Origin of the sequence: Pseudomonas sp. GD03842, from assembly GCF_029841165.1 — a bacterium.
Classification (GTDB): Bacteria; Pseudomonadota; Gammaproteobacteria; order Pseudomonadales; family Pseudomonadaceae; genus Aquipseudomonas.
This window is the reverse complement of the sequence record NZ_JAOCEA010000007.1, coordinates 170,787-228,457: the sequence shown is the minus strand read 5'-3', so window position 1 is coordinate 228,457 and position 57,671 is coordinate 170,787. Positions and strand designations below refer to the sequence as shown.

44 protein-coding genes, 1 tRNA gene and 2 pseudogenes (2 of these 47 cut by a window edge) are annotated in these 57,671 nt (G+C 62.3%); 20 read left to right on the top strand and 27 right to left on the bottom strand.

Annotation, left to right across the window (positions count from 1 at the left end):
* A protein-coding gene (locus tag N5D61_RS12595; RefSeq protein WP_279893012.1) for a helix-turn-helix domain-containing protein crosses the window boundary here: on the bottom strand, positions 1-474 show its 5' portion. The gene continues 264 nt to the left of window position 1, outside the view; the window shows 474 of its 738 coding nt (coding positions 1-474); it begins with the start codon at positions 472-474; its stop codon lies beyond the left edge, outside the window.
* A gap of 403 nt (positions 475-877) precedes the next feature.
* Here N5D61_RS12595 and N5D61_RS12590 point away from each other — a divergent pair, with 403 nt between their 5' ends.
* Positions 878-1,789 (top strand): universal stress protein, encoded by a 912-nt coding sequence (locus N5D61_RS12590; RefSeq protein ID WP_256600847.1) that lies wholly within the window; start codon positions 878-880, stop codon positions 1,787-1,789.
* 53 nt (positions 1,790-1,842) lie between these two features.
* Here N5D61_RS12590 and N5D61_RS12585 read toward each other — a convergent pair whose 3' ends face one another.
* The gene (locus tag N5D61_RS12585) at positions 1,843-2,412 is read right to left on the bottom strand and encodes a GNAT family N-acetyltransferase (protein ID WP_279893010.1); all 570 of its coding nucleotides are present in this window, start codon (positions 2,410-2,412) and stop codon (positions 1,843-1,845) included.
* 191 nt (positions 2,413-2,603) lie between these two features.
* Between N5D61_RS12585 and N5D61_RS12580 the strand changes: the two genes are divergently transcribed.
* From N5D61_RS12580 to N5D61_RS12570, 3 genes are all read left to right on the top strand, one after another.
* Positions 2,604-3,809, top strand: coding sequence for a propionate kinase (locus tag N5D61_RS12580; protein WP_279893007.1), 1,206 nt, complete (start codon positions 2,604-2,606; stop codon positions 3,807-3,809).
* A gap of 61 nt (positions 3,810-3,870) precedes the next feature.
* Entirely contained in the window at positions 3,871-6,372 is a 2,502-nt protein-coding gene (locus tag N5D61_RS12575; protein WP_279893005.1) for a phosphoketolase family protein, read from the top strand.
* Positions 6,373-6,380: 8 nt separating this feature from the next.
* Positions 6,381-9,188 (top strand): cation-transporting P-type ATPase, encoded by a 2,808-nt coding sequence (locus N5D61_RS12570; protein ID WP_279893003.1) that lies wholly within the window; start codon positions 6,381-6,383, stop codon positions 9,186-9,188.
* A 104-nt stretch (positions 9,189-9,292) separates the two neighbouring features.
* Here N5D61_RS12570 and arsH read toward each other — a convergent pair whose 3' ends face one another.
* The 10 genes from arsH to N5D61_RS12520 form a co-directional block, all read right to left on the bottom strand.
* Entirely contained in the window at positions 9,293-10,027 is a 735-nt protein-coding gene (arsH, locus tag N5D61_RS12565) for an arsenical resistance protein ArsH (protein WP_279893001.1), read from the bottom strand.
* Positions 10,027-10,497: an arsenate reductase ArsC gene (locus N5D61_RS12560; RefSeq protein WP_108239652.1), complete on the bottom strand. Its 471-nt coding sequence runs from the start codon at positions 10,495-10,497 to the stop codon at positions 10,027-10,029. Before N5D61_RS12560 ends, arsH begins: the two co-directional genes overlap by 1 nt.
* Before the next feature lie 144 nt (positions 10,498-10,641).
* The gene (locus tag N5D61_RS12555) at positions 10,642-10,992 is read right to left on the bottom strand and encodes a metalloregulator ArsR/SmtB family transcription factor (protein ID WP_108239653.1); all 351 of its coding nucleotides are present in this window, start codon (positions 10,990-10,992) and stop codon (positions 10,642-10,644) included.
* Positions 10,993-11,156: 164 nt separating this feature from the next.
* Positions 11,157-12,530, bottom strand: coding sequence for an ATP-binding protein (locus N5D61_RS12550; RefSeq protein ID WP_279892997.1), 1,374 nt, complete (start codon positions 12,528-12,530; stop codon positions 11,157-11,159).
* Positions 12,527-13,189: a response regulator gene (locus N5D61_RS12545; RefSeq protein ID WP_279892995.1), complete on the bottom strand. Its 663-nt coding sequence runs from the start codon at positions 13,187-13,189 to the stop codon at positions 12,527-12,529. The genes N5D61_RS12550 and N5D61_RS12545 overlap by 4 nt, the downstream gene beginning before the upstream one ends.
* Before the next feature lie 10 nt (positions 13,190-13,199).
* Entirely contained in the window at positions 13,200-13,841 is a 642-nt protein-coding gene (locus tag N5D61_RS12540) for a tetratricopeptide repeat protein (protein ID WP_108239656.1), read from the bottom strand.
* Positions 13,838-14,647, bottom strand: a complete 810-nt coding sequence (locus N5D61_RS12535) for an SDR family oxidoreductase (RefSeq protein ID WP_279892993.1) — start codon at positions 14,645-14,647, stop codon at positions 13,838-13,840. The genes N5D61_RS12540 and N5D61_RS12535 overlap by 4 nt, the downstream gene beginning before the upstream one ends.
* Positions 14,634-15,323, bottom strand: coding sequence for an iron-containing redox enzyme family protein (locus N5D61_RS12530; protein ID WP_279892991.1), 690 nt, complete (start codon positions 15,321-15,323; stop codon positions 14,634-14,636). The genes N5D61_RS12535 and N5D61_RS12530 overlap by 14 nt, the downstream gene beginning before the upstream one ends.
* A complete protein-coding gene (locus tag N5D61_RS12525; RefSeq protein WP_279892989.1) occupies positions 15,320-16,801 on the bottom strand; it encodes an AMP-binding protein in 1,482 nt (493 codons plus the stop codon). Before N5D61_RS12525 ends, N5D61_RS12530 begins: the two co-directional genes overlap by 4 nt.
* Entirely contained in the window at positions 16,791-17,468 is a 678-nt protein-coding gene (locus N5D61_RS12520) for a thermostable hemolysin (protein WP_279892987.1), read from the bottom strand. The genes N5D61_RS12525 and N5D61_RS12520 overlap by 11 nt, the downstream gene beginning before the upstream one ends.
* 177 nt (positions 17,469-17,645) lie before the next feature.
* On the opposite strand from N5D61_RS12520, the pseudogene N5D61_RS12515 reads away from it, so the two are divergent.
* A pseudogene (locus N5D61_RS12515) lies at positions 17,646-18,198 on the top strand (cytochrome b).
* A 21-nt stretch (positions 18,199-18,219) separates the two neighbouring features.
* The gene (locus N5D61_RS12510) at positions 18,220-18,396 is read left to right on the top strand and encodes a hypothetical protein (RefSeq protein ID WP_279892963.1); all 177 of its coding nucleotides are present in this window, start codon (positions 18,220-18,222) and stop codon (positions 18,394-18,396) included.
* Positions 18,397-18,684: 288 nt separating this feature from the next.
* Here N5D61_RS12510 and N5D61_RS12505 read toward each other — a convergent pair whose 3' ends face one another.
* Together N5D61_RS12505 and N5D61_RS12500 are read right to left on the bottom strand one after the other, a co-directional pair.
* Positions 18,685-19,164 carry an LEA type 2 family protein gene (locus N5D61_RS12505; RefSeq protein WP_279892962.1) on the bottom strand — a complete coding sequence of 160 codons (480 nt, stop codon included), beginning with the start codon at positions 19,162-19,164 and terminating at the stop codon, positions 18,685-18,687.
* Between the two features lie 36 nt (positions 19,165-19,200).
* On the bottom strand, positions 19,201-20,679 hold the full coding sequence (locus N5D61_RS12500; protein WP_279892960.1) for a nucleobase:cation symporter-2 family protein: 1,479 nt from the start codon (positions 20,677-20,679) through the stop codon (positions 19,201-19,203).
* A gap of 345 nt (positions 20,680-21,024) precedes the next feature.
* Here N5D61_RS12500 and N5D61_RS12495 point away from each other — a divergent pair, with 345 nt between their 5' ends.
* On the top strand, positions 21,025-21,318 hold the full coding sequence (locus tag N5D61_RS12495; protein ID WP_279892958.1) for a helix-turn-helix domain-containing protein: 294 nt from the start codon (positions 21,025-21,027) through the stop codon (positions 21,316-21,318).
* 136 nt (positions 21,319-21,454) lie between these two features.
* Positions 21,455-22,888 (top strand): NAD-dependent succinate-semialdehyde dehydrogenase, encoded by a 1,434-nt coding sequence (locus N5D61_RS12490; protein WP_279892956.1) that lies wholly within the window; start codon positions 21,455-21,457, stop codon positions 22,886-22,888.
* Positions 22,889-23,003: 115 nt separating this feature from the next.
* On the opposite strand, the gene N5D61_RS12485 is transcribed toward N5D61_RS12490, so the two are convergent.
* On the bottom strand, positions 23,004-23,684 hold the full coding sequence (locus tag N5D61_RS12485) for a DUF480 domain-containing protein (RefSeq protein WP_108239665.1): 681 nt from the start codon (positions 23,682-23,684) through the stop codon (positions 23,004-23,006).
* Positions 23,685-23,801: 117 nt separating this feature from the next.
* Between N5D61_RS12485 and N5D61_RS12480 the strand changes: the two genes are divergently transcribed.
* Both N5D61_RS12480 and N5D61_RS12475 read left to right on the top strand, forming a co-directional pair.
* Complete coding sequence (locus N5D61_RS12480; RefSeq protein WP_279892955.1) at positions 23,802-24,311, top strand: DUF1993 domain-containing protein; 510 nt, start codon at positions 23,802-23,804, stop codon at positions 24,309-24,311.
* 184 nt (positions 24,312-24,495) lie between these two features.
* Positions 24,496-25,653 carry an MFS transporter gene (locus tag N5D61_RS12475; RefSeq protein WP_279892954.1) on the top strand — a complete coding sequence of 386 codons (1,158 nt, stop codon included), beginning with the start codon at positions 24,496-24,498 and terminating at the stop codon, positions 25,651-25,653.
* Here N5D61_RS12475 and nhaR read toward each other — a convergent pair.
* On the bottom strand, positions 25,644-26,546 hold the full coding sequence (gene nhaR, locus N5D61_RS12470; protein WP_108239668.1) for a transcriptional activator NhaR: 903 nt from the start codon (positions 26,544-26,546) through the stop codon (positions 25,644-25,646). The two genes, N5D61_RS12475 and nhaR, sit on opposite strands and share 10 nt — an antisense overlap.
* Before the next feature lie 124 nt (positions 26,547-26,670).
* Here nhaR and N5D61_RS12465 point away from each other — a divergent pair, with 124 nt between their 5' ends.
* Entirely contained in the window at positions 26,671-27,435 is a 765-nt protein-coding gene (locus N5D61_RS12465) for a TerC family protein (RefSeq protein WP_279892953.1), read from the top strand.
* A 76-nt stretch (positions 27,436-27,511) separates the two neighbouring features.
* Here the strand turns inward: N5D61_RS12465 and N5D61_RS12460 are convergent, their stop codons facing one another.
* Entirely contained in the window at positions 27,512-27,688 is a 177-nt protein-coding gene (locus N5D61_RS12460) for a hypothetical protein (RefSeq protein WP_279892952.1), read from the bottom strand.
* Positions 27,689-27,956: 268 nt separating this feature from the next.
* Here N5D61_RS12460 and N5D61_RS12455 point away from each other — a divergent pair, with 268 nt between their 5' ends.
* Entirely contained in the window at positions 27,957-28,601 is a 645-nt protein-coding gene (locus N5D61_RS12455) for a peptidase C39 family protein (protein ID WP_279893090.1), read from the top strand.
* 92 nt (positions 28,602-28,693) lie between these two features.
* Here N5D61_RS12455 and N5D61_RS12450 read toward each other — a convergent pair whose 3' ends face one another.
* Positions 28,694-29,977 carry an FAD-binding oxidoreductase gene (locus N5D61_RS12450; RefSeq protein ID WP_279892951.1) on the bottom strand — a complete coding sequence of 428 codons (1,284 nt, stop codon included), beginning with the start codon at positions 29,975-29,977 and terminating at the stop codon, positions 28,694-28,696.
* Between the two features lie 206 nt (positions 29,978-30,183).
* Between N5D61_RS12450 and N5D61_RS12445 the strand changes: the two genes are divergently transcribed.
* Together N5D61_RS12445 and N5D61_RS12440 are read left to right on the top strand one after the other, a co-directional pair.
* Positions 30,184-30,260: transfer RNA gene (locus tag N5D61_RS12445), tRNA-Val, on the top strand.
* A gap of 210 nt (positions 30,261-30,470) precedes the next feature.
* Positions 30,471-31,124, top strand: coding sequence for a trypsin-like peptidase domain-containing protein (locus tag N5D61_RS12440; RefSeq protein ID WP_279892950.1), 654 nt, complete (start codon positions 30,471-30,473; stop codon positions 31,122-31,124).
* Here the strand turns inward: N5D61_RS12440 and N5D61_RS12435 are convergent, their stop codons facing one another.
* From N5D61_RS12435 to N5D61_RS12415, 5 genes are all read right to left on the bottom strand, one after another.
* Positions 31,125-32,333: an HlyD family type I secretion periplasmic adaptor subunit gene (locus N5D61_RS12435; RefSeq protein WP_108239673.1), complete on the bottom strand. Its 1,209-nt coding sequence runs from the start codon at positions 32,331-32,333 to the stop codon at positions 31,125-31,127. It abuts the gene before it with no gap.
* Positions 32,330-34,483, bottom strand: a complete 2,154-nt coding sequence (locus N5D61_RS12430) for a type I secretion system permease/ATPase (RefSeq protein ID WP_279892949.1) — start codon at positions 34,481-34,483, stop codon at positions 32,330-32,332. Before N5D61_RS12430 ends, N5D61_RS12435 begins: the two co-directional genes overlap by 4 nt.
* On the bottom strand, positions 34,480-35,967 hold the full coding sequence (locus N5D61_RS12425; RefSeq protein WP_279892948.1) for a TolC family outer membrane protein: 1,488 nt from the start codon (positions 35,965-35,967) through the stop codon (positions 34,480-34,482). The genes N5D61_RS12430 and N5D61_RS12425 overlap by 4 nt, the downstream gene beginning before the upstream one ends.
* 39 nt (positions 35,968-36,006) lie before the next feature.
* Positions 36,007-48,798, bottom strand: coding sequence for a BapA/Bap/LapF family large adhesin (locus N5D61_RS12420; RefSeq protein WP_279892947.1), 12,792 nt, complete (start codon positions 48,796-48,798; stop codon positions 36,007-36,009).
* Positions 48,799-49,381: 583 nt separating this feature from the next.
* Positions 49,382-50,311 (bottom strand): LysR substrate-binding domain-containing protein, encoded by a 930-nt coding sequence (locus tag N5D61_RS12415; RefSeq protein WP_279892945.1) that lies wholly within the window; start codon positions 50,309-50,311, stop codon positions 49,382-49,384.
* A 148-nt stretch (positions 50,312-50,459) separates the two neighbouring features.
* Between N5D61_RS12415 and N5D61_RS12410 the strand changes: the two genes are divergently transcribed.
* The 6 genes and pseudogenes from N5D61_RS12410 to N5D61_RS12385 form a co-directional block, all read left to right on the top strand.
* Positions 50,460-51,332, top strand: coding sequence for a transketolase (locus tag N5D61_RS12410; RefSeq protein WP_108238482.1), 873 nt, complete (start codon positions 50,460-50,462; stop codon positions 51,330-51,332).
* The gene (locus N5D61_RS12405) at positions 51,333-52,334 is read left to right on the top strand and encodes a transketolase C-terminal domain-containing protein (protein ID WP_279892944.1); all 1,002 of its coding nucleotides are present in this window, start codon (positions 51,333-51,335) and stop codon (positions 52,332-52,334) included.
* An 11-nt stretch (positions 52,335-52,345) separates the two neighbouring features.
* The gene (locus N5D61_RS12400; protein WP_279892943.1) at positions 52,346-53,194 is read left to right on the top strand and encodes an NAD(P)-dependent oxidoreductase; all 849 of its coding nucleotides are present in this window, start codon (positions 52,346-52,348) and stop codon (positions 53,192-53,194) included.
* Between the two features lie 84 nt (positions 53,195-53,278).
* On the top strand, positions 53,279-54,607 hold the full coding sequence (locus N5D61_RS12395; RefSeq protein WP_279892942.1) for an MFS transporter: 1,329 nt from the start codon (positions 53,279-53,281) through the stop codon (positions 54,605-54,607).
* A gap of 131 nt (positions 54,608-54,738) precedes the next feature.
* Entirely contained in the window at positions 54,739-55,071 is a 333-nt protein-coding gene (locus N5D61_RS12390) for a DUF883 C-terminal domain-containing protein (RefSeq protein ID WP_279892941.1), read from the top strand.
* A gap of 229 nt (positions 55,072-55,300) precedes the next feature.
* Positions 55,301-55,438: pseudogene (locus N5D61_RS12385) on the top strand (DUF2934 domain-containing protein); the annotation flags it as partial.
* 107 nt (positions 55,439-55,545) lie between these two features.
* Here N5D61_RS12385 and N5D61_RS12380 read toward each other — a convergent pair.
* The 4 genes from N5D61_RS12380 to N5D61_RS12365 all read right to left on the bottom strand — a co-directional run.
* Entirely contained in the window at positions 55,546-56,001 is a 456-nt protein-coding gene (locus N5D61_RS12380; RefSeq protein ID WP_279892940.1) for a MarR family winged helix-turn-helix transcriptional regulator, read from the bottom strand.
* A 139-nt stretch (positions 56,002-56,140) separates the two neighbouring features.
* Positions 56,141-56,659, bottom strand: a complete 519-nt coding sequence (locus N5D61_RS12375) for an MFS transporter (protein ID WP_279892939.1) — start codon at positions 56,657-56,659, stop codon at positions 56,141-56,143.
* A complete protein-coding gene (locus N5D61_RS12370; RefSeq protein WP_279892938.1) occupies positions 56,632-57,342 on the bottom strand; it encodes an MFS transporter in 711 nt (236 codons plus the stop codon). Before N5D61_RS12370 ends, N5D61_RS12375 begins: the two co-directional genes overlap by 28 nt.
* A gap of 107 nt (positions 57,343-57,449) precedes the next feature.
* Positions 57,450-57,671: the 3' end of a GNAT family protein gene (locus N5D61_RS12365; protein WP_279892937.1), read on the bottom strand. Its footprint extends 384 nt past the window's final position; the window shows 222 of its 606 coding nt (coding positions 385-606); the start codon falls outside the window, past its right edge; its stop codon occupies positions 57,450-57,452.

The window sequence follows — 57,671 nt, the reverse complement described above, 5'->3', positions numbered from 1 at the left end:
GGCGTTGAGATTGCCCATGAGCAACAACATTTCATGGTCGCGAACAATCTCGCGGCTCAGGATACGGTTAAGGTTATGTTGCAAAGAAGGAAGTTCGCGGGCGAGCTTCTCAAGTTGATTGAATTGAATCGGACATACTTCGCTGTCCTCCAGTGCGATTGCATCGCACACATGCACGTTGTCACTGATACCGTCGACGCCCAACAACTCTCCGCCCATATAAAAGCCGGTGAGCTGTTCACGACCGTCTTCCGACGAAAGCGTGGTTTTAAAGAAGCCGAAACGCACGGCGTACAAGGCGCGCAGGGGGTCTCCAGCATGAAACAACGCCGCCCCCTTTCGGACGCGAACTCGCTGCGGAACGATTTTGGACAAGCGTTCGCTGTCTTCGCTGGTCATGCCCACTGATAAGCAAAGCTCTCGGACGCCACAACTCGAGCAGGTGGTTTTCGATAGGGGTCGTAGAGCAGGCATCACTCGTCCTCCTGGGTATTGGATCAGAAATCCAGCATAGGACCGGTCCTTCTTACCGTAAAGATAAGGTGCAGTTTTTACGGATAGGTGGTGGCTGCAGCAAGTGAAAAGGGAGGATACGGCGCGGAACTGTATACCACGTCATCAACTTAGATCCGTTTGAAGTGCGGTGTACGCACGTTTGGATATCTAGGCTGCTCGCTTCGTTCGGTCAACTGCGCTGATTATTCTCCGCAGTCGGATGTTCCCCACCTGAAAAGACAGTTTGTTAATTCAGTGTTACACCGTCACGGTTTGATTTAAGTCAAACAGCCTGCACGGGCTCGGATAATAGTATGGCCTGCCTTGAAAAATCGCCGGGACGATAACAGTCCAGGCTTAACCCGAGTGGGGAGGTACTTCCATGTCCGCTGCTGAACGTCTCATGCTGATTGCTCCGTCATCCAGTCGTAAAACGTCTGCATTCGACCGTGCCGCTGCCTTGGCGCAGGCGATGGATGTGCCCCTGCACATCGTCGCATTTGGTCAGTCCGATGGACTGGCCACTGCCAGTCTGGTCAACGAAAGCGTGCTCGCTCTGTTGCGGCAAGCTTGGCTGGACCGACAACATCAATGGCTTGAAAACGAGGCGAGATCGATTCGTGCTTCGGGTGTCACCGTCACAACGGAGTTCGTCTGGGCCAACCAACTCCTGAACGAAATCCTCACCCATATCCGCGAGTTGAACCCTTCCATGGTAATAAAAGACCTGGAGCATCAGTCCTGGCTCACGCGCGCAATATTCACGTCGCTCGACCTCCGGTTGCTTGCCGATTGTCCGACACCGTTGCACCTCGTGGCGGAAGTGACCCATCCGAAACCGCAAAAAATTCTGGCAGCGGTCGATCCATTTCGTCCCCATGAACAATTCGATGACATCAATGGCGCGATCATCCGTGCTGCTGAACAACTGGCGGCCCAGTGCGAGGCCGAATTACACATGCTCTATGCCTACGATCTCTCGTACGCATTCGCCTCTCAAGGTTACAAAGGGTTTTCGTCGAGCCTGGCCGAGACGTTGTACGCGGAACAAGAACAGGCAATGGAACAACTGGCGCAACGATTCGGCGTGCCTTGGGAGCGCAGGCACCTCATGACGGGCCGCCCGGCGCGCTGCATAGAAGACTTCGCCCAGGCCGAAGGTATTGATGTCGTTGTGATGGGGACCGTGCATCGCGATGACGTCACCCGATTGCTCGGCAGCACGACCGAGCAAGTGGCGGCGCACATGCGCTGCAGCGTGCTGACGGTCAATCCTCGCCAGCAGGGCGCCTGACCAACACAGATATTACGCGCTGCCTACAGGAGGCGGCGCGTAGGGTCCGGGCCTCAGTGCAGTTTCAGGCGGTAAACCACCTGGGTCGCGTCAAGGGGGTCCTTGTGGCATTCGAATCCCAGACAGTCGGCCAGCCGACGCATGTGTGCATTGGCAGCTGAATCTATCGAGATCATGCACTCGAAGCCATTGGCTTTGGCCGCGTCGATCAAGTGGTCCATCAAGCGTTTCCCGAGTCCTTTGTTCTGCCAACGGTCTGCGACCACCACTGCCGATTCACAAGTGCGGTCACCGGGTGCGGCGGCATAACGGGCCACGCCGATCTCCTGTAACTGACCGCCTTCCATGAACAGCGCGACGTACGCCATACGTTGGTGATAATCGACGTCCATCAATTGATTCAACATCGAATCGCTGGGCTCTTTGATCGTGCCCAGAAACCGGAAATGCCGAGATTCGGGAGACAGGCCCTTGATGAAGGCGAACTCTCGGTCCCGATCTTTCGCCTCAAGCGGCCTGATCAACACGTGACTGCCGTCGTTCAACGGGTCGATCCAATGCCGACTGTTGATGTCGGTTGTGCCTACTTGTTCGGCGGCGGATTTGGCGGACGTTGCGCTCATGATGAAGCCCTCACGGTCGGGAGAAACACAGACTCGCTGATTGTCTGTTTACCCCTTCCCCGAGGGCGATTTCTGATCCAGATCAATACCTTCAAGGTTTCGCACTGCAGACTGACCACTGGTTGGCTCGTCTGCACAAGCGTGATCGATCCGGGCGGCTCAGGAGCCGGACATTAGAGCGGGAGCGTGGAATGTCGCAAGCGTCGAGGCGTGCACTGCTGGTCTTGAATGCCGGATCCTCGGGGTTCAAGTTTTCGCTATACCCCATCACGGTCAGTCGCTGGTCCGGTCCTCAGTGTTTGGGAAACGGCACCTTCACGCGCAAACGGGACCACGATCATCTGACCTTCGGCGCTCCAGACAGTGAGCTGCGGCAAGTAGCGGTATGGCCTGTCGATGATGCGTCATCGTCCCACGCCGACCTGTCGCGGCTCATGTCATGGATCGAGGCTCAACATGGCTGGGACATAGTGGCTGCGGTCCATCGAGTCGTGCACGGCGGCGACCGCCAGGACACTGCATTGCGTATCGATCCCGAAGTCATGGCGGATCTGCGAGCACTGACGCCGCTCGCACCCTTGCATCAAGCGCAATGCCTGGCGCCGGTTGCCTGGTTGAGCGAAAGGCATCCGGACCTAGCGCAATACGCCTGTTTCGATACGGCTTTTCATCACACCCTAGACCCTCTGGAGAGATCGTTCGGGCTGCCGCAGTCGTTCACCAACCAGGGTTTGCGTCGCTACGGATTTCACGGTCTGTCCTACGAATACATTGCCAGTGTGTTGCCGCAATACGACCCTCGGGCTGCCGCTGGGCGCACGATCGTTGCGCATCTAGGCAGCGGCGCCAGTCTGTGCGGCATGATCAACCGAGTCAGCCGGGCCACGACCATGGGCTTCTCGACCCTCGACGGCGCGCTGATGGCGACGCGTCCTGGTCGCATTGATCCCGGAATCTTGCTGTATCTGATGCGCGAAAAAGGCATGAGCGTCGCCGCACTCGAACGACTGCTCTATGACCGGTGCGGGTTGTTGGGAGTGTCGGGCGGAATCTCCGGTGACGTACGGGAGCTGCTTGCCAGCGAGGCTTGCGAGGCGAGAGCGGCCATTGATTTATTTATCCGCAGCGTGGTGCGCGAGATCGGCATGCTGGCTGCGGTCCTCGGTGGCGTCGACGCTTTGGTGTTCACAGGCGGGGTAGGTGAGCATGCCACCCAGGTCCGGCAGGGGATTCTGGAGGGATGTCGATGGCTGGGCTTGCAACCGGACCGGGGGGAGCGCAGGGGCCCCAGTCGCCCATCCTCTCAGGCCAATGGCGTCAACGCCTGGGTTATTGCCACTGACGAAAATCTGGTCATGGCTCGCCATGCGCTTAAGCTCATCAGCCACCCGGCCTGAAGTGTGCGCGAGATGGTGGACAGCGCGATCGGTACCGCGTCGCTCTATTTACGGAGGTCTCATGTATCGTTTCAACCCTCAGCTGTCCACGGTCGATGTTTCAGCGAATGTCCCTTCGCCTCAGGCCGAGCCTTGCACGGGCGGCCCGCTGTCGGCGCAGCTTCTGGCTGGCATGCACCGCTACTGGAGTGCTGCGAACTATTTATGCGTCGGGCAGATTTTCTTATGCGCCAATCCACTGTTGCGTCGGCCTCTGCGGGCGGACGACATCAAGCCACGTCTGCTCGGCCACTGGGGCACTTCAGTGGGCCAGACGTTCATCTACGTCCATCTGAACCGTTTGATCAGCGAGCGAAGGGTTTCGACACTGTTCATTTCTGGCCCGGGACATGGTGGCCCGGCGATGAACGCCTGTGCCTGGCTCGAGGGCACGTACAGCGAGATGCATCCGCACGTTACGGCAGACGAAGCTGGCCTGCTCAGGTTGTTTCGCAGTTTCTCGACGCCGGGCGGCGTACCCAGCCACTGCGGGCCACACACGCCCAACTCGTTGCATGAAGGCGGCGAATTGGGCTATTCGCTTGTACACGCTTTCGGTGCCGCGTTCGACAATCCCGAGCTGCTGGTGGCTTGCGTCATCGGCGATGGCGAGTCGGAAACAGCGCCGCTTGAGGGCAGTTGGAAGAGTATTCATTTCCTCGATCCCCGTCGCGACGGCGCAGTGCTGCCGATTCTTCACCTCAATGGCTACAAGATTTCCGGCCCGACGGTGGAGGCTCGGTGTTCGGATGAAGACCTCGTAAGTCTGTATCGTGGGCGCGGCTACCTGCCGATCATCGTGGCAGGGGACGACTTGCCGGGAATGCACCAGCGTTTTGCTTTGGCGCTGAACACCAGTTATGACCGCATTGTGCAAATACAGCGCCAGGCGAGGGAGCAGGGGGGCGAGGTGCGGCCTCGCTGGCCGATGATCATCTTGCGCAGCCCCAAGGGCTGGACGGGGCCGAAGATAGTCGATGGACTGCCGGTGGAGGGCACGTTCCGGGCACATCAGGTACCTCTGGCCAACGTTACCGGTAACCCTCGACACTTGCAGCAGTTAGACGACTGGCTGCGCAGTTACGAGCCGCAAACCTTGTTCGATGCCGACGGCCGTTTGTGTGCCGACCTGCAAGCGCTGAATCCGCCAGGCGCGTTGCGCATGGGCGCAACGCCTTATGTGAACGGCGGTCGTCGCCTGACAGCGCTCGACCTTCCCGATCTCGCGAATTACGGACTGCAGGTGCCAGCGCCTGGGCAGGTTATGGCTGAGGCACCGCGCAAACTGGGTGAATACCTGCGGGACGTGATGCGTTACAACCCGGACAATTTTAGGGTGTTCGGCCCGGATGAAACCAACTCCAATCGCCTCAACGCCGTGTTTGCTGCCAGCGATCGGACCGCTCCAGGCCCCTGCCTTGAAGTCGACGATCACCTGGCGCCCGACGGCAGGGTAATGGAAGTCCTTAGCGAGCACCTTTGCGAAGGGTGGCTGGAAGGGTATCTGCTGACCGGGCGGCATGGCATGTGGTCAACCTATGAAGCCTTCGCCCAAACGGTGGACTCGATGGTGACCCAACACGCCAAGTGGCTGCAGCAAAGCCAGGCGTTCGCCTGGCGACGTCCGCTGGCGTCTTTGAACATTCTTCTGACCAGTCACGCCTGGCGTAACGACCATAATGGCTTCAGCCATCAATCCACCGGGTTTGTCGATAACGTGCTGCAGCGGCGCGCTGACGTGGTTCGGGTGTATTACCCGCCGGATTCAAACTGCCTGGTCAACGTATTCGAGCACTGCCTGCGCAGCCGCAATTACGTCAATGTCGTGACATGCGGCAAGCAGCCGGACTTCCAATGGCTCAGCCCTGAAGCGGCCCGTGAGCATTGCTCCCGAGGCGCCTCGATCTGGTCATTCGCGAGCAACGACCACGATGACCGACCCGATATCGTACTGGCGTGCGCAGGCGACGTGCCTACGACCGAGATCGTCGCTGCAAGCTGGCTGTTGCAGAAGTACGTGCCCCAGATACGCGTACGTCTGGTGAATGTGGTTGATCTTGGCGTACTCAGCACACCTGAAGCGCGCCCCCATGGTTTCGATCAGCCGTCGTTCGAGGCGTTGTTTACCGCTGACGCCCCGGTCATGTTTGCCTTTCATGGCTCCACTTGGGTGATTCATTCCATGGTTCACGGCAGGGCCAACGAGGCGCGCTTTCACGTCCGCGGCTTCAGCGACCGAGGCACCACCACAACGCCTTTCGATATGGTGGTGCTTAACAACATGAGCCGCTATCAACTGGCCCTGGATGCCTTGTCCCATGTGCCCCGGCTGAGGGAGCAAAGCGTTGATGCAGTCGATCTTTTTCGCAGCCAATTGACTCGTCATCACGAATGGATTCGCGAGCACTTCACAGACCTGCCCGAAATACGCCGTTGGCAGTGGACGGTGGACTTCAGCGAGTGCCTGCAAGGGGCATCGATGGCGCATGAGCATGCACACAGGCAACCTTTTACCGATGACTGAGGCCGTTTATGTCCTTTTCAACGGGGTCAGTCCGACAAAGCGCGGCATCGCGCTTTCCGAAGGATGTAAGTGGGCGGCAGGCATCGCCGCCCTGGCCTTCGCTGGATGTCGAGCAAGTTGCCGAGTCTTTGAAAACCGACCAGCTCAAGGGATTGAGCGCGGAAGAGGCCGGACGGCGACTGAGCACCATAGGATTCAATAGTCTGCCGGTCGCGCGCGGGCGTCCGATCCTGCTGACGCTGCTTGACCAGTTCAAAAGTGTCATCGTCCTGCTGCTATCCGTCGCCGCAGGTTTGGCCTACGGGATGGGGGAAGGCGCCGAGGCCGTTATGATCATGGCAGTCGTCGCTCTGAATGCAGCGATCGGTTTTTTTACCGAGTGGAAAGCCGAGCAGAGTGTGATCAGTCTCCAGTCTCAGGAACCCGCCGTTTGTGACGTGATTCGCGATGGCATCCAGCAAGGCATTTCTGCCCATCTGCTGGTGCCCGGCGACCTGCTTGTGTTGAGCGCGGGCAACAAGATCGCTGCTGACGGTCGGATAGTCCAATCTCGCGATCTGCAGGTCAACGAATCTGCGCTGACTGGCGAATCGGTAGCGGTCATGAAAACGGCCGAATCGATGCCTCAACCTTGTCCTCCGATGGCTGAGGCTCAGAATATGGCGTTCATGGGCACGGTCGTTGTCAGTGGGCGCGGCCTGATGCTCGCGACCTCGACGGGCAAGCGAAGCCGGATGGGCGACATCGGAACGATGGTCGCGCAGGTCCACAAACAGCCCAGCCCGATGACGAAAAAGCTCGAACAGTTGGGTAACGTGCTCACGGTGCTCGTTGTCGTGTTATGCGTGATCATGGTCATCGCGGGGTTATTCAAAGGCCTGCCGCTGATTGACATGCTTCAAGTGGCAATCTCGTTGGCGATCGCGGCCGTTCCGGAGGGGCTGCTTGCCGTCTCAACCATGACGCTGGCCTTGGGCATGCTGCGCATGGCGAGAAGCGGGGCGATCATACGCCACCTCAGTGCAGTGGAGACGTTAGGGTCGACGACGATCATATGCACCGACAAAACCGGAACGCTGACGCGAAACGAAATGACAGTCGAGACTCTGATCGTCGGCGAGCGCTGCTGGAAAATTACCGGAGCTGGCTACGACAGTGAAGGCACATTTTACAGTGAGGGGGTTGTGCAAGACGTCCGCCGGGACTTGGCCGTCCTTGACTTGCTCCGTTCGGCTGCGTTGTGCAATGACGCCATGGTCGATCATCGCGATGGCCGGAATGTCATCCGTGGCGATCCCATGGAAGCGGCACTGCTGGTGCTGGCGGAAAAAGGCGGCTTCGAGTTGAAGGCCCTCCAGTCGGAGTACCCACGGTGGGCCGAGTCGCCGTTTTCCACGGCCTCAAAATCCATGAAAACCGTGCACCGCTCCAACGACGGTCAGGTCCTCGAATGTGCCAAAGGCGCTCCGAGCGTGATGCTTGATCTGTGTGGGCTGGAATCAGGGCCGCAAGGACCACGCTCTCTCACGGCCGCGAGACGACAATGGTGGGCGCACGCCAACGAGACACTTGCCGAACAGGGGCTTCGGGTGCTAGCGGTCGCGCATCGGATAGCTTCTGGCGGGAAGCAGGCGAGCGCTGAAGCGGGAGCCGATTCCGACCAATGGGTGTTTCTGGGACTGGCCGGACTAGTCGACCCATTACGGGATGAGGCCCGCCCGGCGATAGCCCGCTGCCGGGAAGCGGGTATCGAAGTGGTCATGATCACAGGAGATCAGGTCGTCACGGCTCAGGCGATCGCTCAACAGGTTGGGCTTGGCGACGAGGAACAGTGCCGTGTTTGCCACAGTCGCAGTCTGGACGCCCCTGGTCGAGGGCTCATTGCAGATCAAGTCAGAGCGGTCCACGTCTTCGCTCGTGCCGAGCCCAGGCACAAACTGCAGATCGTCAAGGCTCTCCAGTCAGCAGGGCAGATCGTCGCCATGACCGGCGACGGGGTGAACGACGCGCCGGCGTTAAGACAGGCCGATATCGGCATTGCCATGGGCCTGTGTGGAACTGACGTCGCTCGACAAGCTGCGGACATGATTATCACCGACGATAACTTCGCGACGATCGTCCTGGCAGTCGAGCAGGGCAGGATGCTGTACGCCAATATCCTGCGGTTCGTCCACTATCTGCTCTCTTGCAATCTGGCCGAGCTGCTGACTGTGTTCATCGCGATCATGGCGGGCTGGCCATTGCCGTTGTTGCCGTTGCAAGTGCTGTGGCTAAACATCGTCACGGACGTCTTTCCAGCGCTCGCGCTCGCGCTGGAAACATCGGCCCCTGGTGTCATGAAGCGCAAGCCGATCGCTCCAGGTCGGGCCTTGATCAGCCGTCGCCTGATGCTGACGATCGGTTGGCAGGGCGTGCTCTTGGCGGCATGCACGTTGGCAGCGTTTGCGTTTACGCTTTATGGCCTTCCAGGAACGGCGCACGACATTCCGCGGGCGGTGACGGTGGCTTTCATGACGCTTGGGCTGGTTCAGATTCTGCACGCCTTCAGTGCCCGATCGGTCCGGCGTCCTGTATTGACAGATCGGCTTTTCACAAACGTCTGGTTATGGGCAGCAGTAGCGGGGTGCCTGTCGCTTCAGCTTATGGCGGTCTACGTACCGCTACTGCAAGCGGTGCTGGGGACAGTCTGTCTGGGTGTGGCAGATTGGTTGGTGATCTTGGGTTGCGCCTTCGTGCCAGCGGTGTTTATCGAATGCATGAAGTGGCTCGACAGAGATTGCCGAGGTATGGAGCTGGAGTCTCCCCCTTTGGACTGATTGGCGTGGCGTACGATCAAGCCCGACTTTGCGGATACTCGGCTGTACTCCATGCCCTGCTTTCCACCGTAGTACCAACCCCCTCCCATGCCAATCAGCGCCGTCTAGATGGAGCGTTGGTTCACCCTGGCCGATAAAGCTTCCGCGCTTTCTTTCCGTTCAGAGTAGCGGTCGACCAGATAGTCCTCTCGGCCACGAACCAGCAGCGTGAACTTGATCAGTTCTTCCATCACATCGACTACACGGTCGTAGTACGGCGAAGGCTTCATTCGGTCTGCCTCATCGAATTCCAGATACGCTTTGGGCACCGACGACTGGTTCGGGATGGTCAACATGCGCATCCACCGACCCAGAATACGCATCTGGTTCACGGCGTTGAAGGACTGCGAGCCGCCGCACACCTGCATCACCGCGAGCGTTTTGCCTTGGGTAGGCCGCACGGCGCCCATGGTTAACGGAATCCAGTCGATCTGCGCTTTGAACACCGCGGACATCGCGCCGTGGCGCTCCGGGGAGCACCACACCTGACCCTCAGACCACAGCACCAGATCGCGCAGCTCCTTCACCTTAGGGTGATCGACCGGCGCGTCATCCGGCAACGGCAGTCCGGACGGATCGAAGATCACCGTCTCCGCACCCATGTGTTGGAGAAGGCGTGCCGCCTCCTGCGTCAGCAATCTGCTGAACGACCGATCTCGGGTCGATCCATAGAGAAGAAGGATTCGTGGCTTGACGTTCGACGCATCGGCCAGGCCCAGCTTATCGGTGCTGGGGAGATCCATCAGCGACAGATCAAGGGCTGGAAAGGTCTCGGCAGAATCCCTATCAAACTCGCTCATCACAGTGCTCCAATCCGATCCAGGGCCTGCTTCAAATCCGCACCTTGAAGCGTTTTCAGATCCAAAGTGAAGAACGCGGAGAATCGCCTCTTGATGTGTTCAACCGTCGCATCGAATGCGGCCTGACTATCTTCATCAGTGCCGTTTACCTCGGACGGGTCGGACAGCCCCCAATGACTTTTGATTGCTGGGCCGAAATACACCGGACAAGGCTCGCCGGCGGCTTTATCGCACACAGTGATGACGACATCAGGGGGTGTGTCTGCGAAGGCTTGCGAGCCTTTGCTGTACAGGCCGGACGTGTCGATTCCCAGTCCTTGCAGAGTGCTCACCGCACGCGGATTGAGTTTGCCGCTTGGGAAGCTGCCCGAACTGATGGCTGTGAATCCGTCCGGGGCTACATGATTGAATAGCCCCTCGGACAAGACGCTGCGGCAGCTATTGGCCGTACACATGAACAAGATTTTCATAAACTGATTCCTACGCGCTGATGCTTAAACCCAAGGCAAGTACTGCCACTGTCGCAAGAATGGAAAGGTGAGTCCGCGGCCGACCGGGCAAGCGTGACCAGAAATATTGAAACTGCCAGCAGCATGTCAGTTCTCCATAAACACTCAGCAGCAGGCAACCTGGCGTACCGGGCGGCCTTCCATGGAAGCGAGGCGACCTCGGTCATCGCCTAACCACGAACGGTTAGCCTCATACGTCGTTTGGAGTACATGCACTGCCCATTGAGGCAGTTCTGGATGGAGGCGGTAATAGATCCACTGCCCCTGACGGCGATCCTCCAGCAGCCCGCAGGTTCGCAACTGTGCAAGGTGTCGGGAGACTTTTGGTTGGTGATCGTCGAGCGCGCAGATCAGCTCGCAGACACATAGCTCCCCCTCGGCAGCGAGCATGAGCATGATCCGGGCACGGGTTTCATCACCGAGACATTTGAAGAAGGTGTGGGGCTGGAAGGGCATGGCTAATCAACATATTCGGTTACTCGTATATGCGAATCTACAGATTTATTCTGTCCGTAGGAAGACCTACGGGTTCTGATAGTGCCTCCTACGAGGCGATTGTCCGATTCGATGGCGGGCCCTCAATGCTCTTCCAGACATTCTGGATCGCTAGCCCACCCACACTATTGCGCCCCGACGGAAACCGCGAGGATGGCAACCAATCCTGTAGGTACTCTGTTTTCCAGTCGAACTGCACCGCTGAGGCGTACTGCGACTGTCTTCACGATGGCAAGACCGAGCCCGACCCCGTGGTCGTTACCTTTGCTGTAGAAGCGCTCGAAAAGCCGTTCACGATCAGACTCACTGATGCCGGGCCCTTGATCCGCGACGCTCAATTCAAAACCGTCGTTTTTAAACGTCAGGACGACATTGATTTGGCCGCCTTTTGGCGAGAAATTCACTGCATTCGTAATAAGGTTCTGCAGCGCGATATCGATCGCCGCGAAGTCAGTGTTCAGCGGATGCGTCTGCTCGTCGCACTCGAAGGACAGTTCCACCCCCCGGCTCAAGACCCAGGGTGTGAGCTGCGCAAGGCTTTCGCGTACGGAGGCCACAAGATCTCCCTGCTGCGCCTTGACCGGATTGGTACCCGGTTCGAGCCGGGCAATCGTCAACAGTTGATTGACTAACCGTGTCGTTCGATCAACACCCACGACAAGGTAGTTCAGTGACTCCCTTCGTTCCCAGTCGTTTTGCGCCTCCAGTACGTTTTGAGCATGTACCCGGAGCACCGCAAGCGGCGTGCGCATCTCGTGGGCCGCATCGGCGATGAAACGCCGCTCGCGGCTCAACAGTTCCTGAATCTGTCCGAGTAACCGATTCAGGGCCGCCTGCATCGGTTCGAGCTCGCTGGGTAACGGCGCAAGTTGCAGAGGCTCCAGTGATCCAGGATGACGACCACGTAACGTAGCGGCCAATCCGGCCAATGGCTTCAAGCCCCAGCCAATGGCGAACCAGATGGCGGCCATCAACAGCAGGCTGCCGACCAGGTTGGGCAAGACGGTATGGCGGACGATCCGGTTGACCAGATCGGAGCGCACGTCATCGCGCTCGCCCACCCAGATCAGCAGGTCATGCGACTCGTCCTTGAGCACAAAAGTGCGCCACTGATGTTTGCCCAGATCATTGATGTCGCTGAACCCGGTGTAGGTCGGCGCACGCGTCAGGGTTGGCGCGCTGGGGGTGTGCACCAGCAAGTTGCCTTGGAGATCCCACACCTGAAAGGCGATCTTGCTTTCGTAAGGATGGCCATTGACCTTGGGGTCTGCCTGGCTCAAGGCCTGGTTGAACGCCTGATACAGTTGGGCGTGCTCCTGACGCGCCAGTGGCATGCGCATCACCCCTTGCAGTAGCCGGGCGTTGGTGGCGAGTTGCGCGTCGTAGACCTCGGCGATCTCGTGGTTGCTGTCATGGACATTGGTCAGCGTCAGGATCGTCAGCCCGCTGAGTACCAGGCCAATGATGAGCGTCAGGGTACGGCGACGTATCGAGGTCAAAGGCGATCCTCCACCAGATAGCCGACCCCTCTGACGGTGCGAATCAGTTCACTGGAAAACTTCTTGCGCAGATGATGAATGTGCACCTCCAGGGTGTTGCTGTCCGCTTCTTCGTTCCAACCGTAAAGCAACTGGGTCAGGCGCTCGCGAGTCATTACTCGGCCGGGAGGGGACAGCAGCTCATGCAATAGCTGGTACTCCTTAGGGGTGAGAGAGACGGGCGCTGCGTGATAGCTCACTTGCTGCGTCGCAGGGTCGAGACGGATGCCGGCGTGCTCGATCGCCACCTGCGCGCGCCCGGCACTGCGTCGCAGCAGAGCGCGCAGCCGCGCCTTGAGTTCATTGAGGTCGAAGGGCTTGATCAAGTAATCGTCAGCACCTGCGTCAAGGCCGGCAATGCGATCTTCGGTGGCATCCCGCGCGGTGAGAATCAACACAGGCAGAGCAGAACCGCTCTCTCGCAGGCGCAGTAGCACCGACAGCCCATCGAGCCTGGGCAGCCCCAAGTCAAGTATCGCCAGATCGAACCCTTCGCTGAGCAGCGCATGCAGCGCGCTGCTGCCGTCTTTCACCCAATCGACGGTATAACCCTCTCGACTCAACGCCTGATGTATCCCTTCACCCAGCGCAACATCATCTTCGATCAACAGCAGACGCATGCAAGCTCCGTCATTTCAATTTCTTGTTCACGTCGACCAGCAGCAGCTGGATATCCTTGCGTCGGCCACTGTCGGCCAACTCCCGACCCGGGCGGGGGGGCGCTTGCAGGGCTTTCTCCAACGCCGCCTTCGCTTGAGCATAGTGCCCCTGGCGGAAAAGATGATCGCCCCAGAAGTACAGTGGGTCGATGCCGTCGGGATTGATTTTCAACGCCTGCTCCAACAGGCCTTGAGCCTTGTCTGCGTCGCCAAATCCGATGGGCCAGCCGGGCACTCGATCATACAAGGCCGCCAGGCTCGCATATGCGGAGCCTTGCAGCGCCGACGGATCCAGCGACAGCGCCTTTTCCAGATCAGCCTTGGCCTGCTTGACCTTGCTCAACGCGCCGAGGCCACCTTGGGCACCGGCCCAACTGCTGGTGACGATACCTGACCAGATCCAGGCCTCGGCAGCAGTGGGGCGCTCCTGCTTGAACTGTGCTGACTGGGCGGCCAGCTTTTCGAACGCGGCGACACGCTGGTCTTCAGGCAACTGGTACTGGATGTGTGCCCATTCCTGCTGAATGGACGCCAGGCGCTGTTGGTCCGGCGCTTCTAGCGCCCAAGCAGGCACGATGAACAATGAGAGCAGGGTGATGATCAGGGCTTTCATGGTTTGGGTTTCTCTTCAAAAGGCGTGCTGCTCAGCCGACGAATCAGCGGCAGGTGCTTGCGCAGGGAGCGGTCAACCAAGGCGGGAAGCAGACCATTGAGGCGCACGAAAAAACGTTCCGGCCAGCCGAGGTAGAGTTCTCGTTGATCGCCAGCGATCGCGCTGACAACGGCGGCAGCAACGGTCTTAGGGTCGTCCTCATTGCTTTTTAGGGCCGTATTCAAGGCGCGCGCCGCCGGCCCGTTCATCGAGGTGCGGGTCGCACGCGGGGCGACGTACAGCACACCGACTCGCGTATCCGCCAACTCTCGACGCAAGGCTTCGGAGAATCCACGCAGGGCAAACTTACTGGCGCAGTAAGTGGCGTAGCCGGCGTAACCGATCGAACCAAAGGTCGAGCCGACGTTGACGATCATGGCGCGCTCGACACTGCGTAACAGCGGCAGCATCAGGCCGGTAAGCAGGATCGGCGCATGCACATTGATGTTGAGCATCGCGTCGACTTCTCGGGCAGGGAGTTGCTCCAGCATCGCGAAGTGATTGACCCCCGCTGCATTGATCAGCAGGTTGATGCCCTCCATGGCCTGAGCTGTCATCAGGGCATGCTGACGACCGTCATGAGTCGTCAGGTCGGCTTTGACCCAGTGCAACAAGTGCGGGTACTGCTTCTGCAACGGCAGCAAGGGCTCCTGATGCCTGGACACCGCCAGCACCTCGGCGCCATGGCTGCACAAGGCTTCGGCAATGGCGAGGCCGATTCCGCCGCTGGCCCCGGTCAATACGACACGGGCTTCAGACAGACGCATGAATAGATTCCTTCTCAGGTTCGACGAGCACGGCAGGGAGTTGCCGGAACATGTCGGTGTACAGGGCGTACACCATCTTCGACGCCTGGATCACCGCTGCCTGATCTTGCGGATCGTTCAGACGATCCATCAATTTGCGGTAGGTTTCCATGTGCTCGACGTCAAGACTGCCGTGGGAACTCAGGTAACTGAAAGCAGTGGCAGGCAAGCCAAGCCGTTGTTGGATGCTACCCGCCGCATGAGTCGCCAAGGCGATGCTGGTGCCCTCCAGGACATTCACCATGCCGAACAGACCCACGGGATTGCCCCTGGCAATCAAGTCATAGAGGTAGGCGACCATCAACTCGATGGGCTGGCCCGGCGTGCCGTCACGTACCGCGTCAGCGTCAGCACCGCAGGCGCGCAGGTCGTTGAGAATCCATTGCTCGTGACCGTACTCATCTTCGATGTATTCGCACACAGCACCGCGTAGCCATTCCAGCCGCGGGGGCAGGCGAGCGCCACAGGCCATCATCAAGGGCACGGTATGGCGCACGTGGTAATAGGCCTGTGTCAGGAACGCGGTATAGCTCTCCAGCGTCACTTGCCCAAACAGCGCATGGTGAATCACCGGCAGATTGAACAGTGCCTCGCGTTCAGTGCGGGTGGCAGCTTGTAGCGTCTCGAAAAAACTCATGATGAATGATCCTCGGCTCGTGCGGGCTCGGTAAAAAGATGGTGGTAGTGCGCCAGAATGGCTTCCCGCTTGGGACGACCATTGGCGGTCGCCATGCCATTACCTGGGCTGAACGGCTGCTCTAGCCGTGTCCAGCCATGGACGCGCGCATAGTCGGGTAGCCCTTCATTGGCCATGGCGACGGTTTCGGCGATTTGCAGGTCAGTGGTTTCAGGACGCAGCGGCCAGATCAGCGCGTGGTTGTGGGCCATTGCTTCGCCGTATACGAACGCCTGACCGACATGGCCGCGCTGGGTCAGCTCGGCCTCTACCCATTCAGGGCTGACGTTTCGGCCGAAGCTGGTGACGAACTGAGCCTTCTTGCGGCCGTGAAGGTGGAGGAACCCATCGGCGTCCCATTCCCCCAAATCACCGCTTGGCCACCACTGAGGAACGGGCTGCGTATCGCCGAGGTATCCCAGCATGCCGGAGCATGCAATCAAGACTTCGCCGTCTTCAGCCAGACGCAACTGGACATGTGGCAATGGCTTGCCGACACTGCCCGGACGATGTGCCTCAGGGCGATTGAGTGCGACAACCGACGCGCATTCGGAGAGCCCGTAGCCCTCATAAACGGGAATGCCCGCGGAGGCGGCGCGCATCAGCAGCTCATGGCTGACCTTTGCGCCTCCTACTGCAACGAAGCGCAACTCGCCGCCGTCGAACGCGCCGATCTCACAGGCCTTGACCAACAGCAGGAGCAGTTGCGGCACGAGAATCATGCTCTCAGGATGGCGGAGCTTCAGGCTAGACAGAAGCTTCGGCAGATCCACGCCACTGGCGCCGTGGATGCCCAGCGTCCGCTGGCTGGGCAAACTGATCAAGGCACCGGCGTAGAGCGCGGCGTAGCAGCCGATGTTTTCCAGCAGAATGGCCAACGGTAGTAGTGAGAGATGGTGACGAGGTTCCTGCGACTCACTGGCCAGTTGCAGTTCCCGCGCGACGGACAGCATGCTGTCGGCGCTCAGGCACACGCCTTTTGGTGTGCCCGTGGTACCAGAGGTGAAAGTCAGCTTCGCCGTGCCCGGTGGGAGCGGCGAGGGCTCAGCCGCAGGCCTGACCCAGAAACCATCACGGCATTGAAAACCCGCTTGCGCCATTTCTGCCTCATGGTCGGCGCCGCCGATGACCACGTCGGCCTGACTCTGTGCAAGGCAATGAAGGCGCTGAGCGGCGGTGAAGAAGGGCGGTAGAGCAAGGCAGGCCAGCTCCTCAAACAGAATCGCCAGATCCCAGATCATCATGTCAGGCCCGTTCTCCAACGAGACTGCGACCACCTTGGCATTCAGGTCGCGCAGTCTCTGCTGGCGCAGCCGAATCTCGGCATCGAGTTCGGCGTAGTCGAGCTTGAGGTCATCGCCCCAAAGGGCATAGGCGTTTGGCTGATGGGTCGCCAGCTCTGCGATCCGCTGACGGAAAGCGCTGAGTTCAGGCGACATGGCAACTGCGCTCCAAGGTCAGTGGCAGGCCAAACCGCTCGAACACACCGCTGTGGCTCAAATGCAAGAAGCCGGAACGTATGTCCCCCACATGCACGCTGGGCTGAGTGTCGTAGTAATTGCCCCAGGCATGGCGATCATCTCCCAGCCGCATCGGGTCGGCAGCGCACAACATGACAGGGCGCAGACCCAAGCGATTGAAGCTGTTGACCAGCCCCGCATTACCCGTAAACGCTACCCATTCCAGGCCGCCCATCGCCAGTAACCAAGTGACGGTGATGATGCTAAGCCTGGCACTGCCCAGGTTGCTTGCGGCCAGGTTGCCGACCTCGACGATACCCTGGCGATCCACTGGCCGTGCCGCGTGCGCCTCGATGGCTCGCTCGATCGGCTCGTCCAGATATTGTTCCAGGAACAAAGAGCCTGAGGTCGCCGTGCGTACCCCTGCGACTGCACACAGGCTACCTGCGCCATCGTTCAGGCCGAACAGCTCAGGCATGAACTGACGGATCTCTGCGTCGTGGGCTTTGCGAAAGCGCTGCTGGATAAAGGCTTCGAAACTTTCGCGCTGCGGCTCTTGTGCCAAGGCACGATGGAGTGAGAGAGCGGGGGCTTCAACGGTGCCGAAGCTCAGTGGTAGACAAATGTTCCAGTCCAGACCCTGCATGGGTGAGGCTCCTCCCCAGTGGTGAATGGAGGGGAGTATCGGTGCCGATTCTTAACGAAGTCTGAAGGTGAGAAAAAAGGGAGCAGGCCGCGTTCTTCAGATTGCCTTAAGACAGCTGCCGCACAGTCCGATCGCCGCCACGGCCTGTTCATCCTCTTCTTGAAAGCGAGCCCCGACATGACGTCATCAACACCGCGTTACGCCAACCTCTCCATGTATCTGCATTGGCTGATGCTTGCGCTGTTCGTCGGCGTCTATGCCTGCATCGAACTCAAAGGCCTGTCGCCACGTGGGAGCACGATGCGCTCCGCACTCCTGGGCTTGCACGGCCTGTTTGGCCTATCAATCTTTGCGCTGGTCTGGATTCGCTTGCTCGGGCGCTTGGTATATCAGGCACCCGCGATAAGCCCCCAGCCGCCCATTTGGCAGGTTGGGCTCTCCCATTTGATGCACGCATTGCTGTATGTCCTGATGATCGCCACACCCGTATTGGCATGGCTGATGCTGGCCGCTGGAGGCAAGCCTGTGCCGTATTTCGAGTTTTCCATGCCTGCGCCTATAGCCATTGACCCCGCATTGGCCAAGCAAATCAAAGGCTGGCATGAATGGATGGGGCGTCTGGGCTATTGGCTGATCGGGCTATTGGCTGATCGGGCTGCATGCGGCGGCGGGTTTGTTTCATCATTACTACGTGCGCGATAACACCCTGAGGCGGATGCTGCCTCGATAGGCTCCAACCTAGGCACGCCCAATGGCATCACATCGCTCTATGGGCGAGGCGGTAAACGGTCGGTTGACCGTTGCGACCGATGCCCAGGCCGACAATGTAAGGGCTGATGGCATCGAAACCGACTTAGGTTTGAACGCTGTAGCCTGGCTCGATTTTGACCAGGTTGCCGTCGGCTACCAGGCCTTCAATGTCGGGTAGGACGATGTCTTCGCAGCGCCAATCTCAATCGGGTATCGAGATCCTTCGGCAACTGACATACAGAGGTATTCCTCCGGGTCGATGTGATTGGAGGACGGGGGGCTTGATCGAAATGAACGTCGGTCCCACTCGCGGGCACCCTCCTGCCGACTGCTTAGGCAGCACATACGCGGTGATAGCCGTGCGCGCTACGGTTCGATGTCGTCGGCCGTTATGCCCGACCCAGTGTTCGGTTCGTCAGAGACTGAGCGCGTCGCTGGCTGTCGAGGGAGTGGCGGGCGCCGGGGATCACCAACTGCCGCTGGCAGGTTGCGGCAGGCTCAGCGTGCCGCTGTCATAAAAGCGCAGGGTGCCGAATAGCCCGCCGGCCAACTTGCCGTGCAGCTCGTAAGGCACGTTGTCAAGGCTCTGTTTCTCGGACAAACCCACCGCCTGACGCAGCGCTGCAAACGCCGAGACCGTGACCGGTACGGTGAGCACGCCTTCCGAGAACCGGGTGATCGTGCCTTTTTGATCGCTCACCCCCGATGCCAGCAGCCTGCCGTTGACGTCCAGATTCAGGGCCACGCCGTCATACTGAATGTCCGTTTCATTGGGGTTCTGCAAGCGCAGCTTGACGGCGAAGCGAATCTCGAGATCCTGCGCCGACAATGGCTCGATGCCCACCACGTTGATGTTCAGCGGATCGCGATGAGAAAAAACCGAGCAGGCGCTCAATCCTGTCAGCAGCAGGGCAAGCAGCAGGTAACGGCTCAGGTGTCGCGGCATTGAAGCCTCCGTGGGCCGTGATGGCTGGCCCTGTCGTCAAGTCTGGCGGTTCCCTTCTGCGACCGCGCGGTTCATCAGAGGTTCTGCGTCGGCATCCTGCAAAACCCTGACGGTCGAGGCTTCCGGATCGAATTCCGTGACGTCGTCGTCGACGGCATCTTCCGGTAAAAAAAGATTGAGGGCGATAGCGCAGAAGGCGCCCACCGTGATCGGCGACTCGAAAATGTTATGCAGCGCCTTGGGCAGTTCGCGCAGGACCTCGGGAACCGCTGCCACCCCCAACCCCATCCCCAGCGAAATGGCCACGATCAGCATGTTGCGACGGTGCAGGCCAGCCTCTGACAGGATCTTGATCCCGGCCACCGCCACCGTGCCAAACATGATCAGCGTGGCGCCGCCCAGGACCGGTTTGGGCATCAACTGCAGCACGGCGCCCACGATCGGGAACAAGCCCAACAGCACCAGGATTCCGGCAATGAAGAACGCCACGAAGCGACTGGCCACGCCGGTCAACTGAATCACCCCGTTGTTCTGGGCAAAGGTCACCATGGGCAGGCTGTTGAAGGTCGCGGCCATGGCGGAATTGAGGCCGTCGGCCAGCAGCCCCGATTTGATGCGTCTCAGGTAGGCCGGGCCGCTGACCGGTTGTTGGGAGATCATCGAGTTGGCGGTCAGGTCGCCGGCGGCTTCCAGGGGGGAAACCAGAAAGATCACGGCAATCGGGATGAACGCCACCAGATCGAAGGAAAACCCGTATTTGAACGGCACGGGAACGCTCATCAGCGGCACATCGGGCATGAGCGCGAAATCGACCCTGCCCAGTGACCAGGCGACGAGAAACCCCAGCGTCAGGCCGATGATGATGGCGCTCAGGCGCAGCACGGGCACGTTGAAGCGATTGAGAAGGACGATGGTGCCCAGCACCAACGCTGCCAGTCCCAGGTGCGTTGCCGATCCCAGGTCGGGTGCCCCGACGCCGCCCGCCATGTCGGTCATCGCGACTTTGAGCAGTGACAAGCCCATCAAGGTGATGATGGTGCCGGTCACGACCGGGGTGATCAGCTTGCGCAACTTACCGATGAACTGGCTGAGCACCACTTCGACGAACGCCGCGCAGAAGCACACGCCGAAAAGGGTCGAGAGAATTTCCTCGGGGCCACCGCCACGGCTTTTGACCAGAAACCCCGCGCTGAGGACCACGCTGAGAAACGAAAAGCTGGTGCCTTGCAGGCACAGCAGCCCTGAGCCTATCGGGCCGATGCGCTTGGCTTGAACGAAGGTGCCGAGTCCGGAAACGAACAACGCCATGCTGATCAAATAGGGAATTTCATGGTCCAGTCCCAACGCACTGCCGACGATCAGCGTGGGCGTGATGATGCCGACGAAACTGGCCAGCACATGCTGCAGGGCGGCGAACATCGCGGCTGCGAAATGCGGTCGGTCGTCGAGTCCGTAGATCAGGTCGGTTGTGCGGTTGACTGGGCGCGAAGCGGCGCTGCGTGAGGGTGTGATCATAGTGAGCCTGCCAATTGTTTTTATTCGGTCGTGGGCTTTGCAAAAGGCGCGGTACGAACCTGAATAGAGAAACTGTCTATCAGGTCAGGTTCTGGACTTTACGCTATGTCTACAATAATAAAAACAATTAACTCGATTATTGTGTACAAAAAAACGTTTCGGATGACGCCCGCGGTGAGTCCAGTCAATAAAGCCGGAAAATGTTTCATCCGCGGGGCACCCCGCTTATGCTGTCCCCTGAACCTCAGGCGCCAAAGTGCGTCGAACATGCCGCGTGGCCAACATCCCGCTCGCGGCGAGCCGGTGACCGACAGGGAGGTTTCAACTGAGGCGTTTCGATCCGACATGAATACGGCACCTCCCGCTCCAATGACCGATTTGCAGGTGGCAGCTATCTCCCGAGCGCTGGCCGACCAGCGACGCTATCAAATTCTGTTGCAAATCGGGGCGCATCCCGAAGCCGTTCCCTGTGCAGACCTTCTCAAGGTTCACCCCATCAGCGCGGCAACCGTCTCCCATCACACCAAGGAGCTCGAGCGAGCGGGGCTGATCACCACGCTGCGCGTGGGTAAGTTCGCCAGCTTCAGAATTCAGCGGGAAACGTTGCAGGCGTATGCACGGCAATTGATGGAAATATAAGACCGAACCGCGTTATTAACCGATAACTAATGGTTATCAAATTTTCAGGTGTTGACCCAAAGAGGCATCGCCGCCTACATTGTTTGCCTTCGCATTTTTCCATTCTCCGCCGTTCAGGCGTATCCGGAGCATTCTCATGTACCCAGACGTTCAGCTGTTCATCGATGGCCAATGGCGCGCCAGTGAAAACGGCCGCACCCTCCCTGTCATCAATCCGGCGACCGGGGAAACCTTGGGCACCGTTGCCCATGCGGACATCGTCGATCTGGACAAGGCACTGGCGGCGGCCGAGCGCGGTTTCGAAGCCTGGCGCAGTACGCCTGCGTATGAGCGCTACAAGATCATGCAAAAAGCGGCCAATCTGTTGCGCGAGCGTGTCGACGCCATTGCCAGAATCATGACCCAAGAGCAGGGCAAGCCGCTGGCAGAGGCGCGAATGGAGACCCTCTCCGCGGCCGATATCGTTGACTGGCTGGCCGAGGAGGGGCGCCGTGCCTATGGGCGCCTGGTACCGTCACGCAATCCTTCGGTTGAACAAAAGGTGATCAAGGATCCTGTTGGACCGGTCGCCGCCTTCACGCCGTGGAACTTCCCGATCAACCAAGTGGTGCGCAAACTGTCGTCCGCGTTGGCGGCCGGTTGCTCGATCATCGTCAAGGCCCCGGAAGAAACCCCGGCTTCGCCTGCCGAACTCATTCGTGCCTTCAGCGATGCCGGTGTTCCGGCGGGTGTGATCGGCCTGGTTTACGGGGATCCCGCACAGATTTCCAGCTACCTGATCGCGCACCCGGTGATCAAGAAAGTGACCTTCACCGGCTCCACCCCCGTCGGCAAGCAGTTGGCGGCATTGGCCGGTCAGCACATGAAGCGAGCGACCATGGAACTGGGCGGGCACGCTCCGGCACTGGTCTTCGATGACGCCGACCTGGACTTGGCGGCGCGCACGCTGGCAGGCGCCAAGTTTCGCAACGCCGGCCAAGTGTGTGTATCGCCGACGCGCATTCTGGTCCAGCGTGGGGTGTATCAGCAGTTCATCGAGAAGTTCGTGGGCCTGACGCACGAGGTCAACGTTGGCAACGGGCTGGAGCAGGGTGTGACCATGGGGCCGCTGGCCAACGAGCGGCGCGCTCCGGCGTTGACGGCGCTCATCAAGGACGCCTGCGACAAGGGCGCTACGCTGGAAGTGGGCGGCAAAGCGTTGGAGGGGGCGGGCTACTTCTTCCAGCCGACCGTCCTCAGCGGGCTGACGCGCGACATGCGTGCCATGAATGAGGAGCCGTTTGGTCCACTGGCGCTGATCGTGCCGTTCGACACCGTTGAAGAGGCTGTAAAAGAGTCCAACCGCGTACCGTTCGGTCTGGCCTCGTATGCATTCACTTCGTCCATGAAGACGGCGCACATTCTCAGTACCCGCATCGAAGCGGGGATGCTGTCGATCAACCATCAGGGCATTGGGCTGGTCGAGGTCCCATTCGGGGGGATCAAGGACTCCGGGTACGGGTCGGAAGGCGGCACCGAGGCGATCGAGGCCTACCTGAACACCAAACTGGTGACCGTATTCAACCTGTGACGCGGCCCATTACTGACGGAGCCCGGCTGCACCGGGCTCCGTGCTCGCAGCGGCGCGTCGTCGCCCCTGCATTCACCACGCCTTCTCTAACGCCAGCAGCACTGGCGAACGGCAATTAGCCCTCCCGATTCGCCAACCGTTCTTCCAGCGCAGCGAGTCGTTCCTCCAGTGCTTGCACCCGGTCCGCCAACGCCGCCTGCCCACCGCTGACCCGTTCGGCCGAATGCTGCCGAGCGGCCAGTACTGCCTCCAAGTCCGCAGGGTCGCCCAGGGCGTGCGTGTAGCGGTCTTCGCGTTGTCCCGCCTGTTTCGGAATCAGCACCGCCAGACCGCGGCCAATCAGTCGATCGAGCTGATGAACCACTGCCTCCGCATCGTCGAAGTCGTGCATCCGGCTGCTGCGGGTGAGCAGTTCATTGACGGTCTGCGGGCCGCGCAACAGCAGCAAGCCGGTCAGAATCAGCTGTGCTGGCACCAGCTCAAGTTTCTTGTCGGCCCGTTGTTCCCAGCGGTCGGCGCGGCTGCCCATGACCAGCCGCGCCAGCTCCAGGCTTTCCAGGGCGCGCAAGCCCTGTCCGACCTGGCCTGGCGTGAGGTTCATGACCGGCTCGCGGCTGGTTTTCTGATTGCAGGCCAGCACCAGCGCGTTGAGCGTCAGGGGGTAAGATTCGGGCTGGCTGGCCTGCTTCTCGATCAGGCAGCCCAGAATGCGCACTTCGGTGCTGTTCAACTGCAGGGTGTCTGCGCTGTGGGCCTCGTGCCCGGCGTCGTTATTGGAATCCAGCTCGGTGGACATGGCCTATCCCTACGTGTTGAAAAGGCTATGAGGGTAGGGGGTGGATGAGGTAAAAGACAAGCCGCGTTCGCATGCTCGTCATGCCGATCATTGCGACTTCATCCATCAGGAACTGCCATGACCATTTCCCTTTACGCCGCCTCGATTCCGGTTTTCAAACAAATGCTCACTGCGCTGGGCGCCGTCCTGGCCAAGGGCGAAGCCCACGCTGCCGCCAAGAACATCCAGCCGGACGCACTGTTGCAGGCGCGCCTGTACCCCGACATGTTCCCCCTGGTGCGCCAAGTGCAGATCGCCGTGGACTTCGCCAAGGGCGCTGGCGCGCGTCTGTCCGGCATCGAGCCGCCGAAGTACGAAGACACCGAAACCACCTTTGCCGAGCTGCAGGCTCTGCTGAGCAAGGTGCTGGCCTTCCTCGACACGATCACGCCCGAGCAGGTCAACGGCAACGAAGCGCGCGAAATCGTGTTGCGTCCGGGTACCGATAAGGAAAAGCGCCTGAACACCCAGGCGTACCTGCTGCATTACTCCCTGCCGCAATTCTTCTTCCACGTCACCACGGCTTACGACCTGCTGCGCCACAACGGCGTCGAGGTCGGCAAGCGGGATTACATCGGCTCGTTCTGAGTAACCTGCTCGCTCGTCCCATCGGGTTGAACGCCTGAACGGCTCCGCCGTCTGAACCCTTCGGACGGGCGGGGTTGCCTTCAAGGGCCATCAAGCGCCCTGCCTCTCATCTGTCGTCATCCGCTCATTTCCATCGTCTGGCCCTTGCGCAAGGGTTGGCGGTACCGTCTTTCATGGAGTGTTCATGTTCTTCCCCATTTACCTGTTGTCAGCCGCCGGATTCACGGTCCTGACCACAGAGTTCGTGATCGTCGGTCTGTTGCCGGCGATCGCTCGCGACCTGGAGGTGACCATTGCGCAAGCAGGCTTGTTGGTGACCCTGTTCGCCTTCACTGTCGCCTGCTTCGGTCCTTTCCTGACCGCTTATTTTTCCCGCTTCGAACGCAAGCGCCTGTTCATTTCAGTCTTGATGCTGTTCGGCGTGGCGAACGCCGTCGCGGCGGTGGCGCCGAATATTGGCGTCATGGCCATCGCGCGATTGATCCCAGCGCTGGGGTTGCCGGTGTTCTGGGCGTTGGCCAGCGAAACGGCGGTGGATATCGCCGGCCCAGACCATGCCGGGCGCGCCATCGCCAAGATCGGCTTTGGCATCGTGTGCGCCACGGTGTTCGGGATTCCAGTGGGCACGCTGGTGTCTGACGCATTCGGCTGGCGCAGTGCTTTTGCCTTGCTGTCGGTGCTGGCGTTCGCCAAGGCCCTGCTGTTGTTCATCTATCTGCCGCAGAGCGTGCACCAGCACCAGGCCTCGTTCCGCAGCCAGTTCGCCATCCTGCGCAACCGCTTGATGCAAGGCCATGTGCTGCTGTCGGTGCTGGTGTTCAGCGGTATGTTCACGGCCTACACCTATTTGGCCGACATGCTCGAACGGCTGGCCGGTTTCGATGGCGCGTTGGTGGGCTGGTGTCTGATGGGGTTCGGTGCCGTCGGGTTGCTGGGTAACTGGCTGGGCGGCCGTCTGGTGGATCGTCACCCGCTGATGGCCAGCCTCACCTTCTGTGCGTTCATGATCGGCGGCATGGTGATGGTGGTGCCGAGTATGCACTCGGTGCCTGCGCTGGCGCTGTCCTTGACCGTGTGGGGCGTGACCCAGGCGGCGTTGTTTCTGGTCAGCCATGCGCGCTTGATGAAAGCGGCGCCTCAAGCCCCTGCATTCGCCGCTTCACTGAACATTGCCGGGGCCAATCTGGGGATTGGCGCGGGGGCGCTCATCGGCGGACGGGTGATCGAGCAGTTCGGTCTGGACAAGCTGGGCTTCGCCGGGGCGGGCATCATCCTGCTGTCGATCCTGCTGGCAGGGGTGTTGATGACCGCAGAGCCGCGTCAGGCGACCTGTCAGGCCTGATCGGTGAACAGTTGGCGTCGGGCACCTTCGGTGATCGCGACGATGCCGGGGTGCTTGACCTTGCGCTCGACCGAAATCGCATAGAAGGACTCGGTCACTGCATCCGTCTGGCCGATGAGTTCCACATCGTACTGGTCCATCACTTCATCGGCGATGACGCTCGGCGCGATGAAAATCCCACTGCCGGATTTGCCAAAAGCCTTCATCAACGCGCTGTCATCGAATTCCCCGACGATCTTCGGCTGTACGTTCTGCTCGGCGAACCAGCGCATCAGCCGGTTGCGCACCACGGTGTGCTGCCCGGGAATCAGCAGGGGCGCGCCTTGCATCCCATGGGGAAAGTCGCTTCCGTAGGCCTTCGCCAGGGCGGAGGTGGCGAAAAAGCTGACCCCGCATTCGCCGAGTTTCTGGCTGTAGCCCTTGATGTCCAGGTGACTGGGCATCGGGCTGTCGGAGATCACTAGGTCCAGTCGTTGAATCGCCAGATCGGCCAGCAGGCGTTCGAGTTGATCTTCCCGACAGGTAATGCGGATCGGCTCGCTCAAGGTCATGGTCGGTGCAATCAGGCGGTAGACAATCGACTTGGGTACGACGTCGGCCACGCCGACACGAAACAGCACTTGTTGCTCGTCGGGTTGCGCGCGCAGCAGAGCCTCCAGTTCGCCGCCCAGTTGAAACATCTGCTCGGCATACGGCAACGCGATGCGGCCCGTCTCGGTCAGTTCAAGCTGGCGTCCGACCCGTTTGAACAGTTCCACGCCATAGGTTTGCTCCAACAGGCTAATCTGACCACTGATGGTCTGGGGCGTCAGGTTCAATTGCTCGCAGGCACGCACGATGCTGCCCGTTTTGGCCACGACCCAGAAGTAGTGCAATTGGCGGTAATTGAGCATGATCGGGTCATCGTCAAGACTTCGTTAAAACCGAAGTATACGCCTGATAAATACGAATTTTCCTGAAGTATTCGTTTGCCTAGAATGCCGCCTTGTCTCCCATTACGATCTGGAACAGTGACCCATGGAATACCTTTTGGAATTGGCAGCAAGCCCTACGGCGTGGATCGCCCTCGCGACGCTGGTCGTCATGGAAATCGTCCTGGGTATCGACAACCTGATCTTCATCTCCATCCTCACCAATAAACTGCCGGTGCATCAGCGCACCAAAGCACGTCGAATCGGTATCAGCATGGCGCTGATCCTGCGTCTCGGGCTGTTGACCACGGTGGCCTGGATCGTCCAGTTGACCGAGCCGGTCATCGAGGTCTTTGGCCAAGTGTTTTCCTGGAAGGACATGATCCTGATCGCCGGTGGCCTGTTCTTGGTCTGGAAGGCGACCACGGAAATTCACCACAGCATGGACACCCAGAGCGAAGCGGAAAAGGCGGTTTCCAATACGGTGACCCTGGGCATGGCAGCGGCCATCGGACAGATTCTGATGTTGGACCTGGTGTTCTCCATCGACAGTATTGTCACGGCCGTGGGCATGACCGAGCACCTGCCGATCATGGTCATCGCAGTGATCTCGGCAGTCATTGTCATGCTGGTGGCGTCCGAGCCGCTCGCGAAATTCATCAATGACAACCCGACGGTGGTCATGCTGGCCCTGGGCTTCCTGATCATGATCGGCATGACCCTGATCGCCGAAGGGTTCGGCGCGCATGTACCGAAGGGTTATGTCTATACCGCGATGGCGTTCTCGGCCCTGATCGAGGTCTTGAACATGATGGCTCGACGCTCGAAACAGAAACGGCTGGAGGCTGAGGCGAGCGTTCACAAGTCCTGACGGGCAGTCGGATAAATCAAACGGTCGGGATGGGAAGCCATCGCCGACCGTTTTTCATACTGCGCGTGCAGGGTGGTCAGTGTGCAGCGGCAGGACGAGGTTTGCGCCCGCCAGGCTGCGCGGGCCGTGCTGCAGGACGGTGTTGCGGCTGTGGGTGGTGGCGACGGGAAATCCGCATTACGCCCCACAGCATGGCGGCGGCAACGGCCAGCCACGCGGCGATCAACATCACAATGGTCATTCCGAGGCTCATACGTCCCTCCGGCTCTTCTCGCTTCGTTCTCTTTGTAACCGACAGTCTAGTCCGACAGTTGTTTCTGAAAATTGACCGTTGGTATAAATCCATGACCGTTTTGTTCTATTGCAGGGGCTGAACTGCACATTGGCGCTATACCGCAGGGGACGACCGCTCTATGATCGGCCTCCACGCCGGGTCGCGCGATGCCCGGCATCAGACAAGTGAGTGAAGAATGTCTCGATCGGGCCTCTCGGCAACCCAATGGAAATGGTGTGCGCTGGCAATGGTGTTGGCGCTGGCAGGGTGCGCGGATCCCCATGCGTACAAGCCCGGCTACCCCGCTGAGTACAAGCGCTTGCCGGACCGGGTGGAAATCAACGCGGTGCCGTTCTTTCGTGGCAAGGCGTTCCAGAGCGCCCCCAATGCGCTGGCCAGCATGCTGACGGTGCATGGTGTGCAGACCACCCCGGGCCTGCTGGAAAAACCGCTCAAACTGCCAGGCGCGCAAGCCTCGCTCGATCAGAGCATGTCGACCGTTGCGCGTGAGTACGGCTTCGTGGTTTACCCGGTCGATCATCAGTTTCCCGACTTGCTCGCCCAGGTCTCGGCCGGATACCCGGTCCTGGTGCGTTTCAACGAAGGTTCGCTGTGGTGGAAAGAGCAGCGCTATGGGGTGTTGGTTGGCTTCGATCAGAACAAACGCACTGTGCTGGTCTATACCGGGCTAGGGCGCATGATCGAAAGCTTCGAGGGGTTCACCTCCGACTGGAACAGTGCCGGTAACTGGGCGATCCTCGTTCAAAGCCCGCGTCAGCTTCCAGCGCCGGTCGACCGGGAACGCTGGCTCAAGGCGGCGAACGAACTGGCCCAGGCCGGGCAGGAACAGGCGGCGGGCGAAGCGGTAAAAGCCATCAACAACGCTCGGTGAGGCGTTCATGGCGCCTACAGGCAGCGCGGTTGCGGCGGCCCAGTGAGCTGGGCCACTTGCAGCCCGTGCTGCTCCTTTTGGCGGTCTTGTGCTCAGACGCCCAGGCGGTCCCGCAGGCTGTAATACCACGCGCCCAACGCGGTCAGCGGCGCACGTAACAGTGTCCCGCCCGGGAACGGGTAGTGGGGCAGGGCAGCGAATGCATCGAACCGCTCGGCCTGGCCTCGCAATGCTTCGGCCAGCACCTTGCCTGCCAGGTGGGTGTAGGTCACGCCGTGGCCGCTGCAGCCTTGTGAATAATAAATGTTGTCACCCAGGCGGCCCACCTGGGGGAGGCGCGAGAGGGTCAGCAGGAAGTTTCCGGTCCAGGCATAGTCGATCTTCACGTCCTTGAGCTGCGGGAACGCCTTGAGCATTTTCGGGCGGATGATCGCTTCGATATTCGCCGGATCGCGCGCGCCATACACCACACCGCCACCGAAGATCAGACGCTTGTCGCCAGAGAGGCGGTAATAGTCCAGCAGGTAATTGCAGTCTTCGACGCAGTAGTCCTGCGGCAGCAGGGTGCGGGCCAGCTCGTCGCTCAGGGGCTCGGTGGTGATCACTTGGGTGCCGCAGGGCATCGATTTGGCCGCCAGTTCAGGCACCAGATTCCCAAGGTACGCGTTGCCCGCCACGATGATGAATTTGGCCCGCACCCGGCCTTGGGCAGTATGGACCGCCGGATTGGCGCCGCGGTCGATGCGGATGGCGGCGGACTGTTCATAAATCGCCCCGCCCAGTGACTCCACGGCAGCCGCTTCGCCCAGTGCCAGATTCAACGGGTGAATGTGGCCGCCGCTCATGTCGAGCATGCCGCCGACGTACTGATCGCAGGCCACGACTTCACGCATGCCGGCTGCGTCCAGTAATTCCAGTTGAGTATGGCCATAGCGTTCCCAGAGCTGCTTCTGCGACGCCAGGTGGTTCATCTGTTTGCCGGTGAGGGCGGCGAATACGCCGCCGTCTTTCAAGTCGCACTGAATCTGATATTTAGCTACGCGCTCGCGAATGATCCGTCCGCCCTCGAAGGCCATCTGGCCCATCAGTTGCGCCTGCTTGGGACCCACGGCGCGCTCGATCGCGTCGATGTCTCGGCTGTAGCTGTTGACGATCTGTCCGCCGTTTCGCCCCGATGCGCCGAAGCCGACTTTCGCCGCTTCCAGCACGGTGACCTTGAAACCGCTTTCCAACAGAAACAGCGCGCTCGACAAACCCGTATAGCCGGCGCCAATGACGCACACGTCGGTTTCGACTTCGCCCTGCAGCGCGGGGCGGTGGGGCGCAGGGTTGGCGGACGCGGCGTAATACGATTGCGGGTAAGCGGTGTTCGTCATCCTGTAGGCCCCTGTTTAATATTCTTGACGAGTGCGCCGATGCTACCCGAGATAAAACGCAGCCACCAGTGGAATTGGGGCGGTGAGGTGTCGGAAATATTTATCGGTTGAGAAGAGCGCTTGATAAAAGCCGATCGTTTTCAGTGGCTTATCGAAAATGCGCGGTTGACAGCCTGTTGAATATCCGTAGAATGCCGCCCCACAGCAGGCACGTAGCTCAGTTGGTTAGAGCACCACCTTGACATGGTGGGGGTCGTTGGTTCGAGTCCAATCGTGCCTACCAAACAAATCCGCTTTCTGCTGGCGGTAAGGAAAAGGGCGATCCGAAAGGTTCGCCCTTTTTGCTTTTCTCTGGCCAAAAATGGGCAGGCCCGATCCTGGATCCAATAACCTCACTCCATCACTGTTCGACAAACGGTAGACTGAGTCTATTGTAAAGGTGATGTCACAATGACATATTTCTTGCGTCATTCACTGCCCATCGTGTGCATCAATGCGACCCTTATTGCCTCTCGTGGCAGCCTGTGCGCTGCTCAGCGGGTGCAATGGAGTGCCAACCGCTTTCAACCAGGACCCTGTTTACGATCAAGCCATTCTCGTCCATTCGGGCGGCCCGCTCCCATACCTGTTAATGGGTACGGCGGTGCAGTGGAATGAAGATTACGCTGTCACGGTCAAGCATATCCCCTACGTTCCCGGTGCCGTGTATCAAGGGCAGGGCGACGTTCAGTTCTTCCGCCACAAGGCAAACGGTGTGCCGGTGTGGCGGACCTACCGGCCAGGCGAGGCGGTCACTGCAGTGGGGTACAACTCACTGTACATGTCGGTCAAAGGCAGTGGTCACGCTTTGCCCGCGATGGTGAGGCTCGATACCAAGGAAGGCAACGTCATGTACGGCACCCACGACGGCCCGACGGCCAAAGGGATGTCAGGCGGGCCGGTGTTCGCGGAAGACGGCAAGGTGGTCGGGATTACCGTGGCGTTCTTGACGCGCAGCGATCTGGCGGCGATCAAACGCCCGGATCTGGCCAATCAGCCCCGGGTGAGTATTTTCATGCCCTATGCGCAGATCAAGCGCGAATGGAACCGCTACTTGGCCCAGGCCAAACCGGTAGCGTCGGAAACCAGCCAGGTGGCCAGCCGCTGATCAGCGTTCGCGCAGTGCTTCGCGGGCGCGGTTCAGCGGTTTGATCAGGTAGTCCAGCACCGTTTTTTCACCGGTGCGGATGTCCACCGTGGCAATCATGCCCGGGACGATGGCGAACGTCTTCCCGGCCTTGTTGCGCAACACGTCTGCATCGGTGCGGATGAACACCCGGTAGTAAAAGACCTCCGGCTTAGCCTCGTCCTGAATGGTGTCCGGAGAAATGGTCACCACCTTGCCGTTCAGGCTGCCGTAGATCGAGTAGTCGTAGGCGGTGATCTTCACCTTGGCCGCCTGATCGGGATGAATGAAGGCGATGTCCCGTGGGGAAATCCGGGTTTCGATCAGCAGTTGTTCATCCTGGGGCACGATCTGCATCAATTGACCGTTGGGTGGTATCACGCCACCGATGGTATTGACCTTGATGTCCTTGACGATGCCGCGCACGGGTGAGCGAAGGGTCAGGCGCGCGAGCGAGTCGGTGCGACCGCGGATCACTGCCGCCAGGGTCTTGGCCTCGGCACTGGCTTTGGCCAGGTCTTCTCGGGCGCGCACCATGTAATCCGAACGGGCTTCGGTGGCCTTGAGTTCCAGTTCCGAACGCTGGCGGTTCAGGCGCAGCACTTCCACTTTGCTGGATGCGCCAATCCGGGCCAGGTTCTCGGTGATTTCCAGCTCACTGCGCACCAGCTTCAGCGAGCTTTGAATCCCTGCCAGCGTGTCGTCCAGGCCTTTGCGGCGGGTCTTGTAGAGTTCGGTCTCGGCGCGGATCAAATCCGGCGCATCGCTCAGCGACGGGTCGAACTTCAATGGCTGGTCGCTGACTTCGGCCTGCAAGCGGTTCAGGCTGGCCAGTGCCGCCCGGTACTTCGCCTCGCTTTCGCCGACGTTGGATTCGTTCTTCACCGCATCGAGCTGCGCGAGCACCTGGCCGCGCTCGACCATCGCCCCCTCGGTGACGTTCAGTTGCTGGATGATGCCGCCTTCCATCGACTGGATGACCTGCTCGCGGGAGCTAGGGATCACCTTGCCGGTGCCGCTCGAGACTTCCACCACTTCGAACCATGCCGCCCAAGCGAAAAAACACCCCAGCATCAGCGCGCAGCCCCAGATCACGCGGGCACCGCCCACCAGTTTTCGTTCATCGCTGCCGTCCAGGTGGGACACTGGGTCGGGTAGGCGCGGTGGCTGATCGATGATGACTGCGCTCATGCCGGTGCTCCTTGCGGTTGACGCAGCCGGGCCAGGGCCGCTTCCCGATGGTCATCGATGACGATGCGGCCGTTGTCCAGCACGATGATGCGCTCCACGAGCTGGAGCACACTGACCCGATGCGTGGCGACGATCAGGGTGCGGCCGTGGCACCAGGTGGCGAGTTTCTCCAACAGGAAACGCTCGGTGATGTCGTCCAGAGACGCCGTGGGCTCATCGAGCAGCAGCACCTGCGGCTGGCGCAGCAGCAGACGCGAGAGCAACAGGCTTTGACGCTGGCCGCCCGACAACCCCAGCCCCCCTTCGAGAATCAGATGGTCCATGCCCTTGGGCAACTGCCGCACGAAGTCCAGCGCGCCAGTGACGGCCAGGGCCGCAACGATTTCCTGATCGCTGGCCTGCCCTGCACCGAGGGTAATGTTGTCCCGCAGGGTCCCGTGGAACAGCCGCGCCTGTTGCGACATCAGGCCCACGTCACGCCGCAGGTCGGCCGGGTCCAGGTGGGCGAGGGCGATGCCGTCCAGAGTGGTTTCGCCGGTGGCCAGGTCCATGCCGCCGGCGAGGGCGTGAAGCAGCGTGGATTTACCCGCGCCATTGCGGCCAAGAATGGCGATGCGCTCGCCAGGGCGAATCTTCAGGTTGATGTCGCTGAGGGCAGGGGCGGATTCCTCACTGTAGCGAAAGCCCGCCTGACGCAGTTGGAAGTCGCCGCGGATGGCAGGCAGGTGCACCCGCTGGCTGCCTTCGGGATGATCGACGGGCAGTTGCATGAGGCGGTTCAGACCTTCCAAAGCGACCTTGGCCTGCTGCCAGCGGGTCAGCACATGGGTGACCTGCGCCAGGGGCGCCATCATCCGCGACGACAGGATCGAGGCTGCCACCAGGCTGCCGGTGGTCAGGTCACCGGCAATCACCATCGGCGCGCCGAACACGATGACCACCGCGAATACGCCGCCCTGGACGCTCTGGGTCCAGGCCACCAGGCTGTTGGTCAGGCCTCGCAGGCGCAAACTGCTGTCGGCGGAAGCGGCGTTGTATTGGTTCCACTGTTGCTGGAACCGCTGTTCGGCCTGCAGCGCCTTGATGTCGTCCAGCCCTTGCACACTTTCCACCAGCATCGCGTTGCGCAGCGCCGCTTCACGCATCGACGCGTTGGCCAGGCGGGCAAGACGCCGTTGCGCGACGATGCCCGGCACGATCATGAGCACCACCGCCAGCAAAGGCACCAGCACCAGGGGGCCGCCAATCAGATAGAACACCAGCAGAAACAACAGGAAGAACGGCATGTCGGCCAGCGCCGTCGCCGTGCTGGAGGTGATCAGGTCGCGGATCTGCTCCAGCTCGCGCAGCTGTGAGATGAACGAACCGGTGGATTTGGGGCGCGCGGAATTGCGCAAGCGCAGAGCGTGGCCGAACACCAGGTCCGAGACGCGCAGGTCAGCGCGCTTGCCCAGCACGTCGGTCATGCGCAGGCGCATGATGCGCATCACGAAGTCGAACCCCAATGCCAACAGCACGCCTCCGAAGAGTACATAGAGGGTTGGCAGCGATTCGGCCGGAATGACGCGGTCGTAGACCTGCATCGAAAACAGCATCCCGGCCATGCCTAGCAGATTGGCCACCAGCGAAGCGATCATGACGTGGGTGTAGGGGCGCAGGTCGCTGAGCACGATGCGCCGGAACCAGTGCTCATCGTAAGGCTTGATGTAGTCGTTGGTGCGCACATCGCTCAAGGGCTGGGTCGGACGCAGGATAGCGGTGCGCAGCACCTGTTCCGCCAGGGCATCGGGTTCGACCCGGCTTTGCAGGCCTTGATCGCCGCTGAAGGCGATGCCCAAATCTCCCTGTTCACCCATGCTCTCGATCACGCCGACCTGACCGTCGCGCAACTGCACCACCAGTGGCGTGCGCCAGCGGGTCAGGCTTTTGGCGTCGAAGGACGCGAACTTGACGCTCAAGCCGGCCTGTCGGGCCATGTGCCGCACGCCGTCTTCGAGGCGACCTGTGGGGTGCAATGACGCCAGCCGAACACTTTCCGGTGAAACATCCAGGCGGTAATGGCGTGCCACGTTGAGCACGGCTTCCAGCCAAGGGCCGAGGTCCTGACGGGCGTCGCCAGCCGGTTGGGGGATGACGATGGGATCGGTCATGGCAGGATCTCCACGTGCTGAATGGTGCTGTGGTCGATACCGAACGCCCGGCGCAAACCGCCACTGTTGTAGAGGCAGTCGATCTGCAAACGGCGCAGGTCAGCCTGGGTGTTGGCCAGGTCGAAGCGTGACTGATGAATTTCCTGCTCGGCATTGAGCAAGTCCAGCAAGGGCCGTGTACCCAGTTCCAGGTATTGCTTGCCATACAGTTCGCGGGCTTCACTGATGCTGGTCTGGCGGAACTGCAGCGAGTCCAGTCGTCGGCTGAGCCCTGACGTCTGTGCCTGGGCTTCGGTCAGCCCCTGCCGCGCCTGCAGTTTGGCGGCGTCCTCTGCGGAGTCGGCCGCCGTCAGGGCATAGCTCGCCGCGCGGCTGCGGGCACTGATGGCACCCCCTTGATAGATCGGAACTTCCAGATTGAGAAAAATGGCCGCCTGCGTCCGATCGATGGCCGGGTTCTGGTCAGCGTAATGGTCATCCAGGTATTGATTGAGCGAGGGCTGGAGGGACAGGGTCGGATAGGCCTCTGCCTTGGCCTGGGCCAGCTCGGCCTGCGCCTGGGTGCGCTGCGCCACGGCTTGCAGGACCCCCGGCAAGGCATCGGTGATCACCGGTGCATTGCACGACTGGTTCAAGGACGGGGCGAAGTCATCGGTCACCCTGGGCGTGCTCTGTCGCCCGAGGAGGTTGGACAGCGTCTGCTGCCAGCGGGCGTACTGCGCTTTGTATTCCTGAAGCGTGGCGATCGCACCATCGACCCTGGACTGTGCCTGCACCACGTCGGAACGGGTGCTGGCACCCATGTCGCTGCGCTGGCGGGCCAACTCGACGATGTCGCCGACGCCCTTGATCTGATCGCGGGAGATGTCCAGCAGGCGTTGGTAGCGTTGCACCTCGATGTAGGCGAATGCGGTATCCCGGCCGACCTGGTCGATGGCCAGCAGGATGCTTGCCTGGCTGCGGGCAACCTTGGCGCGTGCCGCCTCCACTGCACTGGAGACTTTGCCGAAGTCGTACAGCATCTGTTTCAGCGAAATGCTCACCGACTGGCTGCCCGCGTCGCTGCCGTAGCCACTGCTGTAGCCACCCTTGATCCCTCCGGCGATTTGCGGGTAATAACCGGCTTCGGCCACGTTGATGCCTTCGGCCTGTTGATACAAGGTGCCGACGGCCTCGGCGATGCTCGGGTGCCAGTCCACTGCCAGGCGCACGGCTTGTTGCAAGCCGAGGGTTTCCTCGCCTTGCCGGCTCATGTCCCTGCCCGATACCGAGGGCGCGTCGGGCCGGGTTACGTCGCGCGTTGCCTGGCGCTTTGCGCCGGGCGTATCCCGGGCCCGCTGCGGCTGGCTTTGCAGACGGGTCGGGCTGATGCTGCGCAGCGTGGGATCGATGTCATCCTCCGCTGCAACCTGGGTGACACATCCCTGATATAGGCCGATGGTCAGCGCGACCATCGGCCAGGTGTGGCGGCGAGCAGACTTCACGTGATTCCCTTACTGTCGGTTTGCTGGCTGTTCCCTGCGTCACACCACGTGTACGCCGTTCTGTACCCATAAATGGTGGCTCGGATCCTCCTGAGGGGTGTATTGGGTGTAATCGACACCGTCGAGCTGATGAGTGCCGTCGGCTAGCCAGCGATCGGTCATGTGCACGCTGTCTGCGCTGTTGCCTTTGATTACCAGGGTGTCGTTGTCCGAGGACGTGATGGCCAGCACATCGGCCAGGTTCAAGGTCAAGGACACGGAACTGGTGTGGTTGAGGTCGAGGATTTCAATGTTGTGAATCCGGTTGTGCAGATCCCCCAGATTGATCGTCGCATCGCCCCCGGCCCACAGCAGGGTATCCGTGCCGGTACCACCATCCACGGAGGCGAATGACTGGTCGGCAATGATCAGCGTGTCGTTGCCCGCGCCGCCCTCCAGGGTGATCGCCCCGCCATGGGAGCCATCCAGCGTGTCGTTGCCATTGGAGCCGTGAAGCGTCTCGGTGCTGGTGGTCGTGGCAGCGACCAGCGCCGTGCCGTGGTCTTCGGTGGGGGCAATGGACATCGACAGTGCGCTGAACGACGTGCTTGCCACCGCGCTGGCCGGGTCGAGGTCGATGGTCAAGGTCGCGGTGTCGGTGGTGCCGTTCGGGTGGGTCAATTGATAAGTGAACACGTCGGCATGCCCGACGACCGCACTGGTCAGCCCGCTGTTGAGCGTGTAGGTGTAGCTGCCGTCAGCGTGCACCAGCAGCGAACCGTAGGTGCCCGTGATCGTGGTGCCGTTGTAGCCTGGGGTCACGTAGCTGCCCGCCACCAGCACACTGAGCACGGTGTAGGGCGAGCCCAGCATGTCGACGCCGCCACCCGCGGTGTCGGTCAGCAGGTTGCCCGACACGGGCGTGTAGCTGCCGACGACGAACTGATTGGTCGAGGTCGCGGTGTTTATCAGGCTGGTGTTGACCGTGCTCAGCACACCGACACCGCCCACCACGACTTTCACCTGATAGGTCCCGCTGGTCTGGCCGTCGAAGTTGATGCCGTAGTTGCCGCCGCCCAGGTTCAACAGTGAGCCACCCCCGTAGGACTTGACGAGCACGTATTGACCCGTGGCCGTACTCAGCTTGTACAGCCCGACGGTGGTCGAACCGAGCAGGCTCAGCAGGTTACTAGCGTTCAGAACCACGGTCAGGTTGCTGACCGTGTCGGCCGCGACGCTGGTGGTGTAGGTGCCACTGCCGCCACCCAGCAACACGCCGAAGCTGCCCAGCGAGGATTGCGTGGTGGTGACCAGGTTGGTCAAGGTGATCGCGGAATGGGCGATGTCGTTCGTTGCGTCCACCAGCGTCGCAGGGCTGGCCAGGTTGGCATCGCTCCAGACCTCGGTCGCCTGCGGGCTGTCGATGCGCACGTAGATATTGGCGGTCGCACTCAGGCCATTCGGGTGCACCAGTTGGTAGCTAAACACGTCGACCTTGCCGACGCTGCCCACGCTGCCATTACTGGTGTAGGTGTAATGGCCGCTGGCGTCGATGGTCAGCGTACCGTACAGGCCCTGCACGGTGGTGCCGCCGCCGGCCGCCACGTAGCTGCCCGCTTTCAGGATCTGCAACACGGCGCCGTTGTCGGGGCCGGTCTGGTCGACCTGACCGTTGGTGCCGACGTCGGTGATCACGTTGCCGGTCGTGACTGCCCCCGGCGTCCCGTTGAACTGGGTGAGGCTGGTGATCCCCAGTTCCAGCCTCGTGTTGACGGCGGTCAGCACGTCGACGCCAGCGTTGGAGACGACCAGTCGATAATCGCCACTGAGCAGATCCGGCAGGTTCACGCGCACCCCTATACCCGCCAATCCGATGACGTCGAGCAGGCCGCCGTTGCCGCCGGTCCCGAGGGTGACCCAAACCCCGCTGGCACTCTTGACCTGCAGCGTGTAGTTCAGCGAGGTCAGCACGCCGACGATACTCGGCGAATTCAGGAACAGGGTCGGGTCAACGCTGGTCCCGGCGTTGACCGTGAAGCTGTAGACCTTGGACGCGCCAAGAAGCAGGGAGCCAAACGAGTCGGTGTAGGACTGCACGGTCACTGCCGGTGCGATGTTCACGGTGGCGACGGCCAGGTTGTCACTGGCGGTCACCGGCGCGTTGGCATCGATGTCCGGTGCTGTGACGCTCGCGCCTACCGAAACGTTGCCGCGGTTGTCGGTGAGGCTGACCACCAGCCGTTCGCCGTTGATCTGCGCGGCGTTCAACGTGATGCTGAACACACCCGTGCCGCCGACCACCCCTGTCCCGAGGACCACCCCCGCAGACGATTTGACGGTCACCGTCGAGCCCGCTTCCCCGGTACCGCTGAGGCTCAGGCCATCACCGCTGACCACCAGGGTGGACGCGGCAGCCGGTGGCGTCAGGTCCGGCGCCGTCGCGGTGGCGCCGACAGACACGTTACCCGCCCCGTCGGCCTGGGTCACGGTCAGCACCTCGTTGTTGATCTGCGCGGCCGTCAAGGCCACGGAGAAGGTGCCGTTGGCCGCCACAGTGGCGGTGCCGAGTAACAGGCCCGCCGCATTGCGGACGCTGACGGTTGCGCCCGCGACCCCCGTACCGGTGACCAGCGTGCCGGTGGTGCTGACCGCCACCCCGACAGGCGCCGCCGGTGGCGTCGTGTCAGGGGCAGTGAGCGTGCCCGCGACCGAGACGTTGCCCGCGGTATCGACCAATCTGACCGTGAGCGCCTGGCCATCGAGTTGCGCGCTGTTGAGCGCCAGGCTGAACGTTCCGGTGACGCCGATCGTGGTCGAGCCCAACAGGGCACCATTGGGCCCGTACACGTTGACCGTAGCGCCCGCTTCGCCGACGCCGCTGAGGGTGATGCCATTGGCCGCCAGCAGCAGCGCAGTGGGTGCGGTGGGCGCGGTGACATCGCCAGCGGTGAGTTGGGCCACAGCCGATAGGTTGCCTGCCGCGTCGCTTTGCTGGACGTTCAACACCTGGCCGTTGAGTTGTGCGCTGTTCAAGGTCGCGGTGAAGGTCCCCGCGGCGTTGACCACGGCGGTGCCGAGCAGGGTCCCGGACGCATTGGTGATTCTGACGGTCGCGCCTGCCTCACCCGTGCCGCTGACCAGCAGGCCCGCGCCACTCAAGGTCAGGTTGCTCAGGGGGGCCGGCGCGGTGACGTCGGCGGCCGTCAGACCGGTGGCCGCAGAGACATTCCCCGACAGGTCGGCCTGAGTCACGCTCAGCACCTGCCCATTCAGTTGCGCCGCATTGAGGGCCACCGAGAAGGTGCCGTTCGAAGCCACCACGGCGGTGCCCAGGCTGACGCCGCCCGCCGTTCGCACGGTCACCGTCGCGCCGGCTTCGCCCAAACCACTGAGCACCAGCCCGGCAGTGTTGAGCGCAAGTGCAGTCGGCGCGGCGGGTGGTGTGACGTCCGGCGCTGGGACGGTCACTGTCGCCGAGACGTTATTGGCCCCATCGGTCTGATGCGCGCTGAGCACCTGGCCGTTGAGCTGGGGCGTGGTGAGCACCAGGCTGAACATGCCATTGGCGCCGACGAGGGCGGTGCCGAGTACCGTACCGCCCGGCGCGTTGACGGTCACTGTCGCCCCCACCTCACCGCGCCCGGTCACCAGGGTGCCTGCGGCATTCACTGCTAAGTCGGTAAGAGCAGCCGGGGCCGTCGTGTCTGCCGCCACCAGGGTGGCGGGTAGCGAGACGCCGCCCAGCGAGGCCGTCGCGGTGACTTGCAGGCTTTGGCCATTGGTCTGAGCGGCATTGAGCGTCACGCTGAAATGCCCGGTGCCGTCGGTGGTGGCCGTGCCGAGCAGGGCATTCCCAGGGCCGTACACGGTGATCGTGGTGCTGGCGGCGGCGTCCCCGCTCAAGGTCAGGCCGTCGGCGCTGAGCGTCAGATTCACCGGCGCACTGGGCGGCGGGGTCGTGGGCACGGTCAAGAACGCATCTGCCGAAACGTTCAGGCTGGCGTCGGTCTGAATGACCCGAAGTTGCTCATTCGGTGCGACCGTTCCCGTCAGCGTGATGAGGAACGTGCCGTCTGCCCCGACGATTGCCGAACCGAGGGGGCCACCCGACCCGCTCACGACCACGGTCGCGCCGACTTCGCCGCGGCCTGCCAGTTGCGTCAGGGCCGCATTGAGCGCGAGCCCCGTTACCGCATCGGGATCAGTGGTGTCAGGTGCCGTATAGGTCAGTACCGGTGACACGTTGGCCTGAGCATCCGTTGCCGTGATCGACAGCAACTCACCGTTGGTCTGCGCCGACGTGAGGGTGAGGCTGAACGTTCCGTCGGCAATCGCAACACCCCGCCCAAGCTCCGCGCCGCTGGCCGAAGTGACGATCACCGTACTGCCGGCTTCGGCATGGCCGGTCAACGTGAGGCCACCGGTCAACAGCACATCGAAGGGGATCAGCGGCGGCGTCGAGTCCGGTGCCGTGACCGTTGCCGTGGGCGAAGTGTGGAGCGCCGCATCGGTTTGCACCACGGTCAGCGACTCGCCATTCAGCCGCGCACTGGACAGGGTGACGCTGAAGGTCCCATTGGCGGCGACGGTCGAGGTGCCCAGTACGGTCCCCGACGCATCGGTCACCCTGACCGTTGCGCCGCCTTCACCATTGCCTGTCAGGGTCAGGCCGTCGGCGCTGACCGCCAGGCCGCTGAGGGCAGAAGGCGTGGTGACGTCGGGCACCTGATAGGTGAGGACATCCGAGCGGTTGGTCGCGGCGTCCGTTTGCGTCAGGCTCAGGACTTCGCCATTGAGTTGAGCGGAGGACAAGCCGACGCTGAAGGTGCCGTTGACCGCTACCGTCGCAGTGCCCAGCACGCCACCGTTGGCACTGGTGACAGTGACTGTCGCGCCCGCTTCCCCGGTTCCGCTCAGGGTCAGGCCGTCAGCGCTCAGCAAGGTGACCACTGGCCGGTCGGGTGCAGTCCGGTCGGCAGCGATCACTGTGGCTTCGGACGACGCGTTCCCTGCGGCATCGATTTGCACCACGGACAGCACTTGCCCATTGAGTTGGGCCGCGTTCAAGGTCACCGCAAAATTGCCGCTGGCATCGACCGTGCCAGTGCCCAGCGTGACACCTGAGGCATTGGTGATCGCCAGCCGTGCGCCTGGCTCGCCGGTCCCGCTCAAGATCAGCCCGCCGGTGTCCAGCGCCAATTGCGCGACCGGCACGGGGGCGGTGGTGTCGGGTGCCACGACGCTGGCGGCTGTCGATGCGTTGCCCGCGGCGTCGCTGAGCACCACATTGACCTGCTCGCCGTTGTGCTGCCGGTCCGGCAGGTTGATCAGGAACCGGCCGGTGGCATCGACGGTTCCGGTGGCGATCTCAGTGCCATTCAAGGTGATGCTGACTGTCGCGCCCACTTCGCCGGCGCCACTGATCACATCGCCCGCCGCGTTGAATTGCAGGTCCGTGGCGGCCGCTGGCGGAGTCAGGTCAGGTGCGACGACGTTGACGGGCGCGCTGATGTTTCCGGGCGGGTCGGCCTGCTGCACGCTGAGCACTTGATGATTCAATTGGGCGGCATTCAGCGTCACGCTGAAGGTGCCATTGCCCAAGACGAGCGTCGTCCCCAACAGGTTGCCACTGGCGTCCTTGACCGTCACGGTAGCGCCCGGCTCACCGCTGCCGGTCACGACCAGCCCCGTCCCGTTGATGGCGACGTTGTTCAGAGGGTCGGGCGCCGTGGTATCCGGTGCGTTGAGCGTTGCGGTCGGCGACACGTTACCGGCCACGTCGGTCTGGGTGAGGGTGAGCGGCTGTGCATTGGTCAGCGGGGTGCCCAGCACCAGCGTGAAGGTGCCGGTGCTGTTCACCGTCGCAGTGCCCAGTACGTTGCCAGCGCTGTCGGTCACCGTCACCGTGGCGCCGGCTTCGCCTTGCCCGGTCAGCGTCTGGCCGTCACTGGAGATGGCCAGTTGAGTCAGCGCCGCGGGCGCGGTGGTGTCCACTGACGTCAGGTTGCCGGCCACCGAGGTGTTGCCCGCGGCGTCGGTCAAGGTCACTGACAACACTTGCCCGTTGGCCTGAGGCGTGGTGAGGGTGATGGAGAACCCGCCATCGATTCGCACGATGCCGGTGCCCAGCAACGTTCCGGCGGTGTTGTAGACGTTGACCACCGCACCTGCTTCACCGGTACCTGACAGGAGCGTGCCATCGCGGGTCACGGCCAATGCCAATGGGGCATCGGGCGCGACGCGGTCGGGGGCGGTCAGGTCAAGGCTGGGCGACTCGTTGCCACTGGCATCGGTCTGGCTGATGTGCAAGGTCTGACCGGCAATTTGCGCGGTGGTCAGCGTGACGCTGAACGTGCCGTTGCTGCCCACCACGGCTGTGCCCAGGGTGACGCCGCCGGTCCCGGATACGACGACCGTCGCACCGGCCTCGCCGCGACCGGTCAAGGTCGTGCCATTGGCCGTCAACACCAGGTCGCTCAAGGCGGACGGCGGGGTGACATCGGCAGCGACATAGTCGGTGGCGATCGAGTTGATGCCGTCACTGGAGGTGGCGGTGGCGAAGACCTGTTCGCCGTTGAGCTGTGCGCTGGAGAGGACGGCGGTGAAGGTGCCGTCACTGCCGACCAGCGCAGTGCCCAGCACCACGCCTGCGGCATTGCGTACGGTGACGGTGCTTCCAGCGGTGGCATTGCCGGCCAGGGTCAGGCCATCAGCGCTGAGGGACAGATTGGTCGGCGCGGGTTCTGCGAGGGCGCCGGGCGCGACGACCGAGACGCCAGGTGAGGCATTACCGGCCGTATCGGTCTGAATGACGTTGACCGCCACACCCGCGCTGACCGCGGGGGACAGGGCCAGGCTGAATTGCCCGTTGGCATCGACCGCACCGCTGCCGAGCAGGTTGCCGTTACCGTCGCGTACCACGACAGTGGCTCCCGCTTCGCCATGCCCCGCCAGCGTCGCGCCGTCCGCCGTGATCGCCAGATCACTGACGGCCAGCGGGGCAGTGGTGTCCGCCGCCACCAGTGACACGGCAGGCGATGGGTTGCCTGCGGCGTCGCTGGCCACGACGCTGAGGGTCTGGCCGTTGACCTGTGCGCTGCTCAGGGTGATCTGGAAGGTGCCGTTGGCGGCCGTGTTGCCGGTGCCGATGACGCTACCGGAGGCATCGCGTACCGTCACGGTGCTGCCAGGCTCGGCGCTGCCGGTCAGTTGCAGCCCGGCGCCATTGAGCACCAGTGCGAAGGGGGCTTCCGGGGGTGTCAGGTCCACGGAAACCACCGTCACGGCGGTGGACACGTTGCCCGGTGGATCTTCTTGAGTGACGGTCAGCACCTGGGCATTGAGTTGGGGGGTATTGAGGGTCAGGGTGAAGGCCCCGTTGCTGGCGACCAGGCCGGTGCCCAGCAGAACGCCGTCGACGCTGCGCACCGAAACGGTCGCGCCAGGCTCGCCGTGGCCCGTGACAGTCAGGCCATCGGCATTGACCGTCACCTGAGAAAGCGCCGCAGGTGGACTGATGTCGGGGGCGGGGAAGTTCACCGACGGCGATACATTGCCGCTGGCATCGGTCTGGCTGATGTCCAGGGTCTGGCCGTTATTCTGGGCGGGTGAGAGGGCGACGATGAAATGCCCATCGGCACCGACGATAGCCGTGCCGAGCACCGTGCCGTTGGCATCGGTGACCTTGACGGTAGCGCCGACTTCGCCGGTACCGCTTACGGCGCTGCCGTCACCGCTGACCCGCTCAACCTGTACCACGGCCGGCGGCGTGCTGTCGGTGGTCGCCAGGCTGGCGGTCGGCGATACGTTGCCCGACGCATCGGTCAGGGTGACCTGCAACGCCGCACCGGTGGTCTGGGCGGCGGGCAGGGTCACCTGGAAGTTTCCGCTCAAATCCACGCTGCCGGTGGCGAGCACATTGCCCGCAGCGTCACGAATGGTGACGGTGGCGCCGGCTTCGCCCTGGCCGCTGACAACCGTGCCCACGGCATTGATACTCAAGCCCGTGGCGGCGGGCGGGGCGAGCAGGTCAGGGGCTATGAGGGTCAAGGGTTGCGACACGTTGCCTGCAGCATCGGTCTGGGTCGCCACCAGCACTTGCGCGTTGGTCTGCGGTGTGGACAGGGTGATAGAGAAGGTGCCGTTGCTGGCCACGGTTGCCGTCCCGAGCAGCACCCCGGCGCTGTTGGTGATGCTCACCGTCGCACCGGCTTCGCCCCGACCGGACACCACGCTGCCCGTTCCATTGAGGGTCGCGGTGGTCAGCGCGTCCGGTGCAGTGGTGTCGTTGGCGATGACCGTGGCGACAACCGAGCTGTGACCGGCGCCATCGCTGGCGGTGACATGCAGGGTTTCGGCGTTCAACCGGGCGAAATTCAGCCGAATGCTGAAGCGCCCGAAACTGTTGACGGTCGCGGTCTCGGCCGGGTTGCTGCCAACGACGGTCACCGTGCTGCCGGGCGTGCCCACCCCGGTCAGGGTGAGGCCGTCGGTGCTCAGCGCCAGGTCGCTTGGCGTGGCGAGCTGTGTGCCGTCAGGGCCGGCGAGGGGCACGGGTTGTGACGTATTGCCCGTGGCATCGCTGCTGGTCACGGTCAGCGTGCTGCCATTGGCCGCCGGTGGCGTGAGGGTAATGACGAAGGTGCCGTCGGCGCCGACCGGGCCGCTGCCCACGACGGTCGCGCCGTTGCTGATGGTGACGGTCGTGCCCGGTTCCCCGGTGCCCGAGACGACGGTGCCCTGCGGGTCGATGGCCACATTGCTGACCGGTGCAGGCGGCGTGTCGTCGGGGGCAGTTACGGTGGAGGGCAGGGAGGTGTTGCTGCCGTCCGTCGCAGACACCTGCAAGGTTTCGCCGTTGTGCAAGGGGGTATTCAACGTCACCGTAAAGGTGCCGCTCGAACCCACGGTGACTTGCCCCAGTGCCGTCCCGTCGGCGCCACGCACCACCACCACGCTGCCCGCCTGGGCCTGGCCCGACACCGTGGAACCCGTGCCGTCCACTGTCACGCCCGTCGGGGCAGGGGGGGCGGTGACGTCCGGCGCGGTTACTGGGCTGATAGGCGACGACAGGTTGCTCGCATCGGTCTGGCTGACGCTCAGCACCTGGCCATCCAGCTGCGGCGCGCTCAGTGTCACGCTGAACGTGCCGTTGGCCGCGACCACCGCGCTGCCCAGCACCGTGTTGCTGGCATCCCGTACCGTCACGGTGTCACCTGCCGTGCCGATCCCGGTGACCACTGCGCCGTTGCTGCTGATGGTCACGTTGCTCAGTGCCACCGGCGCGGTGACATCAGGAGCGGTCAGCGAGGCATTGGCCGACAGGTTGTTGGCGGCATCGGTCTGGTTGACCTGCAGCACCTGGCCGTCGTTGAACACCGCGCCGAGCTGAACGGAAAAATGCCCTGTGTTGTCGACCACGGCGGTATTCAGCAATGCACCGCCCGGGCCATAAACCCTGACGGTGGCGCCGGGCTCGCCCGACCCACTGAGGGTGTCGCCTGCGCCATTGAGCACCAGAGCGCTCGGGGCAGCAGGGGCTTGCAGGTCGGGCGCAGGCACCGTCACCGGCTGGGCGGTCGTAGGGGAGCCGTCCGCCTGCACGATGCTCAGGGCTTGCCCATTGGTTTGCGCGGCAGTGAGCGTGATTTCGAATTGGCCGTTGGCGCCGACCACCGACGAGCCCAGTACCTGGCCTTGACTGTCGGTGACGGTCACGGTGGCGCCCACTTGACCGTTGCCGGTCACCACCAGGCCGTTGGCAGACACGGTCACCGCGGTCACGGGGTCGGGCGTGGAAGTGTCGGGTGCGGTCACCGAGGCGGGCGGCGAGACGTTGCCCGCCGCATCGGCCTGGGTGACCTGCAGTACTTGAGCGTCGGTTTGTGGTGTGTCCAGGGTCAGGGAAAACTGCCCGTTGTTGCCCACCTGGCCGCTGCCGATCACGTTACCCTGATCGTCGCGTACGGTCACTGTGGCCCCGGCCTCGCCAAGGCCGGTCAGCACCGAGCCCGATGCGTTCAGCGCGAGCCCGCTTACGGCCACGGGAGGCTGGGTGTCCGGCGTGATGAAACTGACCGCAGGTGCGGCATTGCCGGCGCTGTCGACGGCAGTCACCAGCAGGGTCTGGCCATTGTGCTGGGGCGTGTTCAACGTGAGGCTGAAATGCCCGTCTGCACCGACGATGGCACTGCCCAATACGGTGCCGTTGGCGCCGGTCACGGTGACGCGCGACCCGACTTCGCCATCCCCGGTCAGCACCCGTCCGTCACTGCTCACGCTGATGTTCTCGGGTTGCAGCGGGCCGTCGAGGTCGGGGGCCGTCACAGGGGCGCCCGCAGAGGCATTGCCCGCAGGATCGGTGAGGACGACGGTGAGCGGCTGGCCGTTGGTCTGGGCAGTTGAAAGGTTGACCGTGAAGCTGCCAGTGACCAGCACCACGGCCGTGCCCAGTACATTGCCTTGGGCATCGGTCACGGTGACGGTCGCGCCTGCCTCGCCACGTCCCGCCAAGGTGAGGCCGCTGTTGCTGACCGTCAAATCGGTGGCTTCGGCAGGCGGGGTGAGGTCCGGTGTGGTGAACGGAATGGTGACCGAACTCACGCCATTGCCGTCGGTGGACACCACGTCGATCACTTGCCCGGCCAGTTGCGCAGGGGACAAGGTCAGGGAGAACGTGCCATTGCTGTCGGCGACTGCACTGCCGAGCAGGTTGCCGCTGGCATCTCTGACCTGGACCAACGCATTGGGCGAGGCCGTGCCCGTGAGCTGCGTTCCGTCGGCACTGAGGGCGAGGTTGTCGGGGGTGGCAGGGCCCGTGGCCGGGGCAATCACGGTGACGGGTGACGACGCATTGTTGTGTGCATCGGTCTGCGTGACGCGCACGCTGTCGCCGGCGCTGACGGGGGTGGTCAGCGTAGTCTCGAAGGTGCCATTCGCTGCGACCACTACGGTGCCCAGCGGGGTGCCGTTCTGGCTGACGATGGTAACCGTCGCCAAGGGTTCGCCATGCCCGGAAATCCGGGTGCCATCGGCGCTGATCACGAGATCGGTGACCGGTGCCGGAGGTTGTGTGTCATCGGCGGTGAACACCACGGATGCCGAAGTGTTCCCCCCAGCGTCGAGGGCGCTGACGTCCAGCTGCTGGCCATTGATCTGAGCGGCGTCGAGGGTCAGGGTGAAGTTGCCGTCAGCACCTGCGCGACCTATGCCAATGACGCGACCTGCGATGTCTCGGACGTACACCCGGGCGCCCGCTTCGGTGTGTCCGGACAGGGTCAGCCCGTCGGCGGACAACACCAGATTCGTCGGGGTCAGGGGGGGCGACAGGTCATAGGCCTGCACCGGGACATTGGTCGAAACGTTGCCCGCCGCATCGGTCAGCGTCAGTTGCAACACCTCACCGCCGGTTTGTGGGGGCGTGAGGGTCACGGTGAACGTGCCGTCCTGACCGACAACCGCGGTGCCGAGTACGTTGCCGTTGGCGTCGATGACTGTGGCGGTGGCGCCGACCTCACCGCGACCGGAAATCTGCGTACCGTCGCGAGCGATGGCGACGTCGGTGGGCGCGTCGGGAGGTGTCTGATCTACAGGTGTCCCAGGTTGATCGACGTCCGGCGCCTGTGTCTGAGCACTGACCGAGGTGTTGCCGGCGGCGTCCGTGGCGCTGATCGACAACGTCTGACCGTCGCTTTGCGGCGGGTTGAGCGTCAAGGTAAAGGTCCCATCGGCAGCGGCGACTCCGCTGGCAAGGACGGTGCCGTCCGCGCCGCGCACTTGCACGGTCGCGCCGGGCTCTGCCGCGCCGGAAAGCTGCGTGCCGTCGTTGCTGACCTGCAGGTTCGTCGGGGCATCCGGCGCAGTGGTATCTGCAGCAATCACGATGCCGGGCGCGGAGGTGTTGCCCGCCGGATCCGTGGCACTCACCGACAGCGTCTGGCCATTGCTCTGCGGTGGGCTGAGCGTCAGGTTGAAGGTCCCATCGGCAGCGGCGACTCCGCTGGCAAGGACGGTGCCGTCCGCACCGCGCACTTGTACGGTCGCGCCGGGTTCTGCCGTGCCGGAAAGCTGCGTGCCGTCGTTGCTGACCTGCAGGTTCGCCGGGGCATTCGGTGCGGTGGTGTCGTTTGCCGTGGTGGTGCTCGGTGCGGAGGTGTTGCCCGCGGCATCGGTGAGGGTCACGTTGACGGTCTGACCATTGGTCTGCGGTGCGTTGAGCGGGACGTCGAACCGCCCGTCGTTGCCGACCGTACCCGTTCCGATCACGTTGCCGTTGGCGTCGCGAACGGTCACCTGCGCGCCGACTTCCCCAATTCCGCTCAGCAACAGGCCGTTGGCGGAAAATCCGAGCCCCGTCGGTGCGTCCGGCGCCGTTGTGTCGGGCGGACTGCCCGGGCTGCCGCCATTTCCGCCACCACCACCGCCGCCCCCTCCGGCGGCCGCTGCTGCGCCACCCGCACCCAAAAGACCCAACCCGGCGATGGCCCAGGCCGATGTCGCACCACTGACCACGCCGGTGCCGGCGATCAACTCATCGATCGAGGTGATTTCGTCAAAGGTGAAGCCATTGAACGACTCAGCGCTGTACTGCGCCTGCCAGAGCGCGCCGTCCTCATCTTGAAAGACCATGTCGCTGGCCAGCCCGTCCGGGCCGGTATTGAAGAAATGGGCGACTTGAATCTGCTCGCCGTTTTTGAGGTGGACGATCAAGTCCTGACCATTTCGGGTGACCGATGCCACCTGATTGGGCGCGACCGGCATTTGAACGACAGCGGGATCTTTCAGTTGCAGATTGCCCCAGGCACGGGCGTCGATTTGAGAGGTGACCTTGTCAGCAACGACGATGTTTTCCATTTCCAAATCCCTTTTCTGCTTTACGAAAAACAACTACGCGACAACATCTCGGGCGTTGGTGTGTTTTCGGGAGCTGCACGTCAGCTCACGTCCAGATCTTCTTGTCGTCCGGAGCAGGTGCGTCCTGCTCCTGTGTGGCAAAAACATTAGTTTGGATCCATGCGACTTCAACGCAGAGGTTTTGGCGGGGTAATGGACGACCTCTGAAAACGGCACGTAACCGGTTGTCTGTAAAGGGACTTCGTCGACAGACCGTGAAGGTGCCATTAGTCGACTCGAAGGATGGCTCCGCTGGAGTCCATCCGAACGATGGGTTCGCTTCGGATGGGTGTATCCGTATGGTTAATGCGCGAAATCCGGATCGGCCCGACCTTTGACGCGTTCAATGGCCGTTCGCCCCGCTTCGTGTACAGGCCAACCTTGAAGAATTGCAAAGATCACCTCAAAGAAGGTGAACCCTAACAGGAGAACGCTGGCGCCCTGTGTGACTGCATACAGTTGCCAGATGGCGAACAGGATTCTGGCCACCGGCCTGGTCGCGCCGACCTACGGCCGGGGGCTGGCGTTGGCACGCGGCACTTGGTCAATCCTGACGGGGCAAACTGGCGGACCCCAACCCCAACTCATCCAGAAGCCACTTCTTGAACACCTCCGCCGCCTCGTGCCGGGTTCGTCGTTTTGGATAGACGAGGTAGTGGCCGATGTACTGCACGTCATGGGTCACGGCCCGCAGCGGTGCGACCAGGGTGCCCTTTTCCAGCTCGGTCTGGGCCAGCAGGGTCGACTCCAGGACCACCCCCATGCCGTTGCTGGCGGCGGCGATGGCCATGATGCTACGGTCGAAGCGCAAGGCGTAGTGGTGCGGGGACATGAGGTGGTTGGCCTCGAACCAGCCTTTCCACTGCAGCATCTGTACATCGCACTGAATCAGCCGATGCTCGTAAAGGTCTTGCGGGGTGCGAATGCTTCGGGCCAGTTCCGGGCTGCACAGTGGCGTGAGGTGCTCGACGGCCAGCGGGACTTTCTCGATAAGGCTCGATCGCGGCTCGCCATAAACGATGTCGAGGTCGAAGTCGTCGTTTTCGAATTGCGCGTAATCGGTGCTGGCCGAGAAGCGCAGGTCGATGGTCGGGTGGGCCTGGACGAAACGGGCCAAGCGCGGCATCAACCATTGCATGCCGAAACTGGGCGCGGTGTGCAGGCGCAGAGGCGGGGGTTCGTCGCTGCTGGCCAGGACAAATCCACGCTGCATTTCCTCCAAACCCCGTTGCACGTGCTCCATCAGCAGTCGGCCCTTGGCCGTGAGGTTGACTTCGCGGGTGGTGCGTTCGAACAACTGCAGGTCGATGGATGCCTCCAGCTTGCGAATCGAATGGCTCACGGCGCTCGGGGAAATGCCCAGCTCCTGGGCCGCCTGAATGAACGACCCTGACCGGCCTGCGGATTCGAACACCCGCAGCGCTGACAGCGGCACCCGGCGAAGCTGCTGAATTAATGAATTCTGCTCACTCATTGCTGCAAAAATGTCCTTTGTAAGGGGCTATTTGCCGATGCTAGCTTGATTGCACATCGCTTGCAGGCCATTTGATGAATTCGAAACATCAATTGGTTGCCTGCTGACGATGGTGTCACCCCTTAATAAAAATAAGCAGGACTCACGCATGACAACACGTTCTCAGGCCGCCGACGCAGGCGCAGCGTCGCTGCATCGCGTCGCCCGGCACGCCTGGCGCATCCGGCGTTTCGCATTACGCATGGGCGAAGTTCAAGGGCAGGGTTATGTCGGGCAGGCACTGGGCTGGGCCGATGTACTGGCCACCGCCTATTGCTACGCCATGAACGTTCGCCCCGGCGAGCCGTCATGGGAGGGCCGTGACCGCTTTCTCTTGTCACACGGCCACTACGCGATTGCGCTCTACGCCGCGTTGATCGAAGCGCAAATCATCCCCGAAAGCGAATTGGAGACCTACGGCTCCGACGACAGCCGCCTGCCGATGTCGGGCATGGCGAGCTACACCCCCGGCATGGAAATCTCCGGCGGTTCCCTCGGCCAGGGCCTGCCGATCGGCGTGGGCATGGCACTGGGGCTGCGCATGAAAGGCAATCCCGCGTGGGTCTTCAACTCGATGTCCGATGGCGAACTCAACGAGGGTTCGACCTGGGAAGCCGCGATGTCGGCGGCCCACCATGAACTGGGGAATTTGATCGCCCTGGTCGACCTCAACCAGCAGCAGGCGGACGGCAATTCCCGCGAGATTCTGGATTTCGAACCGCTGGCGGACAAATGGCAGGCATTCGGCTGGCATGTGCAGCGGGTCGATGGCAACGATCTTGCGGCGGTCATCGCCGCGTTCGATCAAGCCATGGCAGTCAAAGCGGCCCAGCCGCGGGTCATCCTGTTCGACACGCTGATGGGCAAGGGCGTGGACTTCCTGGAAACCCGCGAAAAAAACCATTTCATCCGTGTCGAGCCGGAGGAGTGGCAGGCCGCGATCAAGGCTCTCGACGCGCATTACGAATCGAGGAGTGCCTGAATGAACCTGCCAACCGCTCAAAAACCGCGCCTGACCACGTCGGCGATGATTGCCTCGATCGCCAGCGAAGGCCAGCGCACCGAAGCCGCACCGTTCGGCCACGCGCTGGTGGCCGCCGCGCAAAAAGATCCTCGGATTGTCGGCATGACCGCCGACTTGTCGAAATACACCGACCTGCACATTTTGGCTCGCGAGTTTCCCGAACGGCACCTGCAAATGGGCATGGCCGAACAACTGCTGATGGCCGCCGCAGGGGGTATGGCGAAGGAGGGGCTGATCCCATTCGCCACCACCTATGCGGTGTTTGCCACGCGCCGTGCCTATGACTTCATTCACCAGGTGATCGCCGAAGAGCACCTGAACGTCAAGATCTGCGCCGCGCTGCCAGGCTTGACCACCGGCTACGGCCCCAGCCACCAGGCCACCGATGACCTGGCGCTGATGCGCGCGGTGCCGGGCCTGACCGTGATCGACCCCTGTGATGCACTGGATACGGCCCAAGCCGTGGCCGCCATCGCCGAATACGCTGGCCCGGTGTACATGCGGTTGTTGCGGGGCAAGGTGCCCATGGTGCTGGATCAGTACGACTACCGCTTTGAACTGGGCAAGGCCAGCCTGCTGCGGGATGGAAAAGATGTGCTGATCATCTCCAGCGGCATCATGACCATGCGTGCGCTGGAAGTGGCCGAACTGCTGGACGACGGCAGTGCCGAGGTCGCGGTCTTACACGTCCCGACCATCAAGCCGCTGGACGAGGCCACGCTTCTGCGCGAATGCCAACGCGGCGGGCGCTTGGTGGTGGTGGCCGAGAACCACAGCACGGTCGGCGGCCTGGGTGAAGCGGTGGCGCTGGCCCTGCTCAAGGCGCGGATCAGCCCGGTGTTTCGCCAGATCGCCTTGCCGGACGCCTATCTGGACGCCGGTGCGCTGCCGACCCTGCATGATCGCTATGGCATTTCCACTCAAGTCATGGCGGCGAACATCCGCCAGTGGCTGGTATAAGGAGCGCGAAAATGAACGTTGCTTTTATTGGCCTCGGGGCCATCGGCCTGCCTATGGCGCGGCAGATCCAGCAAGCTGGCCATGGGCTGATCGGCGTCGAGTTGAGTGAAGCGAACCGCACGCTGGCGCTGACGCATGGCATCGAATCCAGCGCTGACTGGCAAGCGGCCAGTGATGCCGATGTCGTCGTGGTCATGGTTGCCACCCCCGCGCAACTCGACGCGTTGGTCAGCCAATGCGGCCCACTGAAGCCTGGGCAGCACTGGGTGGTGATGAGTACCGTCGGCCCGGCCTCGGTGCGCGAGCAGGCCGCGCGTCTGCGAGAGAAAGGCGTGCAGGTGGTCGACGCTCCCGTCACCGGCGGCGTCGCGCGGGCACAAACCGGCAGCCTGTTGATATTTGCGGCCGGTCCGGCGGCCGCGGTCGCCCATGTCGAACCGGTGTTGCGAAGCATGGGCGAGGTGCGCAACGCCGGGCTGGAGATCGGCGATGGTCAGGCCATCAAGGTGGTCAATCAGCACCTGTGTTCGGTGCACCTGGTGGCGGCTGCCGAGGCGTTGAGCCTGGCGCGATCGCTGGGTCTGGACCCGGGACGGGTACTGGATCTGGTGCAGCAGGGCGCAGGGGGATCGTGGATGCTGTCCGACCGTGGCCCGCGCATGCTCGAAGGCACCGACACCCAGGTCACCAGCATGGTGGACATTTTCGTCAAGGACAGCGGGCTGGTCGCTGACGCCGCTCAAGGCTGTGGCGCGGCCGTACCGCTGCTCGACACCGCTCACGCGCGGTTTTGCCAAGCGGCCGAGTCGGGCCTGGGCAAGCGTGATGACAGTCGAGTGATCGAAACCTGGGCGCCCTAGCCGGTACCGCAAGACAGTACGTTTCAACGCAGCGGGCAGGCCCGTTCTGCCCGACACAACAACAATAAGATCCCGGAGTTTGCCATGAGCGAATCCACCCAAGCCTCACCCGAGCAGAACAATGCGGGAAAAGTCTCCTTCGCCTCCATGATCGGTTCGGCCGTGGAGAGTTATGACTTCTTCATCTACGGCACCGCCGCCGCCGGCTGGTTTGGCCAAGTGTTCTTCCACACCACAGAGCCGATCGTCGGTATTCTGGCCGCGTTCGCGACCATGGCAGTGGGCTTTTTCATGCGCCCTCTGGGTGGCTATCTGGCGGGGCATTACGGCGACCGCCTCGGGCGCAAGACCGTGCTGCTCTGGTCGTTGCTGGCCATGGGCGGGGCGACGGTCCTGATCGGTGCCTTGCCCACCTATGCACAGGCCGGCGTGATCGCGCCGATTCTGTTGATCTTGCTGCGGATGATTCAGGGCATCGGCTTCGGCGCGGAGTGGGGCGGTGCCGTGCTGATGGCCTGCGAACACGCGCCCGCCCATCGTCGCGGCTTCTTCGGCGCGGTGCCCCAGATCGGCATTCCCCTGGGGCTGCTGATGGCCAACGGGGCCTTTCTGCTGTCAGCCATGGTGTTCGAAGGCGACTGGGTCTGGCGCGCGCCGTTCCTTGCGTCGGTGGTGATGGTCGCGGTGGGCATGTGGATTCGCCTGAGCGTCAGCGAGTCGCCTGAATTCGAAAAAGCCAAGGCGCAGAATGCGCTGATCAAGCAGCCTGCACTGGAAGTCATTCGCAAGGACTGGCGCAAGGTCTTGCAAATCGCCGGCCTGCGCCTGGCGGAAACCGGCGGTTACTACCTGGCCACCAGTTTCATGCTGTCCTACGTGTTGCTGGCGGGGATCGCCACCAAGCAAAACGTGCTCTGGGGCACGATGATCGGTTCCGCGATCGGGCTGGGCAGTCACCTGTTCTACGGCGCGTTGAGCGACCGCATCGGACGCAAACCGGTGTTTCTGATTGGCTCGCTGTTCACCATCGTGTTCGGCATCCCGATGTTCATGATGATCAATACCGGTATCGTCCCCCTCATCATCGTGGCCGTGGCCATGGCGTTGATTCTCAGCCATGACCCGATCTTCGCGGTCGAGGCCAGTTGGTTCACCGAGCAGTTTCCGGCCAACGTGCGGTCCTCCGGGATTTCCCTGGGCTATAACTGCGCGTCGCTGGTGGCCGGTACGCTACCGTTCATCGCCACCGCGCTGTACGCCAAAGTGGGTTGGATGGGACCGGCGCTGCTTTTCAGTTCGCTGGGCGTGGTGTCCACCTTGTGCGCGATGAAGATGCGCGAGACGGCCCCGGCGGTGGCCAAGGAGCTGCCCACCGCGCGCACCACCCCGGTGGGGTCTCAGGCGCTGCAATAAGCGTTGCTTCGCCGCTTCGGCGCGGGAGCCGTCACCTCTCGCGCCGTTTGGGCCCGCCGGGCAAAGATCATCGGAACGAATGCCATCCAGCCCGTGTCAACCCAGTTCCATGAGCCCAAAACGGAACTGCCATGAGCCAGATCAACAAGGTTAGCGAATCCCTGACGGACGACCTTTACCGCAAAACCCGCGATCAACTGAACACCTTCATTAATGAGACCAACGCCTTGCTCGCCGCGGGCGATGCCTTGCATCAGGATCGAACCGCCCTGGCGCACAAGCGGCTCACCGCGTTCCTCGAGCAGGCAGAGCGCTCCGTAACCGAACCGGCGTCCGCCCCTTCACCCGTCGCCCACTGGCTTGAGACGGGCCGTGACTACGTCAAGGCTCATCCCTGGCAGGTGGTCGGTGTGGCAGCCGGGCTGGGCATTCTGGGCAGCTTCTTGCTGCGGCGTCGCGGCTGAGTCGTGCTGAGGAGACTCGGTCATGCGACGTCGTGGCGTCCCCGTGACGCGTCCAGGGACGGGCAGGCGGTTCTGGCTGTCTACAGCTTTCACCGCCCCCACGGAGGCGCTCGGATTTCATCCTCAGGATCAACTGAATGACGGTCTGGTCCATGCCGTGGGCATCGAAGGGTTGGGGCTCGGCTCGATGTCGGCGGCGTGGTGGGTCAGCAGGCAAAGGGGGGCAGGCATGAGTGTGGACGAAGACGCAGTCCGCCAACTGGCACAACTGATTTGGGAAACCGAGGGCAGGCCTGAGGGACAAGAGGCCCGACACTGGGAGATGGCGACCAAACTCGCGGAATCGGCCGCGATGGCCCCTGCGCGTGGCCTGCACCGACCGCGGGTGGGCGTGATGTTTCCCGACCCGGGCAACAGCGACGACGATCCGCCCATCGATCCGTGAGTCGGCGCAGCGGCTCTTGAAGCAGAGCTTTACGCCGGGTCCGCTTTCAGCGCCTGCAGCAGCGCGTCGGCGAACCCTTCCGAGGCGATGAAGTCCAGTGCCTGGCGCAGCTTCACCGTCTCTTCGGCGCCGAAGGTTTTGTCGAACATCTGCGACACCCGCTCCGATACCTTGCGGGCCTCCTGATATTTGCGCTTGCCGGCAGCGGTCAGCAGCACGCGCCGGCTGCGGCGGTCGGCCTCATCGATCTGCAACTCCACCAGGCCATCGCGCACCAGCGGCTTGAGCGTATGGCCCAACGCCGACAAGTCCATCACCAGAGCCTGAGCCAGGTCGCGCATGCGCGGCTCGTCGCTGCGGGCGATCTGTGACAGAAGTGAATACTGGGTGGCCTTCAGGCCGCATGCCTGAAAGGCTTCATCGTAGATTTGGCCCAGCCGACGGGACGCCCGGCGTACCGAGCCATTGGCGCAACTGCTGGCCATGACGGGATCTGAACAGAATGTCGCGTGTCTCAAGGCCGTAACGCTCTTCACTGGCGGTGGATAGCGGGGATTATGCCTGCCCCTGCGCAACGGACAAGGTTTTTCAGGCCGCCGCTAAGTGACACGGTGACGCACCGCGTCAGGCCCGCTGCTCGGCGAACGGTGCCTGCTGGCGGCGCGCGTCCACCAGCGCCCAGTACCACATGCCCAGCCCGCCGAAGGTCAGCGCGGCCGCCGCATAGCCGGTGGCCGGAAGACCCAGGCCCAACGAAATCACGATGCCGCCGACCCATGGGCCAATGGCGTTGGCCAGATTGAACGCACTTTGCACCAGCGCCCCGGCCAGTGATTGCGCGTGCGGGGCAACGTCCATCAGACGCGTTTGCAGGATCGCGGCCAGGCCCACGCCACAGCCAATGAAAAATACCAGAGGGATCAGCAGCCAGAGGTTTTCGGTGGCGGCGGGGTAGAGCATCAGCACCACCGCGGTGAAGCCCAGGGAAATGCCTGCCGCGCGCATCGTTGCGCGGTCCGCCGCCCAGCCGCACACCAGATTGCCGACCGTGGTCCCCAGCCCGAACACGGCCATGACCAAGGGAATCATGATCCCCGACGTGCGGGTCACTTCGATCAGCGTCGCCGCCAGGTAGGTGTACACGCAGAACACCCCGCCGAAGCCAATGCGGCGATACCCAGCGTCAACCAGACCTGACGCGAACGCAAAGCGCCCAACTCGCGCAGCGGGCTGGCGTCGGCCTGCGCCGGTGAAAGCGGTGCCAGTGAGCGAATCAGCAGCGCGGTGATGGCCGCCAGCCCCGCGACGATGCCGAGGCCCCAGCGCCAGCCAACGGTCTGGCCGATCCAGGTGGCGAATGGCACGCCGACGATGGTGGCGATGGTCAAGCCGAGAAATACCCTCGAGACCGCCTGTGCCCGTTGATTCTTGGGCACCAGCGAGGCCGCCAGCAGCATGGCGACGCCGAAATAGGCGCCATGGGGAAAACCACTCAAAAAGCGGAAGAACACCAGCCAGGGCAAGGAGGGGGCGATGGCGCTCAGGGCATTGGCGACGCCAATGAAAGCGGCCAGCATGACCAGCAAAGCCCGGCGCTCCAAGCGGACCCCCAATACCATGATCACCGGCGAGCCCACCACGACCCCCAATGCATAGGCGCTGATGGCATGGCCGGCCAATGGCTGGGTGCTGTGAAATTCGCCAGCGATGAACGGCAAGAGCGTCATCGACGCGAATTCGGTGGTGCCGATGGCGAAAGCGCCCATGGCCAGGGCAAACAGCAACCAGCCCATGTGGAAATCGTGGGGAGCATCAGTCTGGGTCATAAAAAGGTCAGGAGGATAAGTTCGAGGGTCGATGCTTCGTTATACCTGAAACCGGTTACAGATCCATCTGCAACCGGACACCAGGTTGGGATTCGCCGTTGATGCGCTCAGGTGGCAGGTGCCATGCGTGTTCGCAGGAGCGCTTTCACCGCCGGCCATTCGTCGTCGATGATGCTGAACCGCACCGAGTTGCGCTTGCGACCATCGGGCATGATGCGTTCGTGGCGGACGATGCCTTCCTGAGTGGCGCCGATGCGCAGAATGGCCGCCCGGGATTTCTCGTTCAATTCGTCGGTGGTGAATTGCACGCGCACGCACTCCATGACCTC

Excerpts from the sequence above, each read along its gene's own strand:
- N5D61_RS12590 (WP_256600847.1), top strand. The coding sequence starts at position 878 with ATGTCCGCTGCTGAACGTCTCATGCTGATTGCTCCGTCATCCAGTCGT.
- N5D61_RS12585 (WP_279893010.1), bottom strand. The coding sequence starts at position 2,412 with ATGAGCGCAACGTCCGCCAAATCCGCCGCCGAACAAGTAGGCACAACC.
- N5D61_RS12580 (WP_279893007.1), top strand. The coding sequence starts at position 2,604 with ATGTCGCAAGCGTCGAGGCGTGCACTGCTGGTCTTGAATGCCGGATCC.
- N5D61_RS12575 (WP_279893005.1), top strand. The coding sequence starts at position 3,871 with ATGTATCGTTTCAACCCTCAGCTGTCCACGGTCGATGTTTCAGCGAAT.
- N5D61_RS12570 (WP_279893003.1), top strand. The coding sequence starts at position 6,381 with ATGTCCTTTTCAACGGGGTCAGTCCGACAAAGCGCGGCATCGCGCTTT.
- arsH (WP_279893001.1), bottom strand. The coding sequence starts at position 10,027 with ATGAGCGAGTTTGATAGGGATTCTGCCGAGACCTTTCCAGCCCTTGAT.
- N5D61_RS12560 (WP_108239652.1), bottom strand. The coding sequence starts at position 10,497 with ATGAAAATCTTGTTCATGTGTACGGCCAATAGCTGCCGCAGCGTCTTG.
- N5D61_RS12555 (WP_108239653.1), bottom strand. The coding sequence starts at position 10,992 with ATGCCCTTCCAGCCCCACACCTTCTTCAAATGTCTCGGTGATGAAACC.
- N5D61_RS12545 (WP_279892995.1), bottom strand. The coding sequence starts at position 13,189 with ATGCGTCTGCTGTTGATCGAAGATGATGTTGCGCTGGGTGAAGGGATA.
- N5D61_RS12540 (WP_108239656.1), bottom strand. The coding sequence starts at position 13,841 with ATGAAAGCCCTGATCATCACCCTGCTCTCATTGTTCATCGTGCCTGCT.
- N5D61_RS12535 (WP_279892993.1), bottom strand. The coding sequence starts at position 14,647 with ATGCGTCTGTCTGAAGCCCGTGTCGTATTGACCGGGGCCAGCGGCGGA.
- N5D61_RS12530 (WP_279892991.1), bottom strand. The coding sequence starts at position 15,323 with ATGAGTTTTTTCGAGACGCTACAAGCTGCCACCCGCACTGAACGCGAG.
- N5D61_RS12525 (WP_279892989.1), bottom strand. The coding sequence starts at position 16,801 with ATGTCGCCTGAACTCAGCGCTTTCCGTCAGCGGATCGCAGAGCTGGCG.
- N5D61_RS12520 (WP_279892987.1), bottom strand. The coding sequence starts at position 17,468 with ATGCAGGGTCTGGACTGGAACATTTGTCTACCACTGAGCTTCGGCACC.
- N5D61_RS12510 (WP_279892963.1), top strand. The coding sequence starts at position 18,220 with ATGGCATCACATCGCTCTATGGGCGAGGCGGTAAACGGTCGGTTGACC.
- N5D61_RS12505 (WP_279892962.1), bottom strand. The coding sequence starts at position 19,164 with ATGCCGCGACACCTGAGCCGTTACCTGCTGCTTGCCCTGCTGCTGACA.
- N5D61_RS12500 (WP_279892960.1), bottom strand. The coding sequence starts at position 20,679 with ATGATCACACCCTCACGCAGCGCCGCTTCGCGCCCAGTCAACCGCACA.
- N5D61_RS12495 (WP_279892958.1), top strand. The coding sequence starts at position 21,025 with ATGAATACGGCACCTCCCGCTCCAATGACCGATTTGCAGGTGGCAGCT.
- N5D61_RS12490 (WP_279892956.1), top strand. The coding sequence starts at position 21,455 with ATGTACCCAGACGTTCAGCTGTTCATCGATGGCCAATGGCGCGCCAGT.
- N5D61_RS12485 (WP_108239665.1), bottom strand. The coding sequence starts at position 23,684 with ATGTCCACCGAGCTGGATTCCAATAACGACGCCGGGCACGAGGCCCAC.
- N5D61_RS12480 (WP_279892955.1), top strand. The coding sequence starts at position 23,802 with ATGACCATTTCCCTTTACGCCGCCTCGATTCCGGTTTTCAAACAAATG.
- N5D61_RS12475 (WP_279892954.1), top strand. The coding sequence starts at position 24,496 with ATGTTCTTCCCCATTTACCTGTTGTCAGCCGCCGGATTCACGGTCCTG.
- nhaR (WP_108239668.1), bottom strand. The coding sequence starts at position 26,546 with ATGCTCAATTACCGCCAATTGCACTACTTCTGGGTCGTGGCCAAAACG.
- N5D61_RS12465 (WP_279892953.1), top strand. The coding sequence starts at position 26,671 with ATGGAATACCTTTTGGAATTGGCAGCAAGCCCTACGGCGTGGATCGCC.
- N5D61_RS12460 (WP_279892952.1), bottom strand. The coding sequence starts at position 27,688 with ATGAGCCTCGGAATGACCATTGTGATGTTGATCGCCGCGTGGCTGGCC.
- N5D61_RS12455 (WP_279893090.1), top strand. The coding sequence starts at position 27,957 with ATGGTGTTGGCGCTGGCAGGGTGCGCGGATCCCCATGCGTACAAGCCC.
- N5D61_RS12450 (WP_279892951.1), bottom strand. The coding sequence starts at position 29,977 with ATGACGAACACCGCTTACCCGCAATCGTATTACGCCGCGTCCGCCAAC.
- N5D61_RS12440 (WP_279892950.1), top strand. The coding sequence starts at position 30,471 with ATGCGACCCTTATTGCCTCTCGTGGCAGCCTGTGCGCTGCTCAGCGGG.
- N5D61_RS12435 (WP_108239673.1), bottom strand. The coding sequence starts at position 32,333 with ATGAGCGCAGTCATCATCGATCAGCCACCGCGCCTACCCGACCCAGTG.
- N5D61_RS12430 (WP_279892949.1), bottom strand. The coding sequence starts at position 34,483 with ATGACCGATCCCATCGTCATCCCCCAACCGGCTGGCGACGCCCGTCAG.
- N5D61_RS12420 (WP_279892947.1), bottom strand. The coding sequence starts at position 48,798 with ATGGAAAACATCGTCGTTGCTGACAAGGTCACCTCTCAAATCGACGCC.
- N5D61_RS12415 (WP_279892945.1), bottom strand. The coding sequence starts at position 50,311 with ATGAGTGAGCAGAATTCATTAATTCAGCAGCTTCGCCGGGTGCCGCTG.
- N5D61_RS12410 (WP_108238482.1), top strand. The coding sequence starts at position 50,460 with ATGACAACACGTTCTCAGGCCGCCGACGCAGGCGCAGCGTCGCTGCAT.
- N5D61_RS12405 (WP_279892944.1), top strand. The coding sequence starts at position 51,333 with ATGAACCTGCCAACCGCTCAAAAACCGCGCCTGACCACGTCGGCGATG.
- N5D61_RS12400 (WP_279892943.1), top strand. The coding sequence starts at position 52,346 with ATGAACGTTGCTTTTATTGGCCTCGGGGCCATCGGCCTGCCTATGGCG.
- N5D61_RS12395 (WP_279892942.1), top strand. The coding sequence starts at position 53,279 with ATGAGCGAATCCACCCAAGCCTCACCCGAGCAGAACAATGCGGGAAAA.
- N5D61_RS12390 (WP_279892941.1), top strand. The coding sequence starts at position 54,739 with ATGAGCCAGATCAACAAGGTTAGCGAATCCCTGACGGACGACCTTTAC.
- N5D61_RS12380 (WP_279892940.1), bottom strand. The coding sequence starts at position 56,001 with ATGGCCAGCAGTTGCGCCAATGGCTCGGTACGCCGGGCGTCCCGTCGG.
- N5D61_RS12370 (WP_279892938.1), bottom strand. The coding sequence starts at position 57,342 with ATGACCCAGACTGATGCTCCCCACGATTTCCACATGGGCTGGTTGCTG.